The sequence below is a fragment of the Streptomyces sp. NPDC057438 genome (genome assembly GCF_042802995.1).
Classification (GTDB): domain Bacteria; phylum Actinomycetota; class Actinomycetes; order Streptomycetales; family Streptomycetaceae; genus Streptomyces.
Genome location: NZ_JBHVDD010000033.1, coordinates 1 through 57,671 on the forward strand (window position 1 = coordinate 1; position 57,671 = coordinate 57,671).

A 57,671-nucleotide genomic window follows, 5' to 3' on the forward strand; every position below is an offset into this window, starting at 1 on the left:
CCCCCTGGTAACCCGGGCTCACCCCATGCATCAAGGGGCGCGGGGAACTGCGCGACCGGCTCCCGCCGGGCCGCGGCCGACGACGTACCCGGCACCCCGCATGGCTCACCCGGCGGAGCCGTTACGCTGGGGGCGTGGCAGTCGTCGATGTATCCGAAGAGCTGAAGTCCCTCTCCTCGACCATGGAGTCGATCGAGGCCGTTTTGGACCTCGACAAACTGAGGGCAGACATCGCCGTGCTCGAGGAGCAGGCGGCCGCGCCGTCCCTGTGGGACAACCCGGACGAGGCGCAGAAGATCACCAGCAAGCTCTCCCACCTCCAGGCCGAGGTCAGGAAGGCGGAGGCGCTGCGCGGTCGGATCGACGACCTCGGTGTCCTCTTCGAGATGGCTGAGGAGGAGGACGACCCGGACACCCGCGCCGAGGCCGAGTCGGAGCTGGCCTCCGTCCGGAAGGCGCTGGACGAGATGGAGGTCCGTACCCTCCTGTCCGGCGAGTACGACTCCCGTGAGGCCCTCGTCAACATCCGCGCCGAGGCCGGTGGCGTGGACGCCGCCGACTTCGCCGAGAAGCTGCAGCGGATGTACCTGCGCTGGGCGGAACAGAAGGGCTACAAGACCGAGATCTACGAGACCTCGTACGCGGAGGAGGCCGGCATCAAGTCGACCACCTTCGCCGTACAGGTGCCGTATGCCTACGGCACGCTCTCGGTGGAGCAGGGCACGCACCGTCTCGTGCGCATCTCGCCGTTCGACAACCAGGGGCGGCGCCAGACCTCCTTCGCCGGTGTCGAGGTACTGCCCGTGGTCGAACAGACGGACCACATCGAGATCGACGAGTCCGAGCTGCGCGTGGACGTCTACCGCTCGTCCGGGCCCGGCGGCCAGGGCGTCAACACCACCGACTCCGCGGTGCGGCTGACCCACCTCCCCACCGGCATCGTGGTCTCCTGCCAGAACGAGCGTTCGCAGATCCAGAACAAGGCGTCCGCGATGAACGTCCTCCAGGCCAAGCTCCTCGACCGGCGCCGGCAGGAGGAGCAGGCCAGGATGGACGCGCTCAAGGGAGACGGCGGCAACTCCTGGGGCAACCAGATGCGTTCGTACGTCCTGCACCCGTACCAGATGGTCAAGGACCTCCGCACCGAGTACGAAGTCGGCAACCCCGAGGCCGTGTTCAACGGCGAGATCGAGGGCTTCCTGGAGGCCGGAATTCGCTGGCGCAAGCAGCAGGACAAGTAGGACGCCCCGAAACAGAGCTTTGTCGACATGGCAACCGCCTTCCATCGGAAGGCGGTTGCCATGTGTGTGGGGGGATGTCTGGGTAGTGCGTCACACTCACATGTCGTTGTCGTGACCAAATGCGGTGAACGGGACATCGCGCGCGCAACGACCTTGACGTTGCTGCGAAAACTGGGAAGTCTGGCGTATGGCATGCGCATTACTGGGGTGCATGTGAACCGGGGGACTTCGACCCAACCGACTGCTCCCGTTGATCGCGGCCCCGGGCGCTGCTCCATCTACTGATAGCTACTGGGGGTAGCAGCCATATGACGAAGAAGACGCGGATCCGCGTGGCGCGAATAGCCGCCGGTGCCGTGATCGCCGCCGGCGCGTCGCTGACCGCCGCGGGTGCCGCTTCCGCGCTGGACCTCGGTGTCGGCGTCGGCGTCAGCACCGACGACGGTGGTTCCGTCGAGGCCGGTGTCTCGGTCCAGACCGGCAACGACACCGAGGGCACCAGCATCGGTGCGTCCGAGGGCACGACCTCTGAGGGCACGACCTCTGAGGGCACGACCTCCGAAGGCACCACGTCCGAGGGGACGACCTCCGAGGGGACGACCTCCGAGGGGACGACCTCCGAGGGGACGACCTCCGAGGGGACGACCTCCGAAGGCACCACGTCCGAGGGCACGACCTCCGAGGGCACGACCTCTGAGGGCACCACGTCCGAGGGCACGACCTCCAACGGCTCGTCGTCCAACGGCTCGACGTCCAACGGCAGCTCGAACTCCGGTGGCTCCTCCAACGGCAGCTCGAACTCCGGCGGCTCGACGTCCAACGGCAGCTCGAACTCCGGTGGTTCGAACTCCGGTGGCTCCTCCAACGGCAGCTCCAACTCCGGCGGTTCCACGGACGGCGGCTCGACCTCGGGCGGCTCCACCGACGGCGGCTCCACCTCCGGCGGTTCCACCGACGGCGGCTCCACCTCCGGTGGCACCGACCCCGACGGTGGCAACGACGAGGCCGTCCAGCAGGAGGGCTCCTCGGCACTCACGGACACGGGCTCGGAGACGCAGGCCCAGGGCGCCGGCAGCGGCGAGCTGGCCGAGACCGGTGCCACCGAGACCGCGTTCCTGGTGATCGGTGCCGCCACGATGATCGCCGGCGGTATCGGCTTCCGTCTGCTGCCGCGCCTGATGGTCGGCCGCGGCGCGGCCGCCTGATCGTCCGCGATCGCGCGCACAGCCGTACACAGACGCAAGGCCCGGGGCAGCCAGCCCCGGGCCTTCGTCGTACCTCTGTGCCGCTCTCTATGCCGTCTGGTGCGCCAGCAGCGCCACCGCCGCTATCAGGATCGCCAGGAGGGCGATCAAGGTCATGGGGCTCAGGCTCGCGAAGGGGTTCTCCTGCTGGAGTCGCTCGCGGCTGGCCCGGCACACATGGCAGCGGCCCTCGGCGACGGGGGACGCGCAGTTCGCGCACACCAACCGGTCGTACGTCATGCGCCTCGCCCTCCTTGCAATGGCCTCACACATACCTCAACGCTTCGCGGAAGCGGACCGTTCCTCCCCACCACTGTGCCAGGTTCCCCGGGAGGTTGCGCGGGGGCCCGGGAAAGGGGAGGGTGCCCCCCGTCACGCCGCCGGGAGCCCGTGGGGGCTCGTCGCGCACTTCCCCGCGCCCCTCACCGGGCCGGGGGCGGTACAGTCTCGTCCATCCATTCCCGACGGCTTGTGGTGCATCCGTGATCCGATTCGACAACGTGTCCAAGGTCTACCCCAAGCAGACCCGCCCCGCACTCAGGGATGTGTCCCTGGAGGTCGAGAAGGGCGAGTTCGTGTTCCTCGTGGGGTCGTCCGGCTCCGGCAAGTCCACCTTCCTGCGGCTGATCCTCCGCGAGGAGCGGTGCAGCCAGGGACAGGTGCACGTCCTGGGCAAGGATCTCGCGCGCCTGTCCAACTGGAAGGTGCCGCAGATGCGCCGCCAGCTCGGGACGGTGTTCCAGGACTTCCGGCTGCTGCCGAACAAGACGGTCGGTGAGAACGTCGCCTTCGCCCAGGAGGTCATCGGCAAGTCGCGCGGCGAGATCCGCAAGTCCGTGCCGCAGGTGCTGGAACTGGTCGGCCTCGGTGGCAAGGAGGAGCGCCGGCCCGGCGAGCTGTCCGGTGGTGAGCAGCAGCGCGTGGCCATCGCGCGGGCCTTCGTGAACCGGCCGAAGCTCCTCATCGCGGACGAGCCCACCGGCAACCTCGACCCGCAGACCTCCGTCGGCATCATGAAGCTGCTCGACCGGATCAACCGGACGGGTACCACCGTGGTGATGGCGACCCACGACCAGAACATCGTGGACCAGATGCGCAAGCGCGTCATCGAGCTGGAGAAGGGCCGCCTCGTCCGCGACCAGGCACGCGGCGTCTACGGCTACCAGCACTGACCGCCCCCGCCCACGGAAAGGCTTAGCGGAACGCCATGCGCGCCCAGTTCGTCCTGTCGGAGATCGGTGTCGGTCTCCGTCGCAACCTCACGATGACCTTCGCCGTCATCGTCTCCGTCGCCCTGTCCCTCGCCCTGTTCGGCGGATCGCTGTTGATGAGCGACCAGGTCGGCCAGATGAAGGGCTACTGGTACGACAAGGTCAACGTCTCGGTCTTCCTCTGCAACAAGAGTGACGCGGAGTCCGACCCCAACTGCGCCAAGGGCGCGGTCACGACCGAGCAGAAGAAGCAGATCAAGTCCGATCTCGACAAGATGGGGGTCGTCGAGAACGTCGAGCACGAGTCGCAGGACGAGGCGTACAAGCACTACAAGGAGCAGTTCGGCGACTCCCCGCTGGCCAGCAGCCTCACTCCGGACCAGATGCAGGAGTCGTACCGGATCAAGCTGAAGGACCCGGAGAAGTACCAGGTCATCGCGAGCGCCTTCAACGGCCGTGACGGTGTGCAGTCGGTGCAGGACCAGAAGGGCATCCTGGACAACCTCTTCCGGCTGCTCGGCTATCTGAACTGGGCGGCGCGCGGTGTCATGGCCGTCATGCTGATCGTGGCGCTGCTGCTGATCGTCAACACGGTGCGTGTCTCGGCCTTCAGCCGCCGGCGTGAGACGGGGATCATGCGGTTGGTCGGCGCCTCCGGCTTCTACATCCAGGCGCCGTTCATCATGGAGGCCGCCGTCGCCGGGATCATCGGCGGCACGATCGCCTGTGCCTTCCTGATCCTCGGGCAGTACTTCGTGATCGACAACGGGGTGTCACTGTCCCAGAACCTGCCACTGATCAATTTCGTCGGCTGGGACGCCGTGCTGACCAAGCTGCCGCTCATCCTCGCGGCGAGCTTCCTGATGCCCGCGTTGGCCGCCTTCTTCGCGTTGCGCAAGTACCTGAAGGTGTGACGCATGCCCCTGGGGCCGTACCGGCAAGGAGCGGTACGGCCCTTCGCGTTGTCCTAGACTCGCCGACATGTCAGGCCGCGACCTGTTTTCCCAGCCCCGCCGCATCCGCCGCGGGGCCGCCCTGACCCTCGTTTTCGCGAGTGTGCTCGCCACGGGCGCCGCGACCGGCTGCTTCGACGACCCGCCCGGCGGGACGGCCGCCGTCGTGAAGCCCTCCCGCTCCGCCCCGGCCGGCCGGGAGCAGGACGTCGCCGACGCCGCCGCGGCGGCCATGGCCGAGGGTGAGTCCCCGGTGGAGGCCGCCGAGCGGGCCGTCAGCCGCAGCGGCGACCGGTGGGGCGCGGTCTACTCCGAGGGCGAGTACGAGCAGTTCGAGGAGGCCCTCGACGGCGAGTACACCGGTGTCGGCCTCTGGGCCCGGCTGCGGCGCGACGGCCACGTCGAGGTGGCCCGGGTGCAGGACGGCTCCCCCGCCGCCGACGCCGGGATCCGCGCGGGCGACCGGCTGGTCGGCGTCGACGGGGAGAAGGTCGACGGACGTCCGGTCACCGAGGTCGTCTCGTTACTCCGCGGCGACGCGATCGACGGGGGGACCGGGAACACCGGCACCCCCGAGAGCGCGGCCGCCGGTACGGAGGTGTCGCTGGAGCTGCGGCGCGGCTCCCGAACCCTCCACGAGACCCTGCGCCGGGCCCGGCTGTCCACCGAGGACGTGACCGTGAGCCGTACCGCCGGCGGGGTCGGTGTCATCACCGTCGACGCGTTCACCAAGGGCTCCGGGGACGTCGTACGCGAGGCCGTCGAGCGGTCCGCGGGTTCGGCGGGCTTCGTCCTCGACCTCCGTGGCAACTCCGGCGGTCTGGTCGCCGAGGCGGTCACCGCCGCCTCCGCCTTCCTCGACGGCGGCCTCGTCGCCACCTACGACGTCAACGGCGAGCAGCGGGCCCTGCACGCCGAACCCGGCGGCGACACCGCCAGAGCGCTGGTCGTGCTGGTCGACGGCGGCACGATGAGCGCGGCCGAGCTGCTCACCGGAGCGCTGCAGGACCGGGGCCGCGCGGTGGTCGTCGGCTCCCGCACCTTCGGCAAGGGCTCGGTGCAGATGCCGAGCCGCCTGCCCGACGGCTCCGTCGCCGAACTGACCGTCGGCCACTACCGCACCCCCTCCGGCCGGGGCGTCGACGGCCGCGGCATCACCCCCGACCTCGAAGCGGACGAGGACGCCCTCCAGCGGGCCGAGACCGTGCTGAGCGGACTCGGGCAGTGAGCCGCCCTCGTTAATCGGCTTCCCGCGGACCCCCTTCGTAGTGCGAAAATGGGCGGCACTATGAGCAAGGGAATGTACGTACCGAAGGAGTCCCAGCCCAAGCAGGGCGGGGCGGCCACCAAGGGCCGGGACGGCGAGAAGGGCGGCAAGAAGAAGATCGTCGCCCAGAACAAGAAGGCCCGGCACGACTACGCGATCATCGACACCTACGAGGCCGGGCTCGTGCTCACCGGCACGGAGGTCAAGTCGCTGCGCGAGGGCCGGACCTCGCTGGCCGACGGCTTCGTCCAGATCGACCGGGGAGAGGCATGGCTGCACAACGCCCACATCCCCGAGTACCACCAGGGCAGCTGGACCAACCACTCCGCGCGCCGCAAGCGGAAGCTGCTGCTGCACCGCGAGGAGATCGACAAGCTGGAGGCCAAGGCGCAGGAGACGGGTCACACGATCGTGCCCCTCGCCCTGTACTTCAAGGACGGCCGGGCGAAGGCCGAGATCGCTCTCGCGCGGGGAAAGAAGGAGTACGACAAGCGGCAGACGCTGCGCGAGCAGCAGGACCGGCGGGAGACGGACCGGGCGATCGCGGCGGCCAAGCGGAAGCAGCGCGCGTAGTCTCCGGCCCGCCCGGGAGGAATACGGTGGCACGCGCTCGCGTTGGTCACGTACGATGGCATCCGCACCTCACAGCGGGTGCGCACACCCTCCTCGGAGGGCCTCTTCGGAGGATTGAAAAAACAACATGGGGATGATCGGTTTCGACAGCGGATGTCGAGGCAGGGGAAGCGTGTCGAGGAAGCGGCCACGATCTCGTTAACCACAGGCCGAAAAAAATAATCGCCAATTCCAAGAGCGATTCTCCGCAGCAGCAGTTCTCCCTCGCCGCCTGATCTCAGGTAGCGACGAGACCGCTCCTGCATTAAGGAGTGTCAGCCCGGGGCTGTTCCCGACCCGGATCCTGGCATCAGCTAGGGGACTAAACCTTGATCCCGGTCACGGGGTGAAGAGGGAAATCTAACAGTGACTGGGCCCGTCGGCGACTTGTTCGCGTGATCGCCGGGGCCGAGAAAATCACAGCGAACTGCACACGGAGAAGCCCTGGTTCCACACCGTTGGACGCGGGTTCGATTCCCGCCATCTCCACAATTCCCATGTGGGCGAAGCCCCGCTGCCGTACGGCAGCGGGGCTTTGTCATGCCGTGTCCCGCCCCGCCGTCACCCCGGCACGCGGGGGGCCGTGCTCGCCCGGACGGTCAGGCGGGGCGGGAGCAGGGTGGCCTCGGGCACGGGGGTCCCGGCCAGTTTGCGCATCAGCAGAGCGACCGCCTCCTCGCCCACCTCCGCGGCCGGGATGGCGACGCAGGTGAGGGGGACCCGGAGGTTCGCGGCGAGGTCGTCCGGGCACAGGGCGGTGACCGAGAGGTCGTCCGGGACGCGGAGGCCGAGGTGCTCGAAGGCGTCGACGAGGGGGTCCAGGACCGCCTCGTTGTGGATGACCACCCCCGTCAGGGCCGGGTGTTCCCGCAGGAGGCGCTCCGCCACCGCCCGGGCGGCCGCGGGGGTGGGCTCGCAGGGATGGACCGTGGAGGACATGCCGTTCCTGGTCGCGGCGGAGGTGAAGCCCTGGACGACACGCTGGGCGAAGGAGGTCTGGCGGACGTAGACCTCGGGCGGGGAGCCGATCAGGGCCACCACGTGGTGCCCCAACCCGGCCAGATGCTCCACGCACAGCTCGCCCGCCGTCCGGAAGTCCAGGTCGATGCAGGTCAGGCCGGAACGGTCGGCGGGGAAGCCGATCAGTACCGACGGCCGGTCCAGGGAGCGCAGCAACGGCAGCCGGGAATCGTGGAGTTGGACGTCCATCACGATCAGCGCGTCCACGAGGGCCGAGTCCGCCACCCGTCGCAGCCCCTCCTCGCCCTCCTCCTGCGTCAGCAGCAGGACGTCGTGGTCGTGCGCCCGTGCGGTGGTGACCGCCGAGACCGCGAACCGCATCACCACGGGTACGTGGATCCCGGCCCGTAACGGCATCACCATCGCCAGCACGTTCGACTTGCTGCTGGCCAGGGCGCGGGCGCCGGCGTGCGGACGGTAGCCCAGCTCACGGATGGACGCCTCGACCCTGGCCCGCGTCTCGGCCGAGATCGGCCGCTTGCCGCTCAGGGCGTACGAGACGGTACTGGGGGAGACGCCCGCGTGCCGGGCCACGTCCGTGATCTTCACCGTCACGCCTTCCTCGTTCCCGCGGGGGCCGGCTCCTCGTCCAGGTCCATCGTCAGAAAGCCCGTGCCCGCCTGCGCCCGGACCTCCCGGCCCTCGGCCGCGAGCCCCCACGGCGCCCTCGGGTCACCGCACGACGCCCGCAGCACCCGCCCCTCCCGTACGACCGTGAAGGTCACGTCGCCCACGGGCACGGTGACCTGGGCCCCGTGGGCCAGACCGTACGCACGCAGCGTGACCCCGTCGGCGTAGTCGTAGTCCGGGCGGTCGGTCACCGCGCCGACCGGGACGACCGCGCCCGGCCGGACCAGGAGCGGCACGCTGGTGAAGTCGTGCCGTTCCCGGACCCAGCGGGGGCCGGTGACCGTCCTGCCGTCCGCGAAGCGGGTCCAGGTGCCCTCGGGAACGTAGTACGTGACGTCGCCCTCGTCGCTGAAGACGGGGGCCACGAGGAGGTCGGGGCCGAGCATGTACTGGCGTTCCAGATGCGCGCAGGCCGGGTCGTCCGGGAACTCCAGCACCATCGCGCGCATCATGGGGACGCCCTCGGTGTGGGCGGTGCGGGCGGCCTGGTGGAGATAGGGCATCAGGCCGAGCTTCAGCCGGGTGAACGCGCGCAGGACGTCCACCGACTCGTCGTCGAACAGCCAGGGCACCCGGTACGACGACGAGCCGTGCAGCCGGCTGTGGGAGGACAGCAGACCGAAGGCGATCCACCGCTTGAACAGCGCGGGGGTCGGGGTCCCCCTCGAAGCCGCCGATGTCATGGCTCCAGTACCCGAAGCCCGACAGCCCCAGCGACAGCCCTCCGCGCAGCGACTCGGCCATCGCCTCGTACGTCGACTCGCAGTCGCCGCCCCAGTGGACGGGGAAGCTCTGGCTGCCGACGGTCGCCGAGCGGGCGAACAATACCGCCTCGCCCTCGCCCCGGTGCTTGCGCAGGACGTCGAAGACCGTGCGGTTGTAGAGGTAGGTGTAGTAGTTGTGCATCCGCTCCGGGTCGGTGCCGTCGGACCAGGCCACGTCCAGGGGCACCCGCTCGCCGAAATCGGTCTTGAAGCAGTCGACGCCCTGGGCGAGCAGCGCCTCCAGCTTCGAGGCGTACCACTCGCGGGCCGCCGGGCTGGTGAAGTCGACCAGCGCCATCCCGGGCTGCCAGAGGTCCCACTGCCAGACGTCGCCGTCCGGGCGGCGCAGGAGATGGCCGAGGTCCCTGCCCTCCGCGAACAGCGGGGAACGCTGGGCGATGTACGGGTTGATCCAGACGCTGATCCTGAGGCCCCGGCGCTTGAGGCGGGCCAGCATGCCCTCCGGATCGGGGAAGACCCGGGGGTCCCACGCGAAGTCGCACCACTGGAACTCGCGCATCCAGAAACAGTCGAAGTGGAAGACGGACAGCGGGAGCCGGCGCTCCCGCATGCCCTCGATGAACGAGGTCACCGTCTCCTCGTCGTAGGAGGTGGTGAAGGAGGTCGACAGCCACAGGCCGAACGACCAGGCCGGCGGCAGGGCGGGGCGGCCGGTGAGGGCCGTGTACTTGCGGAGGATCTCCTTCGGGGTCGGGCCGTAGATGACGTAGTACGTCAGCCGCTGGGTCTCCGCGCTGAACTGCACCCGCGACACGACCTCCGAGGCGACCTCGAAGGAGACCTTGCCGGGGTGGTCGACGAAGACGCCGTAGCCCGCGTCGGTGAGGTAGAACGGCACGTTCTTGTAGGCCTGCTCGGTGGCCGTGCCGCCGTCGGCGTTCCAGACGTCGACGACCTGTCCGTTCTTGACGAGCGGGCCGAAGCGTTCGCCGAGGCCGTACACCGAGGTGCCGACGCCCAGGTTGAGCTGTTCGCGCAGGTGGTGGGCGCCGGACGCCTCGCGCATGATGCCCATCGACTTGGGCCCGCTGGTGGTGAGGGTGCGGCCGTGGGCGAGGAAGTCGACGCGCCAGGGGCCGGTGCGGGCCACACGGACCGACAGCTCTCCGGCGGTGAGGGTGGCGTGCTCGTCGTCGTGGGAGGTGTGCGGGGTGAACTCCTCGGTGGTCAGCTCGAACCGCGGGCCGCGGGGCCGTTCGCCCTCGAAGTGGGTGAAGGTGATGCCGATGACGTCGGGCATCGGGGCGTGGGCGTCGATCCTCACGACCGGTCCCTTCAGCAGATCGCCGCGGTGGCGGACGGGCTGGGTGGGGGCGTGCACCGCCAGGGTGCCGTCCGTGGCGGTGACGTCGAGGACTTCGGCCGGATGGGCCGCGGTGACGCCCTCGCGGAGCAGCCAGTAGCCGTCGGTGAACTTCATGGGTGGGGGTTCCTTTCCGGGGCCTGGGGCCTACTTCACGGCTCCCACCGCGATGCCGCGGGTGAGTGTGCGCTGGAAGAGGAGGAAGAACACGAGCGCGGGCAGCAGACCGAGCAGGGCCGCCGCGTTGGTCATCGTGGCGTCCATCAGGCGCTGGCCCTGGAGGACACCGAGGGCCACCGAGACGGTCTGGTTGTCGTTGGAGATCAGCATCACGAGGGGGAGCAGGAACTCGTTCCAGGTCCAGATGAAGAAGAAGACCAGGAGCACACCGAGGGTGGGCCGGCTGACGGGGACGACGATCCGCCACAGGATCTGCCACTTGGTCGCGCCGTCGATCCGGGCCGCCTCGACGATCTCGCGGGGGAACCGCCCGAGGACCGAGGAGAGCAGATAGGTGCCGAAGGCCGCCTGGATCACGGTGAAGACGATGACCACGCTCAGCCGGGTGTCGTAGAGGCCGGCCTCCTTGGCGAGGAAGTACACCGGGTAGACCAGCGCCTCCTGCGGCAGCACGTTCGCCAGCACGAAGAAGGCGAGGATCCAGGTACGGCCCCGCAGCCGCCCGATGCCGATCGCGTACGCGTTGAGCACGGACAGGACCACGGCCAGGACCGCCACCGAGCCGCTGATCAGCAGCGAGTTGACCAGCTTCCGGCCGTAGTCGACCCGCTGCCAGAAGTCCTCCAGCCCGTCGAGGTAGAGGCCCTCGGGGAGGCTGAGCGGGCCGCTGCGCGAGTACTCCGCCGGGGACTTCACCGCGTTCAGGGCCACGATCAGGAACGGGACGACCATGAAGAGGGCGGCGACGCAGAGAGCCGCGAGGACCGGGAAGCGGCAAACGGCTGTCGTGCGCGGGTTCCGGACGGTCACGTGGGCGCCCCCTCGTCGGCGTCCTCGGCGCGGGTCTGGAGCCTCAGGCCGGCCAGGGCCAGGGCCAGGACGATCACGGTCAGGACGGTGGAGACCGCGGCGCCGTAGCCGACCTGGGTCTTCTCGAAGAACGTGGTGAAGGAGAAGTACGACGGCACGTCGGTGGCGCCGCCGGGGCCGCCCTTCGTCAGGACGTACACCGCGCCGAACACCTTGAGCGCGGCGATCGTGCACCACAGCAGGACCACATGGATCTCGGGCCGGATCTGCGGCAGCGTGATGTGCCGGAAGCGGCGCCACCAGCCGGCCCCGTCCAGCTCGGCGGCCTCGTACAGGGCCGGATCGACGCGCTGCAGCCCCGCCATGAAGACGACCAGCGGGAAGCCGAGTTGCACCCACACCATCACGGCCATGACCGTGTACAGGGCGAGGTCGGGGTCGCCCAGCCAGTCCTGCTGCCAACCGCCGAGCCCCACCGCCTTCAGCAGCTCGTTCAGGGAGCCGCCGTCGGGGGCGAGGATCCAGCTCCAGACGATGCCCGCGACGGCGATCGGCAGCACCTGGGGCAGGTAGAAGCAGGCCCGCAGCACGGCGGTGACCCGATTGCCGAAGTGCTTGCCGACGAAGTCGAACAGGGCGGCGGCCAGGACCAGTCCGAGCGCGGTGGGCACGGCGGCCATCGCCACCACCATGAACAGGCTGTGCCGGAACGACGCCCAGAAGGCGGAGTCGTCCAGCAGCTCCCGGTAGTTGGCGAGCCCCGACCATCGCGGGCTGCCGACCCCCTGCCAGTCCGTGAAGCTCGCTCCCGTGTTCATCAGGAACGGGACGACGACGACCGCGAGGAAGGCGAGGGCGCCGGGCAGGAGGAACAGCGCGTACGAGCCACGGCGCTCCACGGTCGCCGTCATCGCTTCGGTACGTCCTTCGCGTACGCCTTCCCGATCGCGTCCAGGTAGGCGTCCGGGTCGCTGTCGCCGGTGATCAGCTTCTGGGTCTCGGAGACGAGGACGTCGTAGAACCCGGGGACCGGCCAGTCCGGGTAGAAGGCCAGACCGTCCTTCTCGGAGAGGGTGTTGAAGTCGGCGATCAGCTTCTTGGCCCGGGGGTCGGTGATGGCGGCCGGATCCGCGGCCACCGGGACACCGCCCTTGTCGCCGAGCAGGTTCTGGATCTTCTCCGACAGAGTGATGTCGATGAAGTCGTAGGCGAGTTCCTTGTTCTCCGCGCCCTTGGGGACCACCCAGAGGTTGCCGCCGGAGCCGAGCGTGAGGTTCGTGCCGGGCCACAGGAAGGTGCCCCAGTCGAAGGTGTTCTCCGCCTGGAACCTGCCGTACCACCAGCTCCCCGAGAACAGGATCGGCGTCCTGCCCCGGATGAAGGAGACGCCCGCGTCCTCGGACTTCGCCCCGGTCGACTTCTCGTCGATGTACCCCTTCTCCACCCAGTCGGCGAAGGTCTCCGCCCCGTACGTCCACGCGGCGTCGCGGAAGTCGGCCTCGCCCTCGTACAGCTCGTAGGCGTCCACCCAGGCGCGGTCCGCCCTGCTCAGCGCCAGCTGGTACAGGTACTGCTGCGCCATGTACTCGGCGCCCGCGTTGGCCAGCGGGGTGATGCCGGCGTCGACGAACTCGTCCATGGCGGCGGTGAGTTCGGCGAGCGTGGTGGGCTCCTCGATGCCGTGCTCGGCGAACAGGTCCTTGTTGTAGTAGACCATCGTGTACTCGGCGTAGTTCGGCACGCCGTACCAGGCGCCGGAGCCCATGACGCCGTCGGCGTCGTACCGGCTGGTGGTACGGACGCCCGCGCTGAGCTTCTTGTCCCAGCCGTGCTTCTTCACCTGCGGGGTGAGGTCGGTGAGGAGGCCCTGCCTGGAGAGGAGCCCGGCGGTCGCGTTGCCCTTGTTGTACTCCATGAGGTCGGGCGCGTCGGAGGAGTTGAGGACCATGGGGGCGGTCTTGCGGATCTGTTCGAAGCCCTTTTCCTCGAACTCGACCTCGACGCCCGGGTGGGTCTTCTCGAACTCCTCGATCGCCGCGTTCCAGGCCACGCCCATGGCGCTGTCCGGGCCCTCGTAGTGCCAGAGCCGGAGGGTCCGGCCGTCACCACCGCCGCGGCCGCTGTCCGAACCGCCACAGGCGGCCAGGAGCAGGGCTCCGCCCAGAGCCGCCGCAGCCGCCGCCGTACGCCTTCGTGCCGTCAACATCCTGCGCCTCCGGGGGAGTCGGACGGATCGTCGAAAGGTGCAGTCGAATCGCTTCGATGAAAGATGTCGAAGCGCTTCGACGGAAGGTAGGTGCGGGGCGGGGATGCGTCAATGGGGCGAACGGGCATCCGCGAGAGCCGGCAGCGCGGACACCGGCTCGCGCGGGCGGGGTCGGGCGGCGGAAAGGCCGTGGTGGTGGACCTGCCCGCGGCAGCCGCTGACCGGGCCGAACCCCGCGCCGACTGGCGGAACCCGGGCGAGGGGCCGGGCTCGCTCGGGTGGTCCTGGGGTGGAAAGGGCCGCCGTGTCTGCGTCGGGGCGTGGGTGGTGGCCGGGCCTGGTGGGGTGAGGTGGCGCGGCCAGGGGTGGGTGTGGCCCGTGCCGCCCGTGAGCCTGGTGGTCCGTGCGGAAGATCGGACGCGGCGGAGCGGTCCGAGGGGTGGGGGTCGGGGCGTGGGCGCCGGCATTTTCGGACGTCGACGTGGAGGGCGGGGCTGCGCGGTCGGGCTGTCCGGGGGCCGGGGCGCCGGGGCCCGCGCCGGTGGGCGTCGGGTGGGAAGCGTCGGCCGGCGTCGGGGCTCGGGTGGTGGTCGGGCCGGGTGGGTGCGTGGTGCGGTCAGGCGGGCCGGGGCGTCGGCGTCCTGCTTGCCGGTGTGGCCATTGCCGGGGTGGGGGCGGGGGCTCGGGTTCGCCGGGTTCGAGCGGTCGGGGTGGGTCCCCGGGCGGGGCCGCGGAATTATGGCTGTCAGATCGGGAGGACGGGGGGATTCCGCCCACAGATGCACTCATCATGATGACCTTCGCCTGACAGCACACACATACACATCTTTCCCACCCATACATTCGTTGGCCAGGGTGCGTGTGATGGGTGGGGCGCCCCGGATCGGGTGGGGGCCCGGTCCGGTACAGGAAGTGCGACAGCCCGGCATCGAAACACGCGCCCGGAACGATCCCGTGGGGGGAAGTGCGTGCACGTCGACAACTGGCCCAACGGCATTCAGCCGAAGCGGACCGAGGGCGAAGGTGAAGGCCCCGGTCGTGGCCGTGGTGGTAGGGGCGGTGGCTCCGGCGAGGTGGTCTGGCCCGAGGCCGCCGACAGAACGGGAGCCGTGTCCCGGACGGAGCGGGACCACGGAAGCGGAGGCTCGGGACACCCGGGGATCCCCGGGTCCGCCGGTCTCGGAGTGCCCCGGCAGCCGACCGCCCCCGGGGGCCTGCCGGCGCCCTGGGAGCAGCCCGATCAGCCGGGCCGCAATCACGATCCGCACGAGGTGACCGTGCAACTCGACGGCGTGGGGCGCGAAGTGGACGAGGGCAAGGGCAGGCACGCCGGCCGGGACGGCGACGCGGCGGGTGCCGGCCAGGACTCCGACGGTCCCGTCTTCGTGGACGAGTCGGGCCGGCGCAGGAACCTCTACCGGCGGCTCGGTATCGCCGTCGGCACCGCCTGCGCCGCGTACGCCGTGGTCATCGTCGGCACCCTGGTGTCGGGCAACTCGGACGCGCCCTGGCTGCCGGTGCCGATGCAGAAGGACGACAAGCCGGCGAGCAAGGTGGACACACCGCCGCTGCCGGGCGAGTCGGACGACCGGTCCGACGAGGCCGAGGGCTTCGTACCGGACGCGGGTCCGGGCGGCGGCCGTACGGGCGCGACGTCCTCGCCCGGTGCCAAGTCCCCGGCCGGCTCGTCGGGCAGGGCCGAGCAGCCGGAGAAGTCCGCCCGCGCCGAACCCTCGGCCCGGCCGAGCGCCGGAGCGACGCCGAAGCCGCAGCCGAAGCCGAGCGGCGGTGCGAAGGACCCCGAGCCTGCCACCCCCACGCCCGAGCCGCCGAAGGTCGACCCGAGCCCCGCGGCCTCGCCGCCGCCCTCACCCACGCCCTCCGAGACCGGCTCCGCCGATCCGGGCCCGGGCACCGACACCGTGGCCGACGGCCCGGCCTCCCCGGCGCCCGTCGAGCCCGCCCCGTCGACGCCCGCGGAGTCGCAGAGCCCGCAGGAGCCCGCGAGCCCCCAGGACCCGCAGAACCCGGAGAGCCCCGCCTGATGACCCGCTCCAAGCGCGGCGGCACGCCTTCGCGTGCCGCCGCCCCACGTCGTACCCGCTCACCGCGAGCACCACAGACCCCCGTGGGCGGCACCGCCGACGACCCGGCAGTCGACACGGCCGAGGGCGCGAGTCCGGGCAAAGGCCCGCGCAAGCGGGTGCGCAAGCGTTCCGGGCGCCGGGTTCCGCTGCGCTACCTGCTGCCCTGCGTCCTGCTCCTCGCCCTGATGGCCATGCTGATGCTGCGCGGGTACGTGCACAGCGAGATCCTCGCGGACCACCGGGTCGGGCCGCCCGTGGCGAACGACCGGGTGCCGAAGGAGATACTCAAGGGCGGCCCCGTGATCGACACCCGCTCGGGCCGCCAGATCAGCCTCGACATCCCCGATCACGAACTGGTCCTGACCTTCGACGACGGACCCGACCCCACGTGGACCCCCAAGGTCCTCGACATGCTGAAGAAGCACGACGCCAAGGCCGTCTTCTTCATCACCGGCACGATGGCCTCGCGCTACCCCGACCTGGTGCGGCGGATGGTCGACGAGGGCCACGAGATCGGCCTGCACACCTTCAACCACCCCGACCTCACGCTGCAGAGCAAGGACCGCATCGACTGGGAGCTGTCCCAGAACCAGCTCGCGCTCGCAGGCGCCGCCGGTATCCGCACCTCCCTGTTCAGGCCGCCGTACTCCTCGTTCTCCGCGCGCATGGACAACCGGACCTGGCCGGTCACGCAGTACATCGGCAGCCGCGGCTACATCACCGTCGTCAGTGACACCGACAGCCAGGACTGGGCCCGGCCCGGCGTCGACGAGATCATCCGCCGGGCCACGCCCGAGCGCCGCGGTGACGGGCACGTCGTGTTGATGCACGACGCCGGCGGCGACCGCTCGCAGACCGTCGCCGCGCTGGACCGGTACATCAGCGGACTCCAGGCCGAGGGCTACACGTTCGACACCCTCACCGGCGCCCTGGAGGCGCCCAGCGCGCACACCCCCGTCTCCGGTCTCGGCCTGGTGAAGGGCAAGGTCTGGGTGACGCTGGTGCAGGTCTCCGAACGGACGACGAGCGTCCTCGTGGTCGCCCTCGCGGTCGTCGGCGTCCTCGTCCTCGCCCGCTTCGGCCTGATGCTGATCCTGTCGATCGTGCACGCCCGCAAGGTCAGGCGCCGCGGCTTCCGCTGGGGCGCGGACGGACCCGTCACGGAACCGGTGTCGGTGCTCGTCCCCGCGTACAACGAGGCCAAGTGCATCGAGAAGACGGTCCGTTCGCTGGTGGCGAGCGACCACCCCATCGAGGTGCTGGTCATCGACGACGGCTCGAGCGACGGCACCGCCGGCATCGTCGAGGACCTGGGCAAGGACCTGCCGGGCGTCCGAGTCGTACGGCAGCTCAACGCGGGCAAGCCGGCCGCCCTCAACCGGGGCATCGCCAACGCCCGGCACGAGATCATCGTGATGATGGACGGCGACACGGTCTTCGAGCCGTCCACCGTCCGTGAGCTGGTCCAGCCGTTCGCCGACCCCCGGGTCGGCGCGGTCGCGGGCAACGCCAAGGTCGGCAACCGCGACACCATGATCGGCGCCTGGCAGCACATCGAGTACGTGATGGGCTTCAACCTCGACCGCCGGATGTACGACGTCCTGCGCTGCATGCCGACGATCCCCGGCGCGGTCGGGGCGTTCCGGCGCACGGCACTCGAACGCGTCGGCGGCATGAGCGAGGACACCCTCGCCGAGGACACCGACATCACCATGGCCATGCACCGCGACGGCTGGCACGTCGTCTATGCCGAGAACGCGCGCGCCTGGACCGAGGCCCCGGAATCCGTCCAGCAGCTGTGGTCGCAGCGCTACCGCTGGTCGTACGGCACGATGCAGGCGATCTGGAAGCACCGTGGCTCCCTCTTCGACCGGGGCCCCTCGGGCCGCTTCGGCCGTGTGGGCCTGCCGCTGGTCTCCCTCTTCATGGTCGTGGCACCGCTGCTGGCCCCGCTCATCGACGTCTTCCTGCTCTACGGGCTGATCTTCGGGCCCACGGAGAAGACGATCGGCGCCTGGCTGGGGGTCCTGGCGGTCCAGGTGGTGTGCGCCGCGCTGGCGTTCCACCTCGACAAGGAGCGCATGACCCATCTGATCTCGCTCCCGCTCCAGCAGATCCTCTACCGCCAGCTCATGTACGTCGTCCTGCTGCAGTCGTGGATCACGGCCCTGACCGGCGGCCGGCTGCGCTGGCAGAAGCTGCGGCGGACCGGGGCCGTGGGGCTGCCGGGCGCGCCGGAACAGGCGGCCGCCGTGCCGCGGCAGCAGTCGGAGGAACGGAGGCCGGTCGGATGAGCACCCTCACCCAGGACTCAGCGCCGCAGACCCCGGCCGCCCCGCCCGTCTCCGGCCGGGACCGCTACTTCGACCTGCTGCGGGCCCTGGCCATCTTCCGGGTGGTGCTCTACCACCTCGCCGGCTGGAGCTGGCTGCCGCTGGTCTTCCCCTCCATGGGCGTGATGTTCGCGCTCGCCGGCAACCTCATGGCGCGCTCGCTGAAGCGCCCCGCCCCGGGTGTCGTCAAGGGCCGGCTTCGCCGGCTGCTGCCACCGGTGTGGCTGCTGGGCGTCGTCGGGGTGACGGGCATGGTGGCCCAGGGCTGGGCGCCGGATCCGTACTGGCATCCGCTGTGGTGGTGGTTCCACCTCGCGTTCTGGATCCTCCCGGTCAGCGAGCCGCCGTACGCCGACGGCCTGCCCGGGGTGCACGGCTTCATCGGCGCCGACTGGGCCGTGGAACTGGCCGGACCGCTCTGGTACGTCCGCACCTACATCTGGTACGTCGTCCTCTCCCCGGTGCTGCTGCGCGCGCTGCGGAGGATGCCGGTGCTGACGGTCCTCGCGCCGCTCGCCCTGGCGGCGCTGCTGGAACTGGGCTGGCTGGCCGTCCCCGGTGAGCGGCTCGCCGCGGGCTTCACGGACTTCGCCACCTTCGGCGCCTGCTGGCTCCTCGGCATGGCCCACCAGGAGGGCGTCCTCAAGCGCCTGCCGAGGTACGTCGTGCCGTCCGTGGCCCCGGCGGTCGCCCTCGTCGGCCTCTGGTTCGCCCTCAGCGGCGACTACGGCCAGGGCCACGACCTGGACGACATGCCGTTCGCCCAGTCCCTGTGGTCCGTCGCCGTGGTGGCGCTGCTGCTGCACCTGAGCCCGTCGTGGTCGCAGTGGCCGCCGCGGCTGCGCCGCTGGGACGGGGTGATCGCCTTCCTCAACTCCCGCGCGGTGACGATCTATCTCTGGCACACCACCTGCATCATGATCGCCTCGACCCAGTGGGACCGGCTGTGGGACGTGGTGTTCCTCGAACAGCACGCCCCGTGGCTGCTGGAGAGCGTCTGGCCGGTGCTGGCCCTGACCTGGCTGCTGGTCGTCGCCTGTGTCGTCGCGTTCGGCTGGGCGGAGGATCTCGCGGCCCGGCGCAGGCCGCGGTTGTGGCCGCGGAGTGGGGATGTCGGGAGGGCCGCGAGCAGGTCCTGACGCGGGCGGCCGGTTACGTGTGCTCGGTCATGTATTGACCCGGTAACCAACCGGGATACGCACTTGCGTGCGACTGAGCGGGTGGTGAATGTTGGGCTCGCTGGAGGCAGGTGTTCCGCACTTCGTGCCTCGCCGAAGCGACTCAAGGAGTGACATCCGCCGATGACTCAGCCTCCCCCCGGCCCGCCCTACGGCGGTTACGGTTCCCAGCAGCCTCCGCAGCCGCACCCGGGGCCGTACACGGCCCCGGGCCAGGTTCCCGGCCAGCCGCCGAACCCGTACGCGACGGCTCCTCAGCAGCCGTACGGGGGTGGCGGGCAGCCGCCGTACGGGCCGCCGGGGGCGCCTGGGGCACCGAACTACGGTCCGCAGTACGGGGGTTACCCGCCACCGCCTCCGCCGTCCGGGGGCGGCGGGAAGGTCGCGCTGATCATCGTGGCCGCCGTGGCGGCGCTCGCGGTGATCGGTGGCGGCATCTTCCTCCTCGTCGGCGACGGGGACGACACGGACACGGCCCGGCCCGGCCGGAGCGCGTCGGCCTCGGCGTCGGAGAGCCCGGCCGAGACGGAGGAGGCCGCCGACGAGGCCACGGAGGAGGCCACCGGCACGCCCGACGGCGGTCTGGACGACGGGGGTTCCTCCACCGCGCCGGCCGAGGGCGTCGAGGGCCAGTGGCAGGACGACGAGGCCCGCACCCTGACGATCGGCGCGGAGCAGACGGCCGGCGAGGCCAAGGGCCAGCACCCGCTGTCCTACATCGACATGGTCGGCGGCAAGGGCATCTTGACCGGCGTCGGCAAGTACCGCGACGACAACAACTTCCGGATGGCCCTCACGCCCATGGCCTCGAAGAACGTCAGCGACGACGACGTCACCTTCGCCACGGTCCGGCGTTCCGGCGACGACGTGGTCATCACCTGGGAGGCCGGCGGCACGGACACGCTCAGCTATGTGGGTGAGGCGACGGGCTGACCATGGACAGCATGCGGGGCCCGGCGATGTGGACGCCGCCGGGCCCCGCCGTCGCAGGTCGCCGGGCGGCGGTGCCCGGGGCCGTGCCGGACCGGCGGCAACCCGGGGCCGGGGCGGCGGCGACTGAGGGGAAAGCAGAGGCGGGGAGCGTCCACACATGAAAAGCGATGCCGAACACATCCCCGCGTTCGCGGCCTGGATCGAAGGCGTGATGCGAGCGCACGGGTACGACATCGACAGCCCGCGCGGCGGCGGCCGGACCAGGCTCGCCGAGGACGCGGGAGTGCACCGGGCGGCCATCACCCGGCTGCTGCAACGCCGGAGCATGCCGGACCTGGAGACGATGCGGGGCCTGTCGCGGGCGCTCGGCATCCCGGTCCGGGAGGTCCTGATCCGTTCGGGCAAGCTGACCGAGCAGGACCTGCCCCAGGCGCCGATGCCACCCGGCACCGGCACGGACCCCGGGGACCACCCGCTCTCCGCCGAGCAGGCGGCGACCGCGCTCGGCATCCCGGAACACCGCCGGGCCGCCTTCGTCCAGATCACCGAACAGCTCAGACGCGGCACGGCCGCCGCCCCGGCCGTGCCGGAGGCGAGCGGGGACGGCCGGGCCGGCACCTGACCCGCGGGCCCGCCCGGCCGTCGAACCAGAGGGCCGCGCACGGTTTCCCCGTGTGCGGCCCTTTTTCACACCCAGGCGAGAACGCTGTACGTACTTGCGCACACTGTTCGCAGTGCGTACGGTGTTCCACATGGCCGCACCGCGCACGACCGGCGGCCCCGCATCCCTGTCCCGCGTTCCGAAAGGCACCCCATGTCCCAGCGCACCGCCCCCGACCTCGCCCACTGGCAGCACCGCCTCGACACCCTCCGCGCCGCTCACGGAGTGCCCGGCGCGACGCTCGCCTTCCTCGCCCACGGCGAGATCCACGAACTGGCCAGCGGCGTGCTCAGCAGGGCGACCGGCGTCGAGGCGACGACCGACTCCGTCTTCCAGCTCGGCTCGATCGCGAAGGTCTACACGGCCGCCCTCGTCATGCAGCTGGTGGAGTCCGGCGAACTCGACCTGGACGTCCCGGTGGTGAAGGTCCTGCCGGAGTTCGCGACCGTCGACCCGGCGGCCACCGAGGTCATCACACCCCGCATGCTGCTCTCCCACACCAGCGGCCTGACCTGCGACTTCCACATCGACACGGGGCGCGGCGACGACGCGATCGCCCGGTACGTCGAGGCCGCGAAGGGCGTGGCGATGGACTGCCCGCCGGGTACGGCGGTGTCGTACAGCGGGATCGGGTACGTCGTGCTCGGCCGGATCGTCGAGGTGCTGACCGGGCTGAGCTGGGACCAGGCGCTCAGGGAGCGGGTGTTCGCGCCGCTCGGCCTGACGCACACCATGACCCTGCCGGAGGAGGCGCTGCCGTTCCGCGTGGCCATGGGGCACATGGCGGGGGAGGACGGAACGCAGACCCCGGCCCCCGTCTGGGACATGATGCCGCGCGCGGCCGGCCCGGGCGCCCGGGTGCTCGCCACCGCCGGTGACGTGGTCCGGTACGCGAAGGCCCACCTCGACGGCGGCGCCGGGATCCTCCGCCCCGAGACCGTGTCGGCCATGCGGGCCCGGGAGACCGACGTCCCCGACAAGTGGACGGTCAGCGCGGACGGCTGGGGTCTCGGCTGGACGCTGTACGACTGGGACGGTGTCCCCGGCCACGGGCACGACGGCGCCGCGACCGGCCAGTACGCCTTCCTGCGCGTGGCGCCGACGAAGGGGGTCGCCGTCGCCCTGCTCACCAACGGCGGCGCCTCCCGCCTCCTCTACGCCGATCTGCTGCGCGAGCTGATGGCGGAACTGGCCGGCGTCACGATGCCCCCGCCGTTCGCCCCCGCCGCCGAGCCGCCCGCCGTCGACATCACCCCCTGGACCGGTACGTACAAGAGGGAGGGAGTCGTCATCACGATCGGCGAGAGGAACGGCACACCGCACCTCACCTACGCCTTCGTCGACGGGATGGTGGGCTACTCGCCGGACCTGGAGATGGACCTCGTCCCCCTGTCGGACACGGTGTTCGCCGGTGCGGGCGGCGGCTCCTCGTTCGCGGAGGACTGGATGCCTGTGGTCTTCGCCACGCTGAGCGACGGCACCCGGTGCGCCTACATTGGCATGAGGGCCGCGCCGAAGGTGGCATGACCACCGGGTATGACGCCCCGCTCACCATTTCCTCACCGGCAGGTCCGCGCATCCGTGAGAGCGAAGTTCCCTTCCGGTCACCCGGTGCCACAGAACAGGAAACGCGCTCTCCCTACCTTCGGGACTCATCACCCCTCATCCCCGCAACGCAACACCTGAGCCCGGAGAACGTGGAGGCGTCATGACAGCCCCGAGCACTGCCCCCGCATCGAGCAGGGGAGGCCGCTGGATCCAGCACTGGGATCCCGAGAACGAGGCCTTCTGGAACGAGACCGGCGAGAAGGTCGCCCGTCGCAACCTGATCTTCTCGGTGCTGTCGGAGCACATCGGCTTCTCCATCTGGACCGTCTGGTCGGTGATGGTGCTGTTCATGGGCCCGGAGTACGGGCTCACTCCGGCCGACAAGTTCTTCATCGTCTCGATGGCCACGCTGGTCGGCGCGATCGTCCGCATCCCGTACACCTTCGCGGTGGCGCTGTTCGGCGGACGCAACTGGACGGTCGTCTCCGCGAGCCTGCTGCTCATCCCGACCGTCGCGGCCTTCGCCGTGATGGAGCCGGGGACCTCGTTCAACACGTTCCTGGTCTGCGCGATGCTCGCCGGTATCGGCGGCGGCAACTTCGCCTCCTCCATGACCAACATCAACGCCTTCTTCCCGCTGCGGAAGAAGGGCTGGGCGCTCGGCCTCAACGCGGGCGGCGGCAACATCGGTGTCCCGGTCGTGCAGCTGATCGGTCTCGCCGTCATCGGCGCCTCGGGCGGTCCCCGCGTCCTCCTCGGGATCTACATCCCGCTCATCGTGATCGCCGCCGTCCTGGCCTGGATCAGGATGGACAACATCGCGTCGCTGAAGAACGACACCGGCGCGGCCAAGGACGCCGTCAAGGACGCCCACACCTGGATCATGTCCTTCCTCTACATCGGCACCTTCGGCTCCTTCATCGGCTACAGCTTCGCCTTCGGCCTGGTCCTGCAGACCCAGTTCGGCCGTACGCCGCTGCAGTCCGCGTACGTCACCTTCATCGGCCCGCTGCTCGGCTCGCTGATCCGCCCCGTCGGCGGCGCGCTCGCCGACAAGTACGGCGGCGCCAAGATCACCCTGTGGAACTACGTCGCCATGGCCGGCGCCACCGGGATCATCGTCATCGCCTCCATGCAGAAGTCGCTCCCGCTGTTCACCTGCGCCTTCATCGCGCTGTTCGTCCTCAGCGGCCTCGGCAACGGCTCCACCTTCAAGATGATCCCGGGCATCTTCCAGGCCAAGGCCCTGGCCAAGGGCCTGGACGGCGAGGAGGCCGCGGCCTACGGACGCCGTCTCTCCGGTGCCTCCATGGGCATCATCGGCGCGGTGGGCGCGCTCGGCGGCCTCGGCATCAACCTGGCCTTCCGCCAGTCCTTCCTCACGGTCGGCTCCGGCACCGGCGCCTTCGTCTCCTTCCTCGCCTTCTACGGCCTCTGCTTCGCGGTGACCTGGGCCGTATACCTTCGCCGCCCGGCCTCGAACGCCTCTGCGGCGACGACGGCCACGGAGGCGAAGCCGCAGCTCAGCTACGCCGAGGTGTGACATCGCCCATGGCATGACACGTGTGACGTAACACCAGCGTCATCAACCCGAACCGAGCCTGTCACGCACCGTTGACAGGCTCGTTCGGCATGTGGGCGCACCAATCGGTGCACCCGCACGCACAGAGCTTCGACTGAGTGCAACGACTCGACTGCGGGACGAGAGCCATGTACGACGAACAGCAGCGACCCGAGCGATCAGATCGAGCCGATCGACCAGACAGGACGGTTCTGATGGATCGGATGGATCGGACAGCGCCGACGGACCACGGGCCGCTCGCGGGCTTCACCGTGGGGGTCACGGCCGCCCGCCGGGCCGACGAACTCGGAGCACTTCTCCAGCGCCGCGGAGCCGCGGTCCTGCACGCCCCCGCCCTGCGCATCGTGCCGCTCGCCGACGACAGCGAACTGCTCGCCGCGACCAAGGACCTGCTCGACCAGGCACCCGACATCGTGGTCGCGACCACCGCGATCGGCTTCCGCGGCTGGATCGAGGCTGCGGACGGCTGGGGCCTCGGGGAGGCGCTCCTCGACCGGCTGCGGGGCGTCGAAGTCCTGGCGCGCGGACCGAAGGTGAAGGGTGCGATCCGTGCCGCCGGACTCACCGAGGAGTGGTCCCCCTCCTCCGAATCCATGGCCGAGGTGCTCGACCGGCTGCTGGAGCAAGGCGTCGAGGGCCGCCGGCTCGCCATCCAGCTCCACGGGGAACCCCTTCCCGGCTTCGTGGAGTCCCTGCGGGCCGCCGGAGCGGAGGTCGTCGGTGTCCCCGTGTACCGCTGGATGCCCCCCGAGGACATCACCCCCATGGACCGCCTCCTGGACGCGGCGATCGGCCGCGGCCTCGACGCCCTGACCTTCACCAGCGCCCCGGCGGCGGCGTCCCTGCTCTCCCGCGCCGAGGACCGGGGCCTGCTCCCGGAGTTGCTCAACGCCCTGGGCCACGACGTCCTCCCCGCCTGCGTGGGCCCGGTGACGGCCCTGCCCCTCCAGGCCCACGGCGTGGACACGGTCCAGCCCGAGCGCTTCCGTCTCGGCCCCCTCGTCCAGCTCCTGTGCCAGGAACTCCCCGGCCGCGCCCGCATCCTGCCCATCGCCGGCCACCGGGTGGAGATCCGGGGCCACGCGGTCCTCGTCGACGGCGACCTCCGCCCCGTCCCCCCGGCCGGCATGTCCCTGCTGCGTGCGCTCTGCCGCCGGCCGGGCTGGGTCGTCCCCCGCTCGGACCTCCTCAAGGCCCTCCCCGGCGCGGGCCGCGACGAACACGCCGTGGAAACGGCCATGGCCCGCCTCCGCACGTCCCTGGGCACCCCCAAACTCATCCAGACGGTGGTCAAACGCGGCTACCGCCTGGCCCTGGACCCCACGGCGGACACGAAGTACGACGCGTAGAGGGCCGCGACTCCCGACCCTTCGAGGGCGCGGGGATCGGCGCGAGCAGCCCTCACCGGGCCCGCGGTTGGGGGTTGTAGGGGCGCAGCCCTTGGTGTTTCAGGGGCGCGGGGATCGGCGCGAGCAGCCCTCACCGGGCCCGCGGTTGGGGGTTGTAGGGGCGCAGCCCTTGGTGTTTCAGGGGCGCGGGGAACTGCGCGAGCAACCCCCACCGGACCCGCACATGGGGGTCGAAGGGGCGCAGCCCCTTGAGGATGGGACGGGTAGGGGCGGCGGGGGCGATCCGAACCGGCCGCACACCGGAGGGTTCCCGCCGGGGGTGCGCCCAGGCACTGTAAGGGGTACGTACCTCCCGAGCGCAGCGCACCCCTGCCGGCCGGCAACCCCACGGCGGTGACAAGCCCATGGCACAAGACCCCCGCTTCGACTGCGGCCACCTCTGCCTGGACTTCCTCGCCACCACCCACCCCGAGGAACAACTCGACTCCCCGGACGCCCTGCGCACCTGGATCACCGCCGCCCGCCTCGTCCCCGAGGGCACCCCCCTCGCCCCCATCACCCCGCACTGGCTGGTGGACTTCCGGGAACTACGCGGACACATAGGACAGTTGGTCCACGCCGACCCGGACCGCGCACGCGACCCCCGCACCCCGGCCGCCCACCCCCTCGACCTCGCCCTGGCAAGGGTCAACGACCTGGCGTGCGCCCCCACTCCGGCCCCCCGAGCCGTCCGCACGGACAACGGCACCCTCACCCGCACCCTGGACCGCACCCCCGACCGCGCCGCCCTGCTCGCCCTGATCGCCCGCGACGCCGTGGAGCTGCTCACCGACCCGGTGGCCTGCGCCGGCCTGCGCCGCTGCGCGGGCGACAACTGCCCCATCGTGTACGTCGACACCTCCCGCGGCCGCCGCCGCCGCTGGTGCTCCAGCGAGATCTGCGGCAATCGCGAGCGCGTGGCCCGCCACCGCCGCCGAGCGGCCCTGGCCCGCGCGTAGTTGAGGCGGAAACGCGCGCCCTCGGTACCCACCCCGACAGTTGGGCAAACCTCAAGTCGCCGTAAAGAAGCAGCAGTGCTGTTTTTCACATCGCGACGCGGGTGTCTTCACAATTCCCGTCCATGCGTGCCGGTTTAAGCAGGGATATGGGACCACTTGTCCCCCAGCTGCCCCACCCGCACCGCGTTTAATCGAGAAAGTTGTGGCTCAACTCTGAACACACAACTGGTTACCTACGTATCCCGATGTGAGCGACCGACTGGGGGAACCCCCGGACACCGGAGGTAGCCGTGCGCAAGGATTCCGCTGTGGCCGATGAACGCCCGCACAGGGCACGACATCGCGCATCGCAGCCCTCAGAGCCTGATGAGGAGCTGATGCGCGCGCTGTACCGCGAGCACGCTGGACCCTTGCTCGCGTACGTGCTGCGTCTGGTCGCGGGCGACCGCCAGCGTGCCGAGGACGTTGTGCAGGAAACTCTCATCCGGGCCTGGAAGAACGCCGGTCAGCTCAATCGAGCGACCGGATCGGTACGCCCCTGGCTGGTGACGGTCGCACGTCGCATCGTCATCGACGGCCACCGCAGCCGGCAGGCCCGGCCGCAGGAGGTCGACCCGTCGCCGCTGGAGGTCATCCCCGCGGAGGACGAGATCGACAAGGCGTTGTGGCTGATGACACTGTCGGACGCGCTGGACGACCTGACCCCTGCTCACAGGGAAGTCCTGGTCGAGACCTATTTCAAAGGGCGTACGGTCAATGAGGCGGCCGAGACGCTTGGCATCCCCAGTGGCACCGTCCGCTCCCGGGTGTTCTACGCCCTGCGGTCGATGAAGCTGGCTCTAGAGGAGCGCGGGGTGACGGCATGAGCAACATCTACGGGGGGTATGGACCGGGAATGCCCGGATCTGTGCAAGGAGCCCAGGGTTCCGGCGACAACATCCACGAGACCGTCGGCGCGTACGCCCTCGGGATACTGGACGACGCCGAGGCCACACAGTTCGAAATCCACCTCGCCACGTGCGAGTGGTGCGGCCAGCAGCTGGACGAGCTGGCCGGTATGGAACCGATGCTGGCCGCGCTCGCGGACCTGCCCGCCGCTCAGGGCACCCCCGCGATCGGCGAGTCCCTGTCCGCGAAACCGACCACCGGACTCGCGGACCGCCTGGTCGGCGAGGTCGTCCAGCACCGCGCGAAGAAGAGCCGGCGCAACTTCTTCATGCTGGCGGCGGGCGTCGCCCTGATCGTCGGCGGCCCCACGGCCGTGTTCGCGACGACGGGCGGCGGGGACACGGAGAAGCCGCCGGTCGCCAGCCAGCCCGCCCACGACGCCTTCGTCAAGATGGCCGACAAGGACAAGGTCTCCGGCACCGACGCGGCCACCCAGGTCAGCGCCACGGTCGCCATGGAGTCCAAGGCCTGGGGCACGCACGCGGTCCTGGAGCTGAAGAACGTCAAGGGCCCGGAGAAGTGCTCGCTCATCGCCGTCGGCAAGAACGGCGAGCGCGAGACGGTCACCTCCTGGTCCGTCCCGAAGTGGGGCTACGGCATCAAGAACGCCCAGACCGAGCAGGCCAGGAACCCGCTCTACGTCCACGGCGGCGCCGCCTTCACACCGGACCAGATCGACCACTTCGAGGTTCTGACCTTCAGCGGGAAGAAGCTCGTCTCGGTCAAGGCATGACACGTCGGAACACGTCGTGAGGGGACCCCGGTCGGGCACATAGCCTGACGGGGTCCTTTTCGCGTACGGTGGACGGCTGCCCAGCACGTCAGAAGGGGGCCCGGGTGGCCGCTCAGGTTCAGCAGGAAACGCTCGACTCCGCTCACGACTCGGTGCGTGAGAAGGAGATCGGCGTCGAACAGGAACATCTGGACCGGGTGTACCGGCGTCTCGAGGAGAAGATCCACGAGGCCGAGTTCCTGATGAACGACGCGGCCCAGCGCGGCCAGGTCGGCACCCCCGGCGCACTCGCCGAGCGGGACGCCCAGGTCTTCCGCGCCGGCATCCACCTGAACCGGCTGAACAACGAGTTCGAGGACTTCCTGTTCGGCCGTATCGACCTGCTGCTCGGCAAGGACGGCAAGAAGGGCCCCGACGGCGCGTACACCGCCGTCGAACCGGCCGAGGGCGCCGTCCGCCCCGACAACACCGCCGACATCGCCGAGACCCTCCACATCGGCCGTATCGGCGTCCTGGACTCGGAGTACGCGCCGCTGGTCATCGACTGGCGGGCCCCGGCCGCCGCCCCCTTCTACCGCTCCACCCCGGTCGACCCCGGCCGGGTCGTGCGCCGCCGGGTCATCCGCTCCAAGGGCCGCAAGGTGCTCGGTGTCGAGGACGACCTGATGCGCCCCGAGCTGAAGGCCTCCCTCGACGGCGGTGAGCTGCCCGTCATCGGCGACGGCGCCCTGATGGCCGCCCTCGGCCAGGCCCGCAGCCACACCATGCGCGACATCGTCGCCTCCATCCAGGCCGAACAGGACCTGGTGATCCGCGCCCCCGCCGCCTCCGTCACCTACGTCGAGGGCGGCCCCGGCACCGGCAAGACCGCCGTCGCCCTGCACCGGGCGGCGTACCTCCTCTACCAGGACCGGCGCCGCTACGCGGGCGGCATCCTGATCGTCTCCCCGACCCCGCTGCTCGTCGCCTACACGGAGGGCGTGCTGCCGTCCCTCGGCGAGGAGGGCCAGGTCGCCATCCGGGCCATCGGTTCCCTGGTCGACGGCGTGGAGGCCACGCTGTACGACTCCCCGGCCGTGGCCCGGGCCAAGGGTTCGTACCGCATGCTCAAGGTGCTGCGGAAGGCAGCTCGGGGCGCCCTGGAATCCAGCGACGCGCCCACCCGCCTGCGGGTCGTCGCCTTCGGCCGGCGCGTCGAGTTGGAGGCCCCCGAACTGGACCGCATCCGCCACAACACGCTCGGCGGCACGGCCCCCGTCAACCTGCTGCGCCCCCGCGCCCGCAAGCTCCTCCTCGACGCCCTGTGGGCCCGGTCGGGGGCGGCGGGCCGGCACAGCGACCCGGAGCTGGCCGCCGAGCTGCGCTCCTCCTTCGACGAGGACATCACGAGCGAGGACGACTTCATCGCCTTCCTCGACGCCTGGTGGCCCGAGCTGACCCCGCGCGGCGTGCTGGCGGCCATGTCCGACGAGCGCCGCCTCGGCCGCTGGGCCCGGCGCATCCTCAACCCGGGTGAGGTCCGCCGGGTCGCCCGCTCCCTGAAACGCGAGGGTCTGTCGGTCCACGACGTCGCCGTACTGGACGAACTCCAGGCCGTCCTCGGCGTACCGGCCCGCCCCCGCAGGAAACGGGATCACGACCCCCTGGACCAGCTCACGGGACTGGAGGAGCTGATGCCCGTCCGCGAGGAGACCCAGCGGGAGCGGGCCGAGCGGCTGGCGCAGGAACGCACCGAGTACGCGCACGTCATCGTCGACGAGGCCCAGGACCTGACGCCGATGCAGTGGCGGATGGTGGGCCGCCGCGGTCGCCACGCCACCTGGACGGTCGTCGGTGACCCCGCCCAGTCCTCCTGGTCCGACCCGGACGAGGCGGCCGAGGCCCGCGACGAGGCACTGGGCAGCCGCCCGCGCCGTCGCTTCACCCTCACCGTCAACTACCGCAACCCGGCCGAGATCGCCGAACTGGCGGCCAAGGTCCTGGCGCTGGCCATGCCGGGCTCCGAGTCCCCCTCGGCGGTCCGCTCCACGGGCGTAGAGCCGCGCTTCGTCACCGCCGTACGGGAGTCCCTGGCCCGCACGGTCCGCGCGGAGGCCGCCCGCCTGCTGGACCTCGTCGACGGCACGGTCGGCGTCGTCGTCGCGATGAACCGCCGTGACGAGGCCGCCCGGTGGCTGGCCGGCCTCGGCGACCGCGTCGTCGCCCTCGGCAGCCTGGAGGCCAAGGGGCTGGAGTACGACGCCACGGTGGTGGTCTCCCCGGCGGAGATCGCGGACGAGTCCCCGGCGGGGCTGCGTGTGCTGTACGTCGCGCTCACGCGTGCGACGCAGCAGCTGACGGTCGTCTCGGCGGAGCGGGACGACCCGGACACGACGGGAGTCCCGGACCTGTTGCGCGACTGAGCGGGTGGTCGGTCGGCCGCGGGCGCGTGGGGCTTCTCGCGGCCGACCGAACCACCCGCACCCGGCGACGCATCACCAACTCCCCGAACTCCGAGGCGCCTGTTAGCCTTGTGGGTGGCACCGGCTCGATCCAAGCCCCCGGGCCCAACCTTCGTCGCTACGAGCGACCACTTGCCGCGAGGCGAGCATGGCGGGTCGGTGCCACTGAACGCCCGAAGAGGTCCACGTCGAATGTGACGTGGACCTCTTCTTGTTGAGAACAAAACGTTCTCAACCCCGGACGGCTAACGCCTACCCGGCGGTAGGTGCGACGATCGGACGGCAAACCGCAGCAAACGCAGTAGCAGAAGTACGCGCGAAAGCAGAGGAAGTCGGCCATGGCAACGGCGCCCAGCGTCTCCTACTCGATGACGGTCCGGCTGGAGGTGCCCGCGAGCGGAACCGCGGTCTCCCAGCTCACCGGAGCCGTCGAGTCCCACGGAGGCTCGGTGACGGGCCTCGACGTGACCGCATCCGGCCACGAGAAGCTCCGCATCGACGTCACCATCGCCGCGACCTCCACCGCGCACGCCGACGAGATCGTCGAGCAGCTGCGACACATCGAGGGCGTGACGCTCGGCAAGGTCTCCGACCGTACGTTCCTGATGCACCTCGGCGGCAAGATCGAGATGGCGTCGAAGCACCCCATCCGCAACCGTGACGACCTCTCGATGATCTACACCCCCGGTGTGGCCCGCGTCTGCATGGCGATCGCCGAGAACCCCGAGGACGCCCGCCGCCTCACCATCAAGCGCAACTCCGTTGCGGTCGTGACGGACGGCTCCGCCGTACTGGGCCTCGGCAACATCGGCCCCAAGGCCGCGCTGCCCGTCATGGAGGGCAAGGCGGCCCTCTTCAAGCGGTTCGCCGGCATCGACGCCTGGCCGCTCTGCCTGGACACCCAGGACACCGACGCGATCGTCGAGATCGTCAAGGCCATCGCCCCCGGCTTCGCGGGCATCAACCTGGAGGACATCTCCGCGCCCCGCTGCTTCGAGATCGAGGCCCGGCTGCGCGAGGCCCTCGACATCCCCGTCTTCCACGACGACCAGCACGGCACGGCGATCGTCGTCCTCGCCGCCCTCACCAACGCACTGCGCGTCGCGGGCAAGGCGATCGGGGACATCCGCGTCGTCATGTCCGGCGCCGGCGCGGCCGGTACGGCCATCCTCAAGCTGCTCATCGCCGCCGGTGTGAAGAACGCCGTCGTGGCCGACATCCACGGTGTCGTGCACTGCGACCGCACCGACCTGGTCGACGCGGCCGCCGACTCCCCGCTGCGCTGGATCGCGGACAACACCAACCCCGAGGGCCTCACGGGCACGCTCAAGGAGGCCGTGCGCGACGCCGACGTCTTCATCGGCGTCTCCGCCCCGAACGTCCTCGACGGAGACGACGTGGCCGCCATGGCCGACAACGCGATTGTGTTCGCGCTCGCGAACCCCGACCCCGAGGTCGACCCCGCCGTCGCCCGGCAGACGGCCGCCGTCGTGGCCACCGGCCGCTCGGACTTCCCGAACCAGATCAACAACGTGCTGGTCTTCCCGGGTGTCTTCCGCGGTCTCCTCGACGCCCAGTCCCGCACGGTCAACACCGAGATGATGCTCGCCGCGGCCACCGCGCTCGCGAACGTCGTGACCGAGGACGAGCTGAACCCGAACTACATCATCCCGAGCGTCTTCAACGACAAGGTCGCCGGCGCGGTCGCCGGGGCGGTGCGCGAGGCCGCGAAGGCGGCGTCGGCCTGAGCCCGCCGCTGTGACGGTTGCCACGCCCCGCGTCATCGGCGCGTCGCGGGGCCGTGGGGCTTGTGCCGCCCTTTAGTGTGGCGGCCAAGCTCAGGCCTGCCACGACTCCCAAGGGTGTTCATGTGACTCCCAGGGGTGTTCGTGTGACTCCCAGGGGTGCTGGATTGGCTTTCCCGCCGCAGGTGAGTGCAGGATGCGTTTCTGGGCGCGAGGGTCTGACGACGGACCCGGGTCCGCCTCAACGGCAAGAAGAACACGGGAGTAACAACATGAACCGCAGTGAGCTGGTGGCCGCCCTGGCCGACCGCGCCGAGGTGACCCGCAAGGACGCCGACGCCGTGCTGGCCGCGTTCGCCGAGGTCGTCGGCGACATCGTCGCCAAGGGCGACGAGAAGGTCACCATCCCCGGCTTCCTGACCTTCGAGCGCACCCACCGTGCCGCTCGCACCGCTCGTAACCCGCAGACCGGCGACCCGATCCAGATCCCGGCCGGCTACAGCGTGAAGGTCTCCGCGGGCAGCAAGCTCAAGGAAGCGGCCAAGGGCAAGTAGCCCCGCCCGAGCGCCGTGAGGGCTCGGCGTCGTGGGCGACTGCGGGCCCGCCGAGGCTGGTCGCGCAGTTCCCCGCGCCCCTTCAGGGCGCCGCACCGAACGCCATTGGGGCGGCCACCCGGACTCGGGTGGCCGCCCCAACGGCGTAGTGGCGTCGGACCGTCAGCCCAGCGCCTTGCCCGGCAGTTCCACCTTCGCGCCGAGCTCCATGAGCTTCTCCATGAAGTTCTCGTAGCCCCGGTTGATCAGCTCGATGCCGTGGACCCGGGACGTGCCCTGGGCCGCCAGCGCCGCGATGAGGTACGAGAAGCCGCCGCGGAGGTCGGGGATGACCAGGTCGGCGCCCTGCAGCCGGGTGGGGCCGGAGACGACAGCCGAGTGCAGGAAGTTCCGCTGGCCGAAGCGGCAGTTCGAGCCGCCGAGGCACTCGCGGTAGAGCTGGATGTGCGCGCCCATCTGGTTCAGCGCGGACGTGAAGCCGAGGCGGGACTCGTAGACCGTCTCGTGGATGATCGACAGGCCCGTGGCCTGCGTCAGCGCCACCACCAGGGGCTGCTGCCAGTCGGTCTGGAAGCCGGGGTGGACGTCCGTCTCCAGCGCGATCGACTTCAGCTGGCCGCCCGGGTGCCAGAAGCGGATGCCCTCGTCGTCGATCTCGAAGGCGCCGCCCACCTTGCGGTAGGTGTTCAGGAACGTCATCATCGAGCGCTGCTGGGCGCCGCGGACGTAGATGTCGCCCTCCGTCGCCAGCGCGGCGGACGCCCAGGAGGCGGCCTCCAGGCGGTCCGGGAGCGCCTTGTGGTTGTAGCCGCCGAGCGAGTCCACACCGGTGATGCGGATCGTGCGGTCGGTGTCCATCGCGATGATGGCGCCCATCTTCTGCAGGACGCAGATGAGGTCCTCGATCTCCGGCTCGATGGCCGCGTTCGCGAGTTCCGTCACGCCCTCCGCGAGGACGGCCGTGAGCAGCACCTGCTCGGTCGCGCCCACCGACGGGTACGGCAGCTGGATCTTCGTACCGCGCAGCCGCCGCGGCGCCTCCAGGTACTGCCCGTCCTCCCGCTTCTCGATCTTCGCGCCGAACTGCCGCAGCACCTCGAAGTGGAAGTCGATCGGCCGGCCGCCGATGTCGCAGCCGCCGAGGCCGGGGATGAAGGCGTGGCCGAGGCGGTGCAGGAGCGGGCCGCAGAACAGGATCGGGATGCGGGAGGAGCCCGCGTGGGCGTCGATGTCGGCGACGTTCGCGCTCTCCACGTTCGTCGGGTCCATCACCAGCTCGCCCGGCTCGTCACCCGGGCGGACCGTTACGCCATGCAGCTGCAGCAGCCCGCGCACGACCCTCACGTCGCGGATGTCGGGCACGTTGCGCAGCCGGCTCGGACCGCTGCCGAGCAGCGCGGCGACCATGGCCTTGGGTACGAGGTTCTTCGCACCGCGGACACGGATCTCGCCACTGAGCGGGGTGCCGCCGTGTACAAGCAGTACGTCGTCAGAGCCGTTGACGGTCATGGATCTCGCGTTCCGTGGAGTTGGGCAGAGGCTTTCCGGCGTGGACGGACGGCCGGTGGACCCGTGGTGCGGGACCGGCGCGGCGTGGGCCGGAGAGCTAGCGTAATCGCCGCCCACCCCCCTTCCGTAAGCCCAGGGACTTCTCAGCCACGTCATGGATTCGCCACAACACGAACCGTTCACCACCGGCCACACGGGGTCACCGCCCAGGGTGTGCGCCCCCTGCGCCTCCCCCCGCCGTGAGCTGCGCGCACACCGCTGAGGGCATTGGCTCCCCGCGCGGGGGCAGGATGCGGGATCATGTCTGGCATGACCGAGGTGTCCTCGCTCACAGGGCGGCTGCTCGTGGCCACGCCCGCCCTGGCGGACCCGAACTTCGACCGCGCTGTCGTGCTGCTCCTCGACCACGACGAGAAGGGCTCGCTCGGCGTGGTCCTCAACCGGCCCACCCCGGTGGACGTCGGCGACATCCTGGAGGGCTGGGCGGACCTCGCCGGCGAACCCGGGGTCGTCTTCCAGGGCGGCCCGGTGCAGCTGGACTCGGCGCTGGGGGTCGCGGTGATCCCCGGCGGCGGCTCCGTGGACCGGACCCCGCTCGGCTGGCGGCGGGTGCACGGCGCGATCGGCCTCGTCGACCTGGAGGCCCCGCCGGAGCTGCTCGCCTCCGCACTCGGCTCGCTGCGCATCTTCGCCGGGTACGCCGGCTGGGGGCCCGGCCAGCTGGAGGACGAACTGGCGGAGGGGGCCTGGTACGTCGTCGAGTCCGAACCCGGTGACGTCTCCTCGCCCTGTCCGGAAAGGCTCTGGCGAGAGGTCCTGCGCCGCCAGCGCAGCGAACTCGCGATGGTGGCCACCTACCCGGACGACCCTTCGCTCAACTGATGCCCGCGCGCTTCAGTACCCTTGCGTCATGAGCACTCTTGAGCCCGAGCGCGGTACTGGTACGGGGACCCTCGTCGAGCCGACGCCGCAGACGTCGCACGGCGACGGCGACCACGAGCGCTTCGCCCACTACGTCCAGAAGGACAAGATCATGGCGAGCGCCCTCGACGGCACGCCCGTCGTGGCGTTGTGCGGCAAGGTGTGGGTCCCGGGCCGTGACCCGAAGAAGTACCCCGTGTGCCCCATGTGCAAGGAGATCTTCGAGTCCCTCGGCGCGGGCGGCGACGACCAGGGCGACGGCAAGAAGTAGACACGGGCACGACCGGCTCGGAGGTATCCGTACGAACGGCAGGGGCCGCACCCCGTGCCGTCCGGGTGCCCCCGGGCTTTGTCGTGCCCCGGCTCCGCTCCTCCCGTGGAGCCCCGCTCCCGGATCACAAGGTGGTACAGACCTCTTGTGGTCATGTTCATGTACTCCATAGCCTCCGGTGTGTTGTGTAGAGCAGAACGCCCGTTGCAGAGAATGCAACACTCCGCTCCCCCCTCCGGAGGAACAGCTTCATGAGGCTCGCCACCCGACTCGTCGTGCCCGTCGCGGCCCTGGCGCTGGCCGGACTGACCGCCTGCGCCCCCCAGACCTCCGACAACTCCTCCTCCGGTGAGGACGAGAAGACCGGCACCCTCCGGGTCTGGCTCTTCCAGGAGGTGAACAACGAGCCGAAGCAGAAGGTCGTCGACACGGTGGTGGCCGCCTTCGAGAAGGCGCACGACGGTGCGAAGGTGAAGATCGAGTACATCCCCGTCGAGACTCGCGCCCAGCGCGTCAAGGCCGCCTTCAACGACCCCAGGAGCGCCCCCGACCTCATCGAGTACGGCAACACCGACACCGCCGGCTATGTGCGGGACGGCGGACTCGCCGACGTCAGCCGGGAGTTCAACGACTGGTCCGACGCCAAGGACGCCGACCCCACCGCCAGGACCTCCGTGACGGTCGACGGCAAGATCTACGGGGCACCCTTCTTCGTCGGCGTCCGCGCGCTCTACTACCGCACCGACGTCTTCCGGCGACTGAACCTCGAAGCCCCGAGGTCCCTGGCCGAGTTGGCCACCACCGCCAGGAGCATCCGGGCCGCCGAGCCCGAGATGTACGGCATCGCCGTCGGCGGCGCCTACACCTACGGCGCGATGCCCTTCGTCTGGGCGGGCGGCGGTGAGATCGCCGAGGGCAAGGGCGGCTCGTACGCGGCCGCGATCGACAGCGCGGCCGCCCGCAAGGGCATCGAGGCGTACACCTCGCTCTTCGGCGACGACAACTGCCCCGCCGCCAAGTGCGCGGGCATGGGCGGCAACGACACGGTCACCGCGTTCGCGGCCGGCAAGGCGGGCATGGCGATCGGCGGCGACTTCAGCCACGCGGCCGTGGAGGCCGGCAAGGTCAAGGGCAAGTACGCCGTCGTACCGCTCCCGGGGGTGAAGCCCGGCTCGGTGGCGCCGGCGTTCGCGGGCGGCAACAACGTCGGTGTCCTGAACAGCACCACGCACCGCACCCTCGCCGTCGACCTGATGAAGCGGCTGGCGTCCAAGAAGACCCAGGGCGAACTCTTCGACGCGATGGGCTTCCTGCCGACGTACACCGACGTACGGGCCGCGGCGGCCGAGAGGGAGCCGTTCGTCGAACCCTTCGTCAAGACGCTCGCCTCCGGGACGAGGTTCGTGCCCGCCTCCCCGGCCTGGGCGCAGATTGACGCCTCGCTGGTCCTGCCGACGATGTTCCAGGAGGTCGTCAGCGGCAAGAAGGACGTGGCCGAGGCGTCGAAGGACGCGGCGGAGCGGATGAACGATGCGTTCGGCTCCGCCGGTTGAGCGGGGGGCGCCTGACGGGGTGGGGGGTCCCGAGCGTGGGCGGCCTCGGGTGCGTCGTGGCTTGCCGCGCCCCCGCGGCGGAGCCGCACATGTCGACGCCCCGCGCCCCTGTCGGGGCGGGGGTGGGTGGACCCCCTGGATCTATCTGGCCCCGGCGCTCGTCGTTCTCGGCGGGCTGCTCGTCCATCCCGTCTACCAGCTCGGGCTGATCTCTTTCTTCGCGTACACGCAGGCCCAGGTCAGCGGTGGCGAACCGGCCACCTTCCAGGGGTTCGGGAACTACGCCGAGCTGTTCGCGGACGGCGAGTTCCGGCGGGTGCTGCTGACCACGGTCGTCTTCGCGGCGGCCTGTGTGGTCTGCACGCTCGCCGTGGGGTGCGCGCTCGCCGTCCTGCTGACACGCGTACGGGCCGTGCCGCGCCTGGCCCTGATGCTGGCGGCGCTCGGGGCGTGGGCGACCCCCGCGGTCACCGGCTCCACGGTGTGGCTGCTGCTGTTCGACCCGGACTTCGGCCCGGTCAACCGGATCCTCGGGCTGGGCGACCATTCCTGGACCTACGGGCGGTACAGCGCCTTCCTCCTCGTCCTGCTCGAAGTGGTGTGGTGCTCCTTCCCGTTCGTGATGGTGACCGTCTACGCGGGCATCCGCTCCGTACCCGCCGAGATCCTGGAGGCCGCGGCCCTGGACGGTGCCTCGCCCTGGCGGATCTGGCGGTCCGTCCTCGCACCGATGCTGCGGCCGATCCTTGTCGTCGTCACCATTCAGTCGGTCATCTGGGACTTCAAGGTCTTCACCCAGATCTATGTGATGACGGGCGGCGGCGGTATCGCGGGCCAGAACCTCGTCCTCAACGTGTACGCCTATCAGAAGGCCTTCGCGTCCTCCCAGTACGGCCTCGGTTCGGCGATCGGTGTGGTGATGCTGGTGATTCTGCTGGCCGTCACGCTGGTCTATCTGCGGCTGCTGCGCGGACAGGGGGAGGAGCTGTGAATTCACGGGCATTCCCGCGGCGGCCGGGGCGGCTCGCCGCCGAGATATCGGCCCTGGTCATCGCGGCCGTGGTGGCGTTTCCGCTGTACTGGATGGTGTTGAGCGCGGTCAGACCGGCGGGGGAGATCGAGTCGGCGGAACCGCGGCCCTGGACCCTCGCGCCGACGCTGGATTCCTTCCGCCGCGTCTTCGGGCAGCAGGAATTCGGCCGGTACTTCCTCAACAGCCTTGTCGTCGCCTGCACGGTGGTGGTGATCTCCGCGCTGATCGCGTTTCTCGCGGCGACGGCGGTCACCCGATTCCGTTTCCGATTCCGGACCACCCTGCTGATCATGTTCCTGGTGGCCCAGATGGTGCCCGTCGAGGCGCTCACCATTCCTCTCTTCTTCCAGATGCGGGACCTCGGTCAACTCAACACCCTGGGCGCGCTGATCCTGCCCCACATCGCGTTCTCGCTGCCGTTCGCGATCTGGATGCTGCGCGGATTCGTGAAGGCCGTACCGGAGGCACTGGAGGAGGCCGCCCAGCTCGACGGGGCGAGCCGGTCCCGGTTCCTCTGGCAGATCCTCTTCCCGCTCGTCTTCCCGGGGCTGGTGGCCACCAGCGTCTTCTCCTTCATCTCGGCCTGGAACGACTTCCTGTTCGCCAAGTCGTTCATCATCAGCGACACGTCCCAGTCGACGCTGCCGATGGCCCTGCTGGTGTTCTACAAGCCCGAGGAGCCGGACTGGGGCGGCGTCATGGCGGCCTCCACGGTGATGACGGTTCCGGTGCTGGTCTTCTTCGTCCTCGTCCAGCGGCGCCTGGTCTCCGGCCTGGGCGGCGCGGTCAAGGACTGACGGGACGCGGGTGGATGCGATGCGGGCGGATGCGATGCGTGCGGATCGGATGCGGGCGGGTGCGATGCGGACCGGCCCGATGCGGGCGGATCGAATGCGGAGCGGCCGATGCGGACGGACTTGCCGCGTGCGGATCCGATGCGGACGGGCCCGATGCGGGCGGACTTGATGGGGACGGACTCGGTGACCACTGACCCGAGGACCACTGACCCGAGGACCACCGACCCGATGCGGCCGCGCCCGATGCGGCGGGTGCGATGCGGGTGGGCTCGATGTGTGCGGATCGGATGCGGACGGATCCGAAGCGGACGGGCGTGCTGCGGACGGGCCCGATGCGGGCGGACTTGATGGGGACGGACTCGATGACCACGGACGCGATGATGACGACGGACCTGTTGACGACGGACCCGTTGGCGACGGACCTGATCCCGGCGCCCCTCACCGCCGAGGGCCCCCCGGGCCCCGGCGTACCGTTCGACGAGAGCACCACCCTGTGGGCGGCGCCGGGCACCGAGGACACGGCCCGCTGGCTGCGTTCGACGCTCGGCGCCGCCCTCGGGCTGTCGCTGCCGCCCGGCCCCGAGGACGCCCGTGGTGCCGTGTGCCTGCGCCTCGACGACGGCCTGGAGCCGGAGGCGTACCGGCTCGCCGTGGTCGCCGGCCGGGGCGTCGAGATCCGCGGCGGCGGCCCGGCGGGGGTCTTCTGGGGCGCCCAGACCCTGCGCCAGCTCCTCGGTCCCGAGGCGTTCCGGCGCGCCCCCGTGCGCCCCGGGGCCCGCTACGGCCTCCCGCCCCTGACCGTGGCGGACGCCCCCCGCTTCGCCTGGCGCGGCCTCATGCTCGACGTCGCCCGTCACTTCCTCCCCAAGGACCAGGTCCTGCGCTACCTGGACCTGATGGCCGCGCACAAACTCAACGTCCTCCACCTCCACCTGACGGACGACCAGGGCTGGCGGATCGAGATCGAGCGGTACCCGAGGCTGACGGAGGTCGGCTCCTGGCGGGCGCGCACCAGATTCGGCCACCGCGCATCACCCCTGTGGGAGGAGAAACCCCACGGCGGCCACTACACGAAGGACGACGTCCGCGAGATCGTCGCCTACGCGGCCGCGCGGCACATCACCGTCGTGCCCGAGATCGACGTCCCCGGACACAGCCAGGCCGCGATCGCCGCGTACCCGGAACTCGGCAACACCGACGTCGTCGACACGGCCGCCCTCACCGTCTGGGACACCTGGGGCATCAGCACGAACGTACTCGCCCCCAACGACGACACCCTGCGCTTCTACGAGGGGGTGTTCGAGGAGGTCCTGGAGCTGTTCCCCTCGCCGTTCGTGCACATCGGCGGCGACGAGTGCCCCAAGGACCAGTGGCGGGAGTCGGCCACCGCCCAGGCCCGCATCCGGGAGCTGGGGCTCGCGGACGAGGACGCCCTGCAGTCGTGGTTCGTCCGGCACTTCGACAACTGGCTGACCGCGCGCGGGCGTCGCCTGATCGGATGGGACGAGATCCTCCAGGGCGGCCTCGCGCCGGGGGCGGCCGTGTCGTCCTGGCGGGGCTACGCGGGCGGCATCACGGCGGCCCGCGCCGGTCACGACGTGGTGATGTGCCCCGAGCAGCAGGTGTATCTGGACCACCGTCAGGACGGCGGCCCCGACGAGCCGGTGCCCATCGGCTTCGTGCGCACCCTGGAGGACGTCTTCCGGTTCGAGCCGGTGCCACCGGAGTTGACGCCCGACGAGATCCGGCACGTGCTCGGCACCCAGGCCAACGTGTGGACCGAGGCGATGGAGGACTCCGCCCGCGTCGACTACCAGACGTTCCCGCGCCTGGCGGCCTTCGCCGAGGTGGCCTGGAGTCGGCTGCCGGCCCCCGCCGAACGCGACTTCGCCGGTTTCGAGCGCCGGATGACGGCGCACTACCGGCGGCTCGACGCCCTGGGGGTCGGTTATCGGCCGCCTTCGGGCCCGCACCCGTGGCAGCGTCGGCCCGGCGTGCTCGGACGTCCGATCGAGGGGGCGCCCCCGAACGTGTGAGACGACCGCGAACCCGGGGGGCCGAAAGCGCGTGCCCTGCGACGGTGGCCGCCGGGGAACAAGAGGCGCAAGAGGAGCGAGAGGCACCACACATGGCAATGCGCACCTATGGGTGATGCTGTTCCAAAACGGACCACCTCGCGGGTGAGGTGGGCGAATGCCGCGTGGCGGACCCCGGCGTTCGGGCCTCGCGAGAATGTGCCAGAGTTGCCACGTCCGCCCTGTCAGCACGTACCGTACGGCAACACAGGCGGACCAGGTGGGGCAGCGGGAAGGGGCATCCGGTTTGACCACGCACGCACCGCAGGCGGCGCAGGCCGTGACCCTGCCCGGCTCGCTGGACGAGGCCGTGGCGGCTCTCGCCGCCATGCCCTGGGCGGTTCCGGTGGCGGGCGGCACGGACCTCATGGCCGCGGTCAACTCCGGGCAGCTCAGGCCCGCCGCGCTGGTCGGGCTCGGCAGGATCAGCGAGATCCGCGGCTGGCAGTACCAGGACGGACACGCCCTCCTGGGGGCGGGACTGACGCACGCCCGCATGGGGCGCCCGGACTTCGCGGCGCTCATTCCGGCGCTCGCCGCCGCCGCGCGCGCCGCCGGGCCACCGCAGATCCGCAACGCCGGCACCCTCGGCGGCAACATCGCGACAGCCGCTCCCACCGGGGACGCGCTGCCCGTGCTGGCCGCCCTGGAGGCCACGCTGATCATCGCGGGCCCGGGCGGGGTCCGGCGCGAGATGCCCGTTTCGCACCTGCTGGCCGGCATGGAGATGTTGCGGCCCGGCGAACTCATCGGCTTCGTGCGCGTGCCGCTGCTGCACGCGCCGCAGGTCTTCCTGAAGGCCACCGGCCGCACCGGCCCCGGTCGCGCGGTCGCCTCCGTCGCCCTCGTCCTGGACCCCGCCCGGCGCGGGGTGCGGTGTGCCGTCGGTGCCATAGCGCCGATGCCGCTGCGGCCGCTGGACGCCGAGGCGTGGGTCGGCCAGTTGATCGACTGGGACGGCGAGCGCACCCTCGTCCCCGAGGCGCTGCAGGCCTTCGGCGAGTACGTCGCCGCCGCCTGCATCCCCGACCCGGCACCCGAGGTCGACGGGACCGTGGCCCCGCTCCCGCCCGCCGTACTGCACCTGCGGCGCACCGTCGCCGCGCTGGCCCGACGAGCACTGGGGAGGGCACTGTCGTGACCGACGACCAGCACGGAGAAGGCACCCCGCAGCAGGGGAGCCAGGGCGGCTGGGAGCGGCTGCCGCAGGGCGACTACGACGACGGCGCCACGACGTTCGTGCAGCTTCCCGAGGGGGGCATCGACGCGCTGCTCGCCGCCGACAGTCCGCTGGCAGCTCCCGGTCACGGCTATGTCCCGCCGCAGATAGCGTCGAACTCCCTGGACACGGCCCACACCGCCGGGACCGATCCGTCCGTCCCGGGCACCTGGGCGATGCCGGCCGGCGGCGCCGAGTGGCACGACCCGAACGCCGGACAGCCGCAGCCGCCGGCCCAGGACGGGTTCACGTACAACCCGGCCTCGACCGGGCAGTGGACGTTCGAGGAGCCCGCCGCGCAGGAAGGGGCCGCTCCCGGTCACGATGTGACAGGCGAGTGGTCGATTCCGGTCGCGGGAGGTGACCTTCCGGACGAATCCGGCGAGTTCAGTACCTCGGCCCTCGTCGAGCAGTGGGGCGGCACCCCGCCCGCCACGCTGCCCGGCGGCGCCGCCGCGCCCTGGGCCACCGAGGAGATCGGCACGGCGTGGACCGCGCCGCCCCCGGCCCGCCCCGAGGAGCACACGGCCGAGGAACACACGCCCGGGGAACGCACGGCCGAGGAGAGAACGCCGGGGGAGAGCGCGGCGGGTGCGGCCCGGGAGGCCGCCGGCGAGCCCTCGGCGGCCCCTGGGGAGGCGTACGCCGACACGGTTTCCGAGACCGCCGGACAGCCCCCGGAGGCCGCCCAGGACCCGGCTGAGCCGGTCGATGCCGAGGCGCACGCCGACACCGGGGCGCACGACGGGACCGAGGGCGAACCCGAGCGGCCCGAGGCACCGGAGACGTCCCCCGGGGCGGACACCGAGGGCGACACCGGGGGCGACGCGGAGCCGTCCGCCGACGAGCCCGCACCGGCGCCGACCCCGCCCCCGCACGACGACCACCCCCTCGCCTCCTACGTCCTGCGCGTCAACGGCACCGAGCGGCCCGTCAGCGACGCCTGGATCGGCGAGTCGCTGCTCTACGTGCTGCGCGAGCGGCTCGGCCTCGCGGGCGCCAAGGACGGCTGCTCGCAGGGCGAGTGCGGCGCCTGCAACGTGCAGGTCGACGGCCGGCTCGTGGCGTCCTGCCTGGTCCCCGGCGTCACCGCCGCGGGCAGCGAGGTGCGCACCGTCGAGGGTCTCGCCGCCGACGGGCAGCCCTCCGACGTGCAGCGGGCCCTCGCCCGGTGCGGCGCCGTCCAGTGCGGGTTCTGCGTGCCCGGCATGGCCATGACCGTGCACGACCTGCTGGAGGGCAACCCCGCCCCCACCGACCTGGAGACCCGCCAGGCGCTCTGCGGCAACCTCTGCCGCTGCTCCGGCTACCGGGGCGTCCTGGCGGCCGTCCGCGACGTCGTCGCCGAACGCGAGGCGCACTCGGCCACCGAGAACGAGGCCGCCGCGGACACCGACGAGGCACGGATCCCGCACCAGGCGGGCCCCGGCGCCGGTGGTGTCAACACGGCCGCGTTCGACCCCGGGAACGCACCCCCGCCGGCCCCGCACGACCCCGACCGGTCCTACGGCGGCCAGGGGCTGTCGTTCACCGCCCCGGACGACTCCTACGGCGGCCAGGGCCAGTCGTTCGCCGGCCAGGGCGACACGTACGGCGGTCAGGGGCAGAACTTCGCCGGTCAGAACGACACGTACGGCGGGCAGGGCCAGAACTTCGCCGATCAGGGTGACAGCTACGGCGGTCAGGGCCGGTCCTTCGCCGGTCAGGACGGGTCGTACGGCGGACAGGACGACTCGTACGGCGGTCAGGGCCGGTCCTTCGGCCAGGACGGAGGCCAGGCGTGAGCAACGAAACCGTCATCGCGACGCCCGCGGGCCCCGGCGAGGCCGGGGCCGCCCCCGAACAGGTCCCGCACGGCCTGGGCGTGTCCCTGCCCTCCGCCGACTCGCGCGCCAAGTCCGAGGGCACCTTCCCGTACGCGGCCGACCTGTGGGCCGAGGGCCTGCTGTGGGCCGCCGTGCTCCGCTCGCCGCACCCGCACGCCCGCATCGTGTCCATCGACACGTCCCACGCGCGCGAGATGCCCGGCGTACGGGCGGTCGTCACCCACGAGGACGTGCCGGGCGTGGCCCTGCACGGGCGGGGCAAGGCCGACCGGCCCCTGTTCGCCTCCGAGGTCGTCCGCCACCACGGCGAGCCCATCGCCGCCGTCGCCGCCGACCACCCCGACACCGCGCGGATGGCCGCCGCGGCCGTCATCGTCGAGTACGAGGTGCTCGACCCGGTGATCGACCCGGAGCAGGCCTTCGAGGCCGAGCCCCTGCACCCCGACGGCAACCTCATCCGCCACATCCCGCTGCGCCACGGCGACCCGAACGCGTCCGGCGAGATCGTCGTCGAGGGCCAGTACCGCATCGGCCGCGCGGACCCGGCCCCCATCGGCGCCGAGGCCGGCCTCGCCGTGCCCCGCCCCGACGGCGGGGTCGAGCTGTACGTGGCCTCCACCGACCCGCACACCGACCGCGACGCGGCCGCCGCCTGCTACGGCCTGGCCCCCGACCGCGTCAAGATCGTCGTCACCGGCGTCCCCGGTGCCACCGCCGACCGCGAGGACCAGGGCTTCCAGCTCCCGCTCGGCCTGCTCGCGCTGAAGACGGGCTGCCCGGTCAAGCTGACGGCCACCCGCGAGGAGTCCTTCCTCGGCCACGCCCACCGGCACCCCACCCTGCTGCGCTACCGCCACCACGCGGACGCAGAGGGCAGGATCGTCAAGGTCGAGGCGCAGATCCTGCTCGACGCGGGCGCGTACGCCGACACCTCCTCGGAGGCGCTGGCCGCCGCCGTCTCGTTCGCCTGCGGCCCGTACGTCGTCCCCAACGCCTTCATCGAGGGCTGGGCGGTCCGCACCAACAACCCGCCCTCCGGCCATGTGCGCGGCGAGGGCGCGCTGCAGGTCTGCGCCGCGTACGAGGCACAGATGGACAAGCTGGCGAAGAAGCTGGGCATCGATCCGGCGGAACTGCGCATGCGCAACGTGATGTCCACGGGCGACGTGCTGCCGACGGGCCAGTCCGTGACCTGCCCGGCGCCGGTCGCCGAACTCCTCCAGGCCGTCCAGGAGTTCCCGCTCCCGGCGCTGCCCAAGGACACCCCCGAGGAGGAGTGGCTGCTCCCGGGCGGCCCCGAGGGCGCGGGCGAGCCCGGCGCCGTCCGGCGCGGCGTCGGCTACGGCCTCGGCATGGTCCACATGCTCGGCGCCGAGGGCGCGGACGAGGTCTCCACGGCCACCGTGAAGGTCCACGACGGCATCGCGACCGTGCTGTGCGCGGCCGTCGACACCGGCCAGGGCTTCTCCACCCTCGCCCGGCAGATCGTCCAGGAGACCCTGGGCATCGACGAGGTCCACATCGCCCAGGTCGACACCGACCAGCCCCCGGCCGGCCCGAGCTGCCGGGGCCGCCACACCTGGGTCTCCGGCGGCGCGGTGGAACGCGCGGCCAAGATGGTCCGCACCCAGCTCCTGCAGCCGCTGGCCCACAAGTTCGGCATGTCCACGGAGCTGCTGCAGATCACCGACGGCAAGATCACGTCGTACGACGGTGTGTTGTCCACCACGGTCGCGGAGGCGATGGACGGCAAGGAGCTGTGGGCCACCGCCCAGTGCCGCCCGCACCCCACCGAGCCGTTGGACGAGGCCGGCCAGGGCGACGCGTTCGTGGGCCTGGCGTTCTGCGCGATCCGCGCGGTCGTGGACGTCGACATCGAACTCGGCTCCGTACGCGTCGTGGAGCTGGCCGTCGCCCAGGACGTCGGCCGGATCCTCCACCCGGCACAGCTCGCCGCGCGCATCGAGGCCGGCGTCACCCAGGGGGTGGGCGTGGCCCTCACGGAGAACCTCCGCACCCCCCGGGGCCTCATCCGCCACCCCGACCTCACCGGGTACGCCCTGCCCACGGCCCTGGACGCCCCCGACATCCAGATCGTCAAGCTGGTGGAGGAACGGGACGTCGTGGCTCCCTTCGGCGCGAAGGCGGCCAGCGCGGTGCCGGTGGTCACCTCCCCGGCGGCCATCGCGGCGGCCGTCCGGGCGGCCACCGGACGCCCCGTGAACCGGCTGCCGATCCGGCCGCAGGCCGCGGTGGTGACGGCGCCTTAGGGGCGCGTGGGCGGGCCACGGCACGTTCCTGGGACGCGTGTTCGCGTGTACGGCGGGCGTTGTCGGTGGGGCGGCGTATGGTTCTCGACAGTGGGGACGACGACCGCTCGGCGGCGCGTGATCCTCACGGGGGACGCACACCGCGAACCATGTGCCGGGGGGAGCCATGAGCACAATGACGATGGGGACAATGGGCCTGACGGACCTGAACGACCTGAACGATCTGCACGACTTGAACGATCTGCACGACCTGAACGATCTGCACGACCTGGCGGCGCCGGCCGGACGGCCGGCCACGCGCTCGGGACTGGCGCTGGACCTGCCCGCCCGGCTGCTGGACGAGGAGTTCGGCCAGAGCAGGGTGTGGCGCTTCGAGGACTTCGACTTCCCGGCCACGCTCACCCACGAGCCGACCCGCCGCTTCCTGCGGGACATGGGCCTGCCCGAGGACCACGGCTTCTTCCAGCTCGACACGGACATCCCGCTGCCGACCCTCGCCGAGTACGTGGCGGACACCGGCCGGTCCGCCGGCTCCGGCCGACTCCCGGACAGAGCCGCCCACTTGATCCGCCTGGGCCACTTCGTCGAGGGCAGCAGCCTCGTCGTCGACGGCACCACCGGGGCGATCCTCAACTGGAGCGAGACCGAGTCGACCCTCTGCCCCCTCGACGCCGACATCTCCACCCTGGCCTTCACCCTCTGGCTCCTGCACCGCGAGAGGCACGAGGGAACGGCCACGGGCTGCTGGGTGGAGACCCTGCGCAACAGGGCCTGCGCGGGAATCTGACCCCCGGCCGTACCTGAACGGCCAACTGGCCACAAGAGAACGGCCGACCACGGGAAAGCGGTCGGCCGTCACGTCGTGCTGGAGACCGCGGCGGGAATCGAACCCGCGTAAGTCGCTTTGCAGGCGACTCCCTGAACCACTCGGGCACACGGTCGGGTCGTGAGCGTCACAAGCGTGGTGCCTGCCGCTCCGAACTCGATGAGTAGACCGTAGGCGGGGCTCGGGCGGGGACTCAAGAGAACCGGGGCCGCCGCAACGGGACTGCCACACGCCGTTCATGAACGGTGGGGCGTACGACCAAGGTCCCAGGCGGTGCGGGACTCCGGACAGGGGCGTATGTCTGTGGTGCCCCTTACGCTGGCGGGCATGGCCGACTCCGAAGCGCGTGACACGGGCGTCACGCTGACCCCCGCCCCGCCCGCCGGTCCCGACGGCGCGGACAGTGTGCTGAGCCGTTCCCACCGGGGGCTCAGTGTCGGGATCGTGTCGGTCGTGCTGCTGATCGCCTTCGAGGCCATGGCGGTGGGGACGGCCATGCCGGTCGCGGCGCGGGAGCTGGACGGGATCCCGGCCTACGGCTTCGCGTTCTCGGCGTACTTCACCACGAGCCTGTTCGGGATGGTGCTGGCGGGCCAATGGGCGGACCACCGGGGGCCGTTGGGGGCGCTGACGGCGGGGATCGGTACCTTCGCCGCGGGACTGGTGCTGTCGGGGACCGCCGGGGTGATGTGGCTGTTCGTCCTCGGGCGGGCCGTGCAGGGGCTCGGCGGCGGACTGGTGATCGTCGCGCTGTACGTGGTGGTCGGACGCGCCTACCCGGAGCGGCTGCGGCCGTCGATCATGGCGGCCTTCGCGGCGAGCTGGGTCGTCCCGTCCGTGGTCGGCCCGCTCGCCTCGGGCGCGGTGACGGAACAGCTGGGCTGGCGCTGGGTGTTCCTGGGCATTCCGGTGCTCGTCGTCCTGCCGCTGGGGCTCGCGTTGCCGCAGATACGGCGCAGGGCCTCCGGGCCGGTGCGCAGGGAGGGAGCGGCGCGGCCCCCCGGCTCCGCCTTCGGCGGCCGCCGCATCCGGCTCGCCCTCGCCATCTCGCTCGGCGCCGGGCTGCTGCAGTACGCCGCCCAGGACCTGCGGTGGTGGTCGGTCCTGCCGGCGGTCGCGGGGGCCGGACTGCTGGTGCCGGCGGTGCTGGGCCTGCTGCCGCGGGGGACGTACCGGGCGGTGCGGGGGCTGCCGTCGGTGGTGCTGCTGCGCGGGGTCGCGGCGGGGTCGTTCGTGGCGGCCGAGTCGTTCGTGCCGCTGATGCTGGTGACCCAGCGGGGGCTGTCGCCGACGCTCGCCGGGTTCTCGCTCGCGGCGGGCGGGGCGACCTGGGCGCTGGGGTCCTGGGTGCAGGCGCGGGCGCGAGTGGAGCCGTACCGGGAGCGGCTGATGACGGTGGGGATGCTGCTGGTCGCGGCGGCGATCACCACGCTGCCGGGGGTGCTGGCCGACTCCGTCCCGGTGTGGACCGTGGCCGTCGCGTGGGCCTTCGGGTGCTTCGGGATGGGGCTCGTCATCTCCTCCACCAGCGTGCTGCTGCTCCAGCTGTCCGCGCCCGAGGAGGCGGGGACCAACTCCGCAGCGCTCCAGATCTCCGACGGCCTCACCAACGCGCTGCTGCTCGCGGCGGGCGGCGCCGCCTTCGCCGCGCTGGGCGGCGGCGCGGCCGGCCACACGGCCACCACGACCGCTGGCGCCGCGTCCCACCCGGCGGCCTTCGTCGCGGTGTTCCTGCCGATGGCGGGGGTGGCGCTGGTGGGGGCGTGGGTGACCACGCGGTTGCGGGCGCGGTGAGGGCTGACGTGGCGGGTGGGGCCCTGCTGCCGTGGATCCCGTAAAGCGGTGGAAATCGGGTGATCGCTGATCCTGGTGTCGCCTCATGACCGAGATCACTCTCCACCTCGACCCCGACCGGCACCGAGCTCTCGCCGACCTCGCCGATGCCCAGGGGCGACGTCCCGAGGAGGTGGCGGAGGCCGCCGTCGAGGCGTATCTCCGGGCGGACAGCGGATGTGTGCGGGCGCAGGCCGAGCGGCTCGCCGAGGAGCACGCCGAGTTGTTGCGGAGGCTGGGGGAGTGAGCCGTCATCTGACCGTGGCCGAGGTGATCACTGTCGCGGAGATCGCCTTCGGCGGGAAGGCGCCCGAGTCCCGGGAGGCGGGGCTGCTGGAGTCGGCTGTGCACCGGCCACGCGCCCGTATGTTCGGGACCGCCGCCTACACCGACCTGTACGACCAGGCCGCCGCCCTGCTCCACGCCCTCGCCACCAACCACCCCCTCGTGGACGGGAACAAGCGGACGGCCTGGCTCGCGGCCGTGACGTTTCTCGCGGTCAACGGGGTGGACCTGGCTGCTGTGGACCAGAAGCGGGCGTACGACCTGGTCATCGATATCGCGTCCGGTGAGGAGGGCGAGGTCGAGGTGATCGCTGAGCGGTTGCGGGGGTTGTGAGGTGGGTCCCATCGCCGGGGGAGGGGGTGTCGTACGCGCGTTGACACGGTGCGGGCGCCGGTAGGGTGGCCCGGTTGTCATACGTAGCCGTGGTGAGCGGGTCGCTGCGCGAGTCGCCCGGGGCTGCCCGCCGAGCCGCTCGACCCACAGACCGGAGACCGTGACTACCACCGCCGCCTCCAGCCACCATCTCTCGCCCGCCTTCCCCGGCCGTGCCCCCTGGGGTACCGCCAGCAAGCTGCGTGCCTGGCAGCAGGGGGCGATGGAGAGGTATATCCAGGAGCAGCCGCGGGACTTCCTCGCGGTCGCGACCCCGGGCGCCGGGAAGACGACCTTCGCGCTGACGCTCGCGTCCTGGCTGCTGCACCACCACGTCGTGCAACAGGTGACGGTCGTGGCGCCCACCGAGCACCTGAAGAAGCAGTGGGCCGAGGCCGCGGCACGGATAGGGATCAAGCTGGACCCGGAGTACAGCGCGGGGCCGCTCAGCAAGGAGTACGACGGCGTCGCGGTCACGTACGCGGGTGTGGGCGTGCGGCCCATGCTGCACCGCAACCGCAGCGAGCAGCGCAAGACCCTCGTCATCCTCGACGAGATCCACCACGCCGGTGACAGCAAGTCCTGGGGCGAGGCGTGCCTGGAGGCGTTCGAGCCCGCCACCCGGCGGCTCGCGCTCACCGGCACCCCCTTCCGCTCGGACACCAACCCCATCCCCTTCGTGACGTACGAGGAGGGGGCGGACGGCATCCGGCGGTCCTCCGCCGACTACACCTACGGCTACGGCAACGCGCTCGCCGACAACGTCGTGCGGCCCGTCATCTTCCTCTCCTACAGCGGCAACATGCGCTGGCGGACCAAGGCGGGCGACGAGATCGAGGCCCGCCTCGGCGAACCCATGACCAAGGACGCGGTCAGCCAGGCCTGGCGTACGGCCCTCGATCCGCGCGGCGAGTGGATGCCGAGCGTGCTGCGCGCCGCCGACCAGCGGCTCACCGAGGTCAGGAAGGCCATCCCGGACGCCGGCGCCCTCGTCATCGCCACCGACCAGGACTCCGCCCGCGCCTACGCCAAGCTGATCCGCGAGATCACGGGGACGAGCGCGACGGTCGTCCTCTCCGACGACTCGGGCGCCTCGAACCGCATCGACGAGTTCAGCCACGGCACCGACCGCTGGATGGTCGCCGTACGCATGGTGTCCGAGGGCGTCGACGTGCCCCGGCTGGCCGTGGGCGTCTACGCCACCACCATCTCCACCCCGCTGTTCTTCGCCCAGGCCGTCGGCCGTTTCGTACGGTCCCGGCGGCGTGGCGAGACCGCGTCCGTGTTCCTGCCGACCATCCCCGACCTGCTGACCTTCGCCAACGAGATGGAGGTGGAGCGGGACCACGCCCTCGACAAGCCGAAGAAGGAGGGCGAGGAGGACCCGTACGCCGAGGAGGACAAGCTCCTCGCGGAGGCGGAGCGGGAGCAGGACGAGGACACCGGCGACCAGGACATGCTGCCCTTCGAGGCGCTGGAGTCGGACGCCGTGTTCGACCGGGTCATGTACAACGGCGCCGAGTTCGGTATGCAGGCCCACCCCGGCAGCGAGGAGGAGCAGGACTACCTCGGCATCCCGGGTCTGCTGGAGCCGGACCAGGTGCAGTTGCTGCTCCAGAAGCGCCAGGCGCGGCAGATCGCGCACAGCCGCAAGAAGCCGGACTCCGAGGCCGACCTGGTGGAGCTGCCCGCCGACCGGCGGCCCGTCGTCACCCACAAGGAGCTGCTGGAGCTGCGCAAACAGCTCAACGGCATGGTCGGCGCGTACTCCCACCAGTGCGGCAAGCCGCACGGTGTCATCCACACCGAGGTACGGCGGGTGTGCGGCGGACCGCCGAGCGCCGAGGCCACTGCCGGACAGTTGCGGCAGCGCATCGCCAAGGTCCAGGAGTGGGCCACCCGGATGCGGTGACCTCCGCGGCGTGGGTGCTGTGGCCTGTGTGGCGCGCCCGCACATTTCGCGACAAATCCAAGTAGTCCGTACCGGTCACTGACCGGATTCTGGACGGAGTCTTCCGCTCAGCGAACCGGCTCGTCTACTGTCCCGCTACGCACACGCCCCGTGGCAGCGCCGCCGCGGAGCGCAGCCGTGAAGCGACTCCGCCCGGATGATCCGGGTACAGCCGATCGGCGGCCTCTGTGGCGCGGACGCCGACGGGACCGGTGACGCATCAGCCGTGACAGGGGTTGCCGCCTCACCCAAGAAGGAGTGGGTGTCGTGACCGCGGAGACCTCTCAGACACTCGACCGGGGACTGCGTGTCCTCAAGCTGCTGTCCGACACCGATCACGGACTGACCGTCACCGAGCTGTCCAACAAGCTCGGGGTCAACCGCACCGTCGTCTACCGCCTGCTCGCCACCCTGGAGCAGCACTCCCTCGTCCGCCGTGACCTCGGCGGACGTGCCCGGGTCGGGCTGGGCGTGCTGCGGCTCGGGCGGCAGGTGCATCCGCTGGTGCGGGAGGCCGCGCTGCCCGCGCTGCGGTCGCTGGCCGAGGACATAGGCGCGACCGCACATCTCACGCTCGTCGACGGGACCGAGGCGCTGGCCGTCGCGGTCGTCGAGCCGTCATGGACGGACTACCACGTGGCGTACCGGGCCGGCTTCCGGCACTCGCTGGACCGGGGGGCCGCGGGGCGGGCGATCCTGTCCGGCCGGCAGCAGCCGGGGGACTGGCCCGGGTACACGCTCACGCACGGTGAGCTGGAGGCCGGCGCCAGCGGGGCCGCCGCGCCTCTGCTCGGGGTGAGCGGGGTCGAGGGCAGCGTGGGGGTCGTCATGCTGGCGGACGCGGTGCCGGAGCGGGTCGGGCCGCGTGTCATGGACGCGGCCCGAGAGGTGGCCGACGCGCTGCGGTGACCCGCTCCGGTGACATCATGCGCCGACGCGCGCACCGCCGCCTCGACCTCCAACCGGTTCAGCGGGTCCGGTCGGTCCGGGCGTCCAGTGTGCCGAGCCAGTCCAGCAGGTGGGCGGTGAAGGCGTCCGGCTTCTCCATGTTGACGTAGTGGGCGGTGTCCTCGATCGAGACGGCCCGGCCCTCGCCCGCGACCGTCCTGGTCAGGCGCTCGGCCATGGCGACGAGGTCAGGGGCGTCCAGGGCGCCGTTGACGGCGAGGGTGGGCACGGTGATGGAGGCGGCGCGGGCCCAGGTGTCGGTCACCGGGACGTGCCAGTCCGTCTCGCCGAGGGTGTGCTTGGCCGCGGTGGCGCGGCTCATCTCCCGTACGCGCCGCACGATCTCCGGGTCCACGTCCTCGACCTTGCGATACGGGCCCGCGACGACCTCGCCGGTGATGTCGAGCCACCCTTCGATGTCCCCCGACATCAGCGCGCCGTAGTACCGGGCGGTGCTGTCCTTGGTCCACGGGTCGGTGAACTCGGGCTCGCTGGTCCCGACGCCGCTGACGACGAGGGCGCGTACGAGGTCGGGGTGTTCCAGGGCCGTGTCGACGGCGATGCCCCCGCCCATCGACAGGCCGATCAGGACCGCCGGGCCCGTCTCCAGGTGGCGCAGCAGGGCGGCGAGGTCGTCGGTGAACCGGAACGGTCCGCTCGCGTTGGCGGAGGCGCCGTGCCCCCGGGCGTCCGGCACGATGACGCGGTGGCCGGCCGCCAGGGCGGGCACCAGATCGCTCCACATGCGGTGATCCGTGAAGCCGCCGTGCAGCAGCACGAGCGGGACGCCCGTGCCCACGTCCTGGTAGGCGAGCGGGCCGTCGTCGGAGGGGAACGTGCGCAGGGGGACCTGCGAGGCATCGGTCATGACAACCAGGGTGTCATGTTGCGGGGTAAGTGACAACCAGGTTGTCATCCTGTTCCTGTGGTGAGCGCCAACGTGACCGTCCGGAGACGAAGAACGAAGAGACGAACGAAGAGACGAACGAAGAGAAGTTCGGAGAAAGGAGAAAGGAGAATGGCCCCGTGACAGAGAACGATGAGCCGCTGCCCCCCGACCTGCTCGCCGGGCGGCTGTCCGAGGTGTTCGCCGTCCTCGGTCCCCTCTACCGGCGGACGACCCGCGCGCTGGAGCTGAAGGAACGCAAGGAGGGGTTCCCCGTCGGCGTACGGGCCGTGCTGGAGCTGCTGCGCATGGGCGGGCGCCCCATGACCGTGCCCCAGATGGGCCGGACGCTGGCGCTGAGCAGGCAGTTCGTGCAGCGTATGGTCAACGAGGCAGCCGGGCGGGACCTCGTCGAGGCCATCGCGAACCCGGCGCACCAGCGCTCCTCCCTGATCCGGCTGACCGACACCGGCCGGGCCACCATCGACGCGCTGGTCGCCCGGGAGCGCGAGCTGCTGCGGCAGGCGGGCGGCGACCTGACCGGCGCCGACGTCGACGCCTGCGTACGGGTGCTGACGCATCTCCTCGGACTCTTCGAGGACGTGGACGTCAACTGAGGCCCACCGGCCCCGGCGCCGTTCCCGGGCCGCCGGGATGCCACCGCCCCCTGGCCGGAACCGGCCCTCACGTAGATTGACCCCGTGCTCTCACGTCTCTCCCTCCTTTCGCGTCCCGTGGCCGTAGCCGTATGCGCCCTGCCCGTGGTGGGGCTGCTCGCCACGGTGGCGTTCGCGCCGTTGCCGTTCTCCGTGGCGCAGCCGGGGATGACGGCGAACGTGCTGGGCGAGAACAAGGGGGAGCCGGTGATCACGATCAGCGGCGCGGAGGCCCGGAGGACCAGCGGACAGCTGCGGATGACGACGATCGAGGCCACGGGCCCGGATGCTCGCGTCGGACTCGGCGACGTGCTCGACGGCTGGTTCCGCACGGACCAGGCCGTCATGCCGCGTGACGCGGTCTACCCCAGCGGGGACACCACCGAGCAGATCCAGAAGCACAACGCGGCCGAGATGAAGAAGTCCCAGGACACGGCCACCGAGGCGGCGCTCGCCTACCTGGGCGAGGACTCCGACGACGTCGAGGTCACCCTCCGGCTCGCCGATGTCGGCGGCCCCAGCGCGGGACTGCTGTTCTCCCTCGGCATCGTCGACAAGCTCGACGGCGACGGCAGCGGGGGCGACCTCACGGGCGGCCGGGTCATCGCCGGTACGGGGACCATCGCCGCCGACGGGCGGGTCGGTCCCGTCGGCGGGGTCGCGCTCAAGACCCAGGCGGCCCGCCGCGACGGCGCGACCGTCTTCCTCGTCCCCCGGGCCGAGTGCGCCGACGCGCAGAGCGAACTGCCCAAGGGGCTGCGGCTCATCCCGGTGACCACGCTGAAGGGCACGGTCGACTCGCTCGTGGCGCTGGAGACGGGCAAGGGCAAGGTTCCGAGCTGCTGAAGCGGGGTCCCTCACCACCCCTCTCGCCCCGGCCCCTCACTCACCCCTCCCGCCCCGACCCCTCCGCCACCGACCGGTCCGAGGCCACCTGCCGTGCCGCCTGCTCCACCAGCGGGATGATCCGCAGCGGGACGGCGTTCTCCATGACGATCGCCGTGGCGGCCCGGACGATGCCGTCGAAGCCGACGACCCGGTCGATCACCCGCTGCAGATCGGCGTTCGAACGGGCCACGAGCCGGCACAGCATGTCCCCGCTGCCGGTCGTGGTGTGCAGCTCCAGCACCTCGGGGACGGTCGCCAGGTGGGCCCGTACGTCGGCCCCCTGACCCTGCCTGATCTGCAGCGTCGCGAAGGCCGTCACCGGGTAGCCGAGCGCGGCCGGGTCGACCTCGGGCCCGAAACCGCGGATGACCCCGTTCGACTGGAGCCGGTCGAGCCGGGCCTGCACCGTGCCCCGCGCGACCCCCAGCCGCCGTGACATCTCCAGCACCCCGATACGCGGCTCGCGGGCGAGCAGGACGATGAGCCGCCCGTCCAGATGATCGATCGCCATCGGCCCTCCCGGATGGTCACCCTGTACAGAACAAGTAGGGGTATGGGTTCTCCATTGAACAGATTGTCCAGCCAAAACGCGAAGTGTTGCGCACCTTGTGGATACGAGAGGAGTCTGCGGTCATGGCAGCCACCTCCGCGCACACACAGCGCGTCCCCGACACCGCCCGGCAGGCAGACCCCTTCCCGGTCAAGGGAATGGACGCGGTCGTCTTCGCCGTGGGCAACGCCAAGCAGGCCGCCCACTACTACTCCACCGCGTTCGGCATGCGTCTCGTCGCCTACGCCGGCCCTGAGACCGGCAGCCGCGAGACGGCGAGCTACGTCCTGGAGAACGGCTCGGCCCGCTTCGTCCTCACCTCGGTCGTGAAGCCCACCACCCCCTGGGGCCACTTCCTCGCCGAGCACGTCGCCGAGCACGGCGACGGCGTCGTCGACCTCGCCATCGAGGTGCCGGACGCCCGCCGCGCGTACGCCTACGCCATCGAGCACGGCGCGCGCTCGGTCGCCGAGCCGTACGAGGTGAAGGACGAGCACGGCACGGTCGTGCTGGCCGCGATCGCCACCTACGGCACGACCCGGCACACCCTCGTGGACCGCTCCGGCTACGACGGCCCGTACCTCCCCGGCTACGTCGCCGCCGCCCCCATCGTCGAGCCGCCCGCCCACCGCACCTTCCAGGCCATCGACCACTGCGTGGGCAACGTCGAGCTCGGACGCATGAACGAGTGGGTGGAGTTCTACAACCGGGTCATGGGCTTCACCAACATGAAGGAGTTCGTGGGCGACGACATCGCCACCGAGTACAGCGCGCTGATGTCGAAGGTCGTCGCGGACGGCACGCTGAAGGTCAAGTTCCCGATCAACGAGCCCGCCGTGGCCAAGAAGAAGTCCCAGATCGACGAGTACCTGGAGTTCTACGGCGGCGCGGGCGTCCAGCACATCGCCCTCAACACCAACGACATCGTGCGGACCGTACGGACGATGCGGGCGGCCGGGGTCGAGTTCCTGAACACGCCCGACTCGTACTACGACACGCTGGGGGAGTGGGTCGGCGACACCCGGGTCCCCGTCGACACCCTGCGCGAACTCAAGATCCTCGCGGACCGGGACGAGGACGGGTATCTGCTGCAGATCTTCACCAAGCCGGTCCAGGACCGGCCGACGGTCTTCTTCGAGATCATCGAGCGGCACGGGTCGATGGGGTTCGGGAAGGGCAACTTCAAGGCGCTGTTCGAGGCGATCGAGAGGGAGCAGGAGAAGCGGGGCAATCTGTGAGGGGCGCCCAGTAGCCCGGGGGTTCGGGGTGCGTGGGCGACTGCGGGTGCGTGGGGAGCTGGTCGCGCAGTTCCCCGCGCCCTAAAAGCCCAACCCCTGCTTTTCAGGGGCGTGGGGAACTGCGCGCGAAGCCCCACGCACCCGCACCCGCCGACGAAACCCGCACCCCCCGAGGTGTCACGCGACGTACGGGTTCAACCGCCGCGCCTCCTCCAGATGCCGCCGCGCCGGGGCCGCCAGCCCCAGCGCCCGCTCGATCACTCCGCGGTGATACGCGCGGAGCGCACAGCGCACCTCCCCACCCCGCGCCCGGTCCGTCGCCCGCCGGGCGAACCCGAGCGCCTCCTCGTCCTCCCCGGCCCGGTGCAACGCCCACCCGAGCGCATCGGCCACCCGCAGCCCCGGCTGCCGTTCCCACTCGGCCCGCAGCACCCGTACCGCCACCCCGGGATCCCCGTGGTCCGCCTCCAGCGCGCCCAGGACCAGCGACTCGTTCACCCCGGCCGCGGCGGACCGCGCCACCAGCGCGCGCACCACGCCGTACTGCTCGCGCGCCTCGCCCGTCCGCCCCATCGACTCGTACAGCTCACCCAGCCGCAGCGCCACCGGCGCCGACGGCCGCCGCGCCAGCGCCACCCGGTAGGCGCGCACGCCTTCCGCCGTGCGCCCCAGCGCGGCCAGCGCCCGCGCCCGGCACGCGTCGGCGTCCGGCTCGCCCCGCGCCTTCTCGCAGTACCCCAGCGACTCCTCCGCCTCCCCCCGCTCCCACGCCAGCTCGCCGGCCCGCGTCCACCACAGGGCACCCGCGGCCGACGGCCCCGCGGCCGTCGTCTCCGAGGCCGCCGCGTCCGAGAGCGCCACCGCCGCGTCCTCGCGCGCCCCCCGGTCCCAGGAGACCTGCGCGGCCCGTGCCCGGGCCGCCGGCCCGGAGTGCGCGGCGAGCATCCGGTCCAGAGTCGCGCGGGCCGCCTTGTACCGGCCGAGCCCGTCGTACGCGTCGATGAGCAGCGCGTACGAGGTCCAGCGCGCCGGCGCCACCCGAACGGCCTCCTCGCCCCAGCGTTTCGCCGCCCGGAAGTCGCGGCGGGCGTTCGCGAGGGCGGCCAGCCCTTCGAGGGCGGCCGTGTTCCCGGCGGGCCGCAGCCGCAGCGAGGTACGCAGGGCACGTTCGGCCCTCGGGTAGTCGGCGACGCGGCCGGTCCGCCGGGCGCG

General features: G+C 71.3%; 47 protein-coding genes, 1 tRNA gene, 1 other RNA gene and 1 pseudogene (1 of these 50 running past the window's edge). 39 read left to right on the plus strand and 11 right to left on the minus strand.

The features are described 5' to 3' along the window. Positions 1-134: 134 nt before the first annotated feature. Together prfB and ACFU5F_RS19730 are read left to right on the plus strand one after the other, a co-directional pair. Positions 135-1,241 carry a peptide chain release factor 2 gene (gene prfB, locus ACFU5F_RS19725; protein WP_383888693.1) on the plus strand — a complete coding sequence of 369 codons (1,107 nt, stop codon included), beginning with the start codon at positions 135-137 and terminating at the stop codon, positions 1,239-1,241. Positions 1,242-1,549: 308 nt separating this feature from the next. Continuing rightward, entirely contained in the window at positions 1,550-2,446 is an 897-nt protein-coding gene (locus tag ACFU5F_RS19730; protein WP_383888696.1) for a hypothetical protein, read from the plus strand. An 87-nt stretch (positions 2,447-2,533) separates the two neighbouring features. Here ACFU5F_RS19730 and ACFU5F_RS19735 read toward each other — a convergent pair whose 3' ends face one another. Continuing rightward, positions 2,534-2,725, minus strand: a complete 192-nt coding sequence (locus ACFU5F_RS19735) for a hypothetical protein (RefSeq protein ID WP_005486830.1) — start codon at positions 2,723-2,725, stop codon at positions 2,534-2,536. A gap of 242 nt (positions 2,726-2,967) precedes the next feature. On the opposite strand from ACFU5F_RS19735, the gene ftsE reads away from it, so the two are divergent. From ftsE to ssrA, 5 genes are all read left to right on the plus strand, one after another. Then, positions 2,968-3,657, plus strand: coding sequence for a cell division ATP-binding protein FtsE (ftsE, locus tag ACFU5F_RS19740; RefSeq protein ID WP_005486827.1), 690 nt, complete (start codon positions 2,968-2,970; stop codon positions 3,655-3,657). Positions 3,658-3,692: 35 nt separating this feature from the next. Further along, positions 3,693-4,610, plus strand: coding sequence for a permease-like cell division protein FtsX (gene ftsX / locus ACFU5F_RS19745; protein WP_318811942.1), 918 nt, complete (start codon positions 3,693-3,695; stop codon positions 4,608-4,610). Between the two features lie 67 nt (positions 4,611-4,677). Further along, positions 4,678-5,877 carry a S41 family peptidase gene (locus ACFU5F_RS19750; protein WP_383888700.1) on the plus strand — a complete coding sequence of 400 codons (1,200 nt, stop codon included), beginning with the start codon at positions 4,678-4,680 and terminating at the stop codon, positions 5,875-5,877. Between the two features lie 72 nt (positions 5,878-5,949). Next, the gene (smpB, locus tag ACFU5F_RS19755) at positions 5,950-6,489 is read left to right on the plus strand and encodes an SsrA-binding protein SmpB (protein WP_383888870.1); all 540 of its coding nucleotides are present in this window, start codon (positions 5,950-5,952) and stop codon (positions 6,487-6,489) included. Between the two features lie 129 nt (positions 6,490-6,618). Further along, positions 6,619-7,020: a transfer-messenger RNA gene (gene ssrA, locus ACFU5F_RS19760) on the plus strand. A gap of 69 nt (positions 7,021-7,089) precedes the next feature. Here ssrA and ACFU5F_RS19765 read toward each other — a convergent pair. The 5 genes and pseudogenes from ACFU5F_RS19765 to ACFU5F_RS19785 form a co-directional block, all read right to left on the minus strand. Then, positions 7,090-8,103, minus strand: a complete 1,014-nt coding sequence (locus tag ACFU5F_RS19765; RefSeq protein ID WP_383888703.1) for a LacI family DNA-binding transcriptional regulator — start codon at positions 8,101-8,103, stop codon at positions 7,090-7,092. After that, positions 8,100-10,383, minus strand: a pseudogene (gene yicI, locus ACFU5F_RS19770) (alpha-xylosidase). Before yicI ends, ACFU5F_RS19765 begins: the two are co-directional and overlap by 4 nt. 30 nt (positions 10,384-10,413) lie before the next feature. After that, on the minus strand, positions 10,414-11,178 hold the full coding sequence (locus ACFU5F_RS19775) for a carbohydrate ABC transporter permease (protein ID WP_383888873.1): 765 nt from the start codon (positions 11,176-11,178) through the stop codon (positions 10,414-10,416). Positions 11,179-11,252: 74 nt separating this feature from the next. After that, positions 11,253-12,167 carry a carbohydrate ABC transporter permease gene (locus tag ACFU5F_RS19780; RefSeq protein ID WP_383888705.1) on the minus strand — a complete coding sequence of 305 codons (915 nt, stop codon included), beginning with the start codon at positions 12,165-12,167 and terminating at the stop codon, positions 11,253-11,255. After that, positions 12,164-13,462: an extracellular solute-binding protein gene (locus ACFU5F_RS19785; RefSeq protein ID WP_383888708.1), complete on the minus strand. Its 1,299-nt coding sequence runs from the start codon at positions 13,460-13,462 to the stop codon at positions 12,164-12,166. Before ACFU5F_RS19785 ends, ACFU5F_RS19780 begins: the two co-directional genes overlap by 4 nt. Before the next feature lie 1,271 nt (positions 13,463-14,733). Here ACFU5F_RS19785 and ACFU5F_RS19790 point away from each other — a divergent pair. The 14 genes from ACFU5F_RS19790 to ACFU5F_RS19855 all read left to right on the plus strand — a co-directional run bounded on the left by ACFU5F_RS19790 (position 14,734) and on the right by ACFU5F_RS19855 (position 32,552). Beyond that, positions 14,734-15,507 (plus strand): hypothetical protein, encoded by a 774-nt coding sequence (locus tag ACFU5F_RS19790; RefSeq protein WP_383888711.1) that lies wholly within the window; start codon positions 14,734-14,736, stop codon positions 15,505-15,507. Beyond that, positions 15,507-17,843 (plus strand): glycosyltransferase, encoded by a 2,337-nt coding sequence (locus ACFU5F_RS19795; protein WP_383888714.1) that lies wholly within the window; start codon positions 15,507-15,509, stop codon positions 17,841-17,843. The genes ACFU5F_RS19790 and ACFU5F_RS19795 overlap by 1 nt, the downstream gene beginning before the upstream one ends. Next, a complete protein-coding gene (locus ACFU5F_RS19800) occupies positions 17,840-19,021 on the plus strand; it encodes an acyltransferase (RefSeq protein WP_383888717.1) in 1,182 nt (393 codons plus the stop codon). Before ACFU5F_RS19795 ends, ACFU5F_RS19800 begins: the two co-directional genes overlap by 4 nt. 162 nt (positions 19,022-19,183) lie before the next feature. Next, on the plus strand, positions 19,184-19,993 hold the full coding sequence (locus ACFU5F_RS19805) for a hypothetical protein (RefSeq protein WP_383888720.1): 810 nt from the start codon (positions 19,184-19,186) through the stop codon (positions 19,991-19,993). A gap of 157 nt (positions 19,994-20,150) precedes the next feature. After that, entirely contained in the window at positions 20,151-20,615 is a 465-nt protein-coding gene (locus ACFU5F_RS19810; protein ID WP_383888723.1) for a helix-turn-helix domain-containing protein, read from the plus strand. 192 nt (positions 20,616-20,807) lie between these two features. Further along, on the plus strand, positions 20,808-22,181 hold the full coding sequence (locus ACFU5F_RS19815) for a serine hydrolase domain-containing protein (RefSeq protein ID WP_383888726.1): 1,374 nt from the start codon (positions 20,808-20,810) through the stop codon (positions 22,179-22,181). 181 nt (positions 22,182-22,362) lie between these two features. After that, positions 22,363-23,745 (plus strand): nitrate/nitrite transporter, encoded by a 1,383-nt coding sequence (locus tag ACFU5F_RS19820; RefSeq protein ID WP_383888729.1) that lies wholly within the window; start codon positions 22,363-22,365, stop codon positions 23,743-23,745. Between the two features lie 167 nt (positions 23,746-23,912). Further along, complete coding sequence (locus ACFU5F_RS19825) at positions 23,913-25,133, plus strand: uroporphyrinogen-III synthase (RefSeq protein ID WP_383888732.1); 1,221 nt, start codon at positions 23,913-23,915, stop codon at positions 25,131-25,133. Between the two features lie 404 nt (positions 25,134-25,537). Continuing rightward, positions 25,538-26,131, plus strand: coding sequence for a CGNR zinc finger domain-containing protein (locus ACFU5F_RS19830; protein WP_383888734.1), 594 nt, complete (start codon positions 25,538-25,540; stop codon positions 26,129-26,131). Between the two features lie 290 nt (positions 26,132-26,421). Next, positions 26,422-26,997 carry a sigma-70 family RNA polymerase sigma factor gene (locus ACFU5F_RS19835; protein ID WP_013003188.1) on the plus strand — a complete coding sequence of 192 codons (576 nt, stop codon included), beginning with the start codon at positions 26,422-26,424 and terminating at the stop codon, positions 26,995-26,997. Between the two features lie 29 nt (positions 26,998-27,026). Beyond that, positions 27,027-27,812, plus strand: coding sequence for an anti-sigma factor family protein (locus ACFU5F_RS19840; protein ID WP_383888737.1), 786 nt, complete (start codon positions 27,027-27,029; stop codon positions 27,810-27,812). 104 nt (positions 27,813-27,916) lie between these two features. After that, a complete protein-coding gene (locus ACFU5F_RS19845) occupies positions 27,917-30,214 on the plus strand; it encodes a HelD family protein (RefSeq protein ID WP_383888740.1) in 2,298 nt (765 codons plus the stop codon). 377 nt (positions 30,215-30,591) lie between these two features. Next, on the plus strand, positions 30,592-32,001 hold the full coding sequence (locus ACFU5F_RS19850; protein WP_383888742.1) for an NAD-dependent malic enzyme: 1,410 nt from the start codon (positions 30,592-30,594) through the stop codon (positions 31,999-32,001). Between the two features lie 269 nt (positions 32,002-32,270). Next, positions 32,271-32,552, plus strand: coding sequence for an HU family DNA-binding protein (locus tag ACFU5F_RS19855; protein WP_005486790.1), 282 nt, complete (start codon positions 32,271-32,273; stop codon positions 32,550-32,552). A gap of 162 nt (positions 32,553-32,714) precedes the next feature. Here ACFU5F_RS19855 and murA read toward each other — a convergent pair whose 3' ends face one another. Beyond that, positions 32,715-34,061, minus strand: coding sequence for a UDP-N-acetylglucosamine 1-carboxyvinyltransferase (gene murA / locus ACFU5F_RS19860; RefSeq protein WP_059081202.1), 1,347 nt, complete (start codon positions 34,059-34,061; stop codon positions 32,715-32,717). 309 nt (positions 34,062-34,370) lie between these two features. Between murA and ACFU5F_RS19865 the strand changes: the two genes are divergently transcribed. The 10 genes from ACFU5F_RS19865 to ACFU5F_RS19910 all read left to right on the plus strand — a co-directional run bounded on the left by ACFU5F_RS19865 (position 34,371) and on the right by ACFU5F_RS19910 (position 46,813). Beyond that, positions 34,371-34,943, plus strand: a complete 573-nt coding sequence (locus ACFU5F_RS19865) for a YqgE/AlgH family protein (RefSeq protein WP_383888745.1) — start codon at positions 34,371-34,373, stop codon at positions 34,941-34,943. A gap of 28 nt (positions 34,944-34,971) precedes the next feature. Further along, entirely contained in the window at positions 34,972-35,253 is a 282-nt protein-coding gene (locus ACFU5F_RS19870; RefSeq protein WP_005486786.1) for a DUF3039 domain-containing protein, read from the plus strand. Between the two features lie 251 nt (positions 35,254-35,504). Continuing rightward, positions 35,505-36,806 (plus strand): extracellular solute-binding protein, encoded by a 1,302-nt coding sequence (locus ACFU5F_RS19875; protein ID WP_383888748.1) that lies wholly within the window; start codon positions 35,505-35,507, stop codon positions 36,804-36,806. Next, positions 36,784-37,797: a carbohydrate ABC transporter permease gene (locus ACFU5F_RS19880; protein ID WP_383888752.1), complete on the plus strand. Its 1,014-nt coding sequence runs from the start codon at positions 36,784-36,786 to the stop codon at positions 37,795-37,797. The genes ACFU5F_RS19875 and ACFU5F_RS19880 overlap by 23 nt, the downstream gene beginning before the upstream one ends. Then, positions 37,794-38,636: a carbohydrate ABC transporter permease gene (locus ACFU5F_RS19885; protein ID WP_383888755.1), complete on the plus strand. Its 843-nt coding sequence runs from the start codon at positions 37,794-37,796 to the stop codon at positions 38,634-38,636. The genes ACFU5F_RS19880 and ACFU5F_RS19885 overlap by 4 nt, the downstream gene beginning before the upstream one ends. A 377-nt stretch (positions 38,637-39,013) precedes the next feature. Next, on the plus strand, positions 39,014-40,672 hold the full coding sequence (locus ACFU5F_RS19890; RefSeq protein WP_383888876.1) for a beta-N-acetylhexosaminidase: 1,659 nt from the start codon (positions 39,014-39,016) through the stop codon (positions 40,670-40,672). Positions 40,673-40,958: 286 nt separating this feature from the next. Continuing rightward, positions 40,959-41,852 carry an FAD binding domain-containing protein gene (locus tag ACFU5F_RS19895; protein ID WP_383888758.1) on the plus strand — a complete coding sequence of 298 codons (894 nt, stop codon included), beginning with the start codon at positions 40,959-40,961 and terminating at the stop codon, positions 41,850-41,852. Further along, positions 41,849-43,714: a 2Fe-2S iron-sulfur cluster-binding protein gene (locus ACFU5F_RS19900; RefSeq protein WP_383888761.1), complete on the plus strand. Its 1,866-nt coding sequence runs from the start codon at positions 41,849-41,851 to the stop codon at positions 43,712-43,714. Before ACFU5F_RS19895 ends, ACFU5F_RS19900 begins: the two co-directional genes overlap by 4 nt. Further along, positions 43,711-46,026, plus strand: coding sequence for a xanthine dehydrogenase family protein molybdopterin-binding subunit (locus ACFU5F_RS19905; protein WP_383888764.1), 2,316 nt, complete (start codon positions 43,711-43,713; stop codon positions 46,024-46,026). Before ACFU5F_RS19900 ends, ACFU5F_RS19905 begins: the two co-directional genes overlap by 4 nt. Before the next feature lie 166 nt (positions 46,027-46,192). Further along, positions 46,193-46,813: an SUKH-4 family immunity protein gene (locus ACFU5F_RS19910; RefSeq protein WP_383888767.1), complete on the plus strand. Its 621-nt coding sequence runs from the start codon at positions 46,193-46,195 to the stop codon at positions 46,811-46,813. A 79-nt stretch (positions 46,814-46,892) separates the two neighbouring features. Here the strand turns inward: ACFU5F_RS19910 and ACFU5F_RS19915 are convergent. After that, positions 46,893-46,967: transfer RNA gene (locus tag ACFU5F_RS19915), tRNA-Cys, on the minus strand. A gap of 212 nt (positions 46,968-47,179) precedes the next feature. On the opposite strand from ACFU5F_RS19915, the gene ACFU5F_RS19920 reads away from it, so the two are divergent. The 5 genes from ACFU5F_RS19920 (at position 47,180) to ACFU5F_RS19940 (ending at position 52,202) form a co-directional block, all read left to right on the plus strand. Continuing rightward, positions 47,180-48,646, plus strand: coding sequence for an MFS transporter (locus ACFU5F_RS19920; protein ID WP_383888770.1), 1,467 nt, complete (start codon positions 47,180-47,182; stop codon positions 48,644-48,646). A gap of 85 nt (positions 48,647-48,731) precedes the next feature. Beyond that, positions 48,732-48,932, plus strand: a complete 201-nt coding sequence (locus tag ACFU5F_RS19925; RefSeq protein ID WP_383888771.1) for a hypothetical protein — start codon at positions 48,732-48,734, stop codon at positions 48,930-48,932. Further along, a complete protein-coding gene (locus ACFU5F_RS19930; RefSeq protein WP_383888774.1) occupies positions 48,929-49,303 on the plus strand; it encodes a type II toxin-antitoxin system death-on-curing family toxin in 375 nt (124 codons plus the stop codon). Before ACFU5F_RS19925 ends, ACFU5F_RS19930 begins: the two co-directional genes overlap by 4 nt. 160 nt (positions 49,304-49,463) lie before the next feature. Next, the gene (locus tag ACFU5F_RS19935) at positions 49,464-51,254 is read left to right on the plus strand and encodes a DEAD/DEAH box helicase (RefSeq protein WP_383888777.1); all 1,791 of its coding nucleotides are present in this window, start codon (positions 49,464-49,466) and stop codon (positions 51,252-51,254) included. A 306-nt stretch (positions 51,255-51,560) separates the two neighbouring features. Then, entirely contained in the window at positions 51,561-52,202 is a 642-nt protein-coding gene (locus ACFU5F_RS19940; protein ID WP_383888780.1) for an IclR family transcriptional regulator, read from the plus strand. 58 nt (positions 52,203-52,260) lie between these two features. On the opposite strand, the gene ACFU5F_RS19945 is transcribed toward ACFU5F_RS19940, so the two are convergent. Then, positions 52,261-53,109, minus strand: a complete 849-nt coding sequence (locus ACFU5F_RS19945; RefSeq protein ID WP_383888783.1) for an alpha/beta fold hydrolase — start codon at positions 53,107-53,109, stop codon at positions 52,261-52,263. A gap of 158 nt (positions 53,110-53,267) precedes the next feature. Between ACFU5F_RS19945 and ACFU5F_RS19950 the strand changes: the two genes are divergently transcribed. Next, complete coding sequence (locus tag ACFU5F_RS19950; protein ID WP_383888786.1) at positions 53,268-53,744, plus strand: MarR family winged helix-turn-helix transcriptional regulator; 477 nt, start codon at positions 53,268-53,270, stop codon at positions 53,742-53,744. A 117-nt stretch (positions 53,745-53,861) separates the two neighbouring features. Next, complete coding sequence (locus ACFU5F_RS19955; RefSeq protein ID WP_383888789.1) at positions 53,862-54,629, plus strand: S16 family serine protease; 768 nt, start codon at positions 53,862-53,864, stop codon at positions 54,627-54,629. A 40-nt stretch (positions 54,630-54,669) separates the two neighbouring features. Here the strand turns inward: ACFU5F_RS19955 and ACFU5F_RS19960 are convergent, their stop codons facing one another. Then, on the minus strand, positions 54,670-55,182 hold the full coding sequence (locus ACFU5F_RS19960) for an Lrp/AsnC family transcriptional regulator (RefSeq protein WP_383888792.1): 513 nt from the start codon (positions 55,180-55,182) through the stop codon (positions 54,670-54,672). Between the two features lie 122 nt (positions 55,183-55,304). Between ACFU5F_RS19960 and hppD the strand changes: the two genes are divergently transcribed. Next, entirely contained in the window at positions 55,305-56,459 is a 1,155-nt protein-coding gene (gene hppD / locus ACFU5F_RS19965) for a 4-hydroxyphenylpyruvate dioxygenase (RefSeq protein ID WP_383888795.1), read from the plus strand. 177 nt (positions 56,460-56,636) lie between these two features. On the opposite strand, the gene ACFU5F_RS19970 is transcribed toward hppD, so the two are convergent. Further along, positions 56,637-57,671, minus strand: the 3' portion of a protein-coding gene (locus ACFU5F_RS19970) for a hypothetical protein (protein ID WP_383888798.1). 336 nt of this gene lie beyond the right edge of the window; 1,035 of the gene's 1,371 nt are visible here — the last part of the coding sequence; its start codon lies beyond the right edge, outside the window; it ends in the stop codon at positions 56,637-56,639.

What these genes read in the sequence shown, in the direction of transcription:
- ACFU5F_RS19730 (WP_383888696.1), top strand. Translation starts at nt 1,550, where the DNA reads ATGACGAAGAAGACGCGGATCCGCGTGGCGCGAATAGCCGCCGGTGCC.
- ACFU5F_RS19735 (WP_005486830.1), bottom strand. Translation starts at nt 2,725, where the DNA reads ATGACGTACGACCGGTTGGTGTGCGCGAACTGCGCGTCCCCCGTCGCC.
- ftsX (WP_318811942.1), top strand. Translation starts at nt 3,693, where the DNA reads ATGCGCGCCCAGTTCGTCCTGTCGGAGATCGGTGTCGGTCTCCGTCGC.
- ACFU5F_RS19750 (WP_383888700.1), top strand. Translation starts at nt 4,678, where the DNA reads ATGTCAGGCCGCGACCTGTTTTCCCAGCCCCGCCGCATCCGCCGCGGG.
- smpB (WP_383888870.1), top strand. Translation starts at nt 5,950, where the DNA reads ATGTACGTACCGAAGGAGTCCCAGCCCAAGCAGGGCGGGGCGGCCACC.
- ACFU5F_RS19775 (WP_383888873.1), bottom strand. Translation starts at nt 11,178, where the DNA reads ATGGTCGTCCCGTTCCTGATCGTGGCCCTGAACGCGGTGAAGTCCCCG.
- ACFU5F_RS19780 (WP_383888705.1), bottom strand. Translation starts at nt 12,167, where the DNA reads ATGACGGCGACCGTGGAGCGCCGTGGCTCGTACGCGCTGTTCCTCCTG.
- ACFU5F_RS19785 (WP_383888708.1), bottom strand. Translation starts at nt 13,462, where the DNA reads ATGTTGACGGCACGAAGGCGTACGGCGGCGGCTGCGGCGGCTCTGGGC.
- ACFU5F_RS19795 (WP_383888714.1), top strand. Translation starts at nt 15,507, where the DNA reads ATGACCCGCTCCAAGCGCGGCGGCACGCCTTCGCGTGCCGCCGCCCCA.
- ACFU5F_RS19800 (WP_383888717.1), top strand. Translation starts at nt 17,840, where the DNA reads ATGAGCACCCTCACCCAGGACTCAGCGCCGCAGACCCCGGCCGCCCCG.
- ACFU5F_RS19805 (WP_383888720.1), top strand. Translation starts at nt 19,184, where the DNA reads ATGACTCAGCCTCCCCCCGGCCCGCCCTACGGCGGTTACGGTTCCCAG.
- ACFU5F_RS19810 (WP_383888723.1), top strand. Translation starts at nt 20,151, where the DNA reads ATGAAAAGCGATGCCGAACACATCCCCGCGTTCGCGGCCTGGATCGAA.
- ACFU5F_RS19815 (WP_383888726.1), top strand. Translation starts at nt 20,808, where the DNA reads ATGTCCCAGCGCACCGCCCCCGACCTCGCCCACTGGCAGCACCGCCTC.
- ACFU5F_RS19820 (WP_383888729.1), top strand. Translation starts at nt 22,363, where the DNA reads ATGACAGCCCCGAGCACTGCCCCCGCATCGAGCAGGGGAGGCCGCTGG.
- ACFU5F_RS19825 (WP_383888732.1), top strand. Translation starts at nt 23,913, where the DNA reads ATGTACGACGAACAGCAGCGACCCGAGCGATCAGATCGAGCCGATCGA.
- ACFU5F_RS19830 (WP_383888734.1), top strand. Translation starts at nt 25,538, where the DNA reads ATGGCACAAGACCCCCGCTTCGACTGCGGCCACCTCTGCCTGGACTTC.
- ACFU5F_RS19840 (WP_383888737.1), top strand. Translation starts at nt 27,027, where the DNA reads ATGCCCGGATCTGTGCAAGGAGCCCAGGGTTCCGGCGACAACATCCAC.
- ACFU5F_RS19850 (WP_383888742.1), top strand. Translation starts at nt 30,592, where the DNA reads ATGGCAACGGCGCCCAGCGTCTCCTACTCGATGACGGTCCGGCTGGAG.
- ACFU5F_RS19855 (WP_005486790.1), top strand. Translation starts at nt 32,271, where the DNA reads ATGAACCGCAGTGAGCTGGTGGCCGCCCTGGCCGACCGCGCCGAGGTG.
- murA (WP_059081202.1), bottom strand. Translation starts at nt 34,061, where the DNA reads ATGACCGTCAACGGCTCTGACGACGTACTGCTTGTACACGGCGGCACC.
- ACFU5F_RS19865 (WP_383888745.1), top strand. Translation starts at nt 34,371, where the DNA reads ATGACCGAGGTGTCCTCGCTCACAGGGCGGCTGCTCGTGGCCACGCCC.
- ACFU5F_RS19870 (WP_005486786.1), top strand. Translation starts at nt 34,972, where the DNA reads ATGAGCACTCTTGAGCCCGAGCGCGGTACTGGTACGGGGACCCTCGTC.
- ACFU5F_RS19875 (WP_383888748.1), top strand. Translation starts at nt 35,505, where the DNA reads ATGAGGCTCGCCACCCGACTCGTCGTGCCCGTCGCGGCCCTGGCGCTG.
- ACFU5F_RS19880 (WP_383888752.1), top strand. Translation starts at nt 36,784, where the DNA reads ATGCGTTCGGCTCCGCCGGTTGAGCGGGGGGCGCCTGACGGGGTGGGG.
- ACFU5F_RS19890 (WP_383888876.1), top strand. Translation starts at nt 39,014, where the DNA reads ATGATGACGACGGACCTGTTGACGACGGACCCGTTGGCGACGGACCTG.
- ACFU5F_RS19910 (WP_383888767.1), top strand. Translation starts at nt 46,193, where the DNA reads ATGAGCACAATGACGATGGGGACAATGGGCCTGACGGACCTGAACGAC.
- ACFU5F_RS19920 (WP_383888770.1), top strand. Translation starts at nt 47,180, where the DNA reads ATGGCCGACTCCGAAGCGCGTGACACGGGCGTCACGCTGACCCCCGCC.
- ACFU5F_RS19925 (WP_383888771.1), top strand. Translation starts at nt 48,732, where the DNA reads ATGACCGAGATCACTCTCCACCTCGACCCCGACCGGCACCGAGCTCTC.
- ACFU5F_RS19945 (WP_383888783.1), bottom strand. Translation starts at nt 53,109, where the DNA reads ATGACCGATGCCTCGCAGGTCCCCCTGCGCACGTTCCCCTCCGACGAC.
- ACFU5F_RS19960 (WP_383888792.1), bottom strand. Translation starts at nt 55,182, where the DNA reads ATGGCGATCGATCATCTGGACGGGCGGCTCATCGTCCTGCTCGCCCGC.
- hppD (WP_383888795.1), top strand. Translation starts at nt 55,305, where the DNA reads ATGGCAGCCACCTCCGCGCACACACAGCGCGTCCCCGACACCGCCCGG.